This is a genomic window from Ruegeria sp. HKCCSA071 (assembly GCF_017872555.1).
Taxonomy (GTDB): Bacteria; Pseudomonadota; Alphaproteobacteria; order Rhodobacterales; family Rhodobacteraceae; genus Ruegeria.
This window is the reverse complement of sequence record NZ_JAEDOX010000015.1, coordinates 1-55,415: the sequence shown is the minus strand read 5'-3', so window position 1 is coordinate 55,415 and position 55,415 is coordinate 1. Positions and strand designations below refer to the sequence as shown.

Sequence of the window (55,415 nt, the reverse complement as noted above, 5' to 3'; positions counted from 1 at the left end):
TTGATCGGCAGCTTCATCGCAGCCAGGCGCAGGGCCTCGCGGGCGATGTCGTCATTGACGCCGTCGATCTCGAACATCACGCGACCGGGCTTGACCTTGCAAACCCAACGGTCGACCGAACCCTTACCTTTACCCATACGAACTTCGATCGGCTTTGCCGTAACCGGAGTGTCGGGGAAGATGCGGATCCAGACACGGCCCTGACGCTTCATGTGACGCGTCATGGCACGACGTGCAGCTTCGATCTGGCGTGCGGTTACACGCTCAGGCTCAATCGCTTTCAGGCCGTAGGTGCCAAAGTTCAGATCAGAGCCGCCCTTGGCTTCGCCCTTGATCCGGCCTTTGTGCATCTTGCGGAATTTTGTACGCTTTGGTTGAAGCATATCTTTCCCTCCTTAGCGACGACCGCCACCAGCACCACGAGGTGCAGGGCCGTCCTGGAGTTCCTGTGCTTTACGGTCACGTGCCTGCGGATCGTGCTCCATGATCTCCCCTTTGAAGATCCAGACCTTGATCCCGATGATCCCGTAGGGGGTCATCGCCTCGGCATGTGCGTAATCGATGTCGGCGCGCAGAGTGTGCAGCGGCACACGGCCTTCGCGGTACCATTCGGTCCGTGCGATTTCGGCACCACCTAGACGGCCAGCGACGTTCACCCGGATACCCAGGGCGCCCATGCGCATGGCGTTCTGTACGGCACGCTTCATCGCGCGGCGGAACGAAACACGGCGTTCCAGCTGCTGAGCGATCGACTCGGCAACCAGCTGACCGTCAAGCTCGGGCTTGCGCACTTCGACGATGTTCAGGTGCAGTTCGCTGTCGGTCATCGCAGCCAGCTTCTTGCGCAGAACTTCGATGTCTGCACCTTTCTTGCCGATGATGACACCCGGACGTGCGGTGTGGATCGTAACGCGGCACTTTTTGTGCGGACGTTCGATGATCACACGGGCAACACCGGCCTGCTTGCACTCTTTCTGGATGAACTCACGAATCTTGAGGTCTTCCAGCAGAAGATCACCGTAGTCCTTGGTATCTGCGTACCAGCGGCTGTCCCAGGTGCGGTTGACCTGAAGGCGCATGCCGATCGGATTGACTTTATGTCCCATTAGGCTTGCTCCTCAACTTGACGCACCTTGATGGTGATCTCCGAGAACGGCTTCATGATCTTGCCGAAACGGCCACGGGCACGCGGGCGACCGCGCTTCATGACCAGGTTCTTGCCAACCCAGGCTTCGGCGACGATCAGCTCGTCAACGTCCAGGTTGTGGTTGTTTTCGGCATTCGCGATTGCGGACTGCAGGCACTTCTTGACGTCCTGAGCGACACGCTTGTTCGAGAAAGTCAGGTCGGTCAGGGCCTTCTCGACTTTCTTGCCGCGGATCATAGCTGCTACCAGGTTCAGTTTCTGCGGGCTGGTGCGAAGCATGCGCGTTTTCGCCATTGCTTCGTTTTCAGCCACGCGGCGGGGGTTCTTTTCCTTGCCCATGACTTACTTCCGCTTCGCTTTTTTGTCTGCGGCGTGGCCATAATAGGTCCGGGTCGGTGAATATTCACCGAACTTCTGACCGATCATGTCTTCCGAGACGTTTACCGGGATATGCTTCTGGCCGTTGTACACACCAAAGGTCAGACCCACGAACTGGGGCAGGATGGTGGAACGACGCGACCAGATCTTGATGACTTCGTTGCGGCCCGACTCGCGCGCTGCTTCGGCTTTTTTCAGCACGTAAGCATCGACGAAAGGACCCTTCCAAACAGAGCGAGACATGGATTAACGTCCCTTCTTCTTGGCGTGCCGCGAGCGGATGATCAGCTTCTGGGACGCTTTGTTCTTGTTGCGGGTACGCTTACCCTTGGTGTCCTTACCCCACGGAGTAACCGGCGTACGGCCACCCGAGGTACGACCCTCACCACCACCATGCGGGTGATCGATCGGGTTCATTGCAACACCACGAACCGACGGACGAACGCCCTTGTGGCGCATACGACCGGCTTTACCGAGGTTCTGGTTGCTGTTGTCGGGGTTGGACACGGCACCGATGGTGGCCATGCATTCCTGACGGACCATGCGCAGCTCGCCCGAGCTCAGACGGATCTGAGCGTAACCGCCATCGCGGCCCACGAATTGCGCGTAAGTACCAGCCGCACGTGCGATCTGACCGCCTTTGCCAGGCTTCATCTCGATGTTGTGGACGATGGTACCGATGGGCATGCCAGAGAACGGCATTGCGTTGCCCGGCTTGATATCGGCCTTTGCCGACGCGATGACCTTGTCACCAACAGCCAGACGCTGCGGAGCCAGGATATACGCCTGCTCGCCGTCTTCGTATTTTACCAGTGCGATGAACGCGGTCCGGTTCGGGTCATATTCGATCCGCTCGACGGTTGCCGCGACATCAAATTTGTTCCGTTTGAAGTCAACGATCCGGTAGAGACGCTTTGCGCCACCGCCGCGGCGGCGTGAAGTGATCCGTCCGGTGTTGTTCCGGCCGCCCGATTTGGTCAAACCCTCTGTAAGAGACTTGACCGGACGTCCTTTCCAAAGCTCCGAACGGTCGATCAGCACCAGCCCGCGCTGGCCCGGCGTCGTCGGCTTGTACGACTTGAGTGCCATGCTTTCTGTCTTCCGTTTAGCAAGTGCAGGGGAGGTCCCCCGCTATGTGATAGGCCCCCGTAGGTGCCAAAGGTATAGGGCCCCGAAGGTCCCCGGTTGCAAAATATCTAAGGCCCCGGAACGAATCCGAGGCCGCAAGATTGGGAGCGTTTAACAGGGTTGGGGGTGGGTGTCTATAGGGGTGGATGCTTCAAATCCAATAATTCTTAGCGAGTTTTCAAACATCAATTTGCTACTCTTTTAGTCGCCAAAAGCTTACTCCCCCCCAGTTTATCGATTCGATTGTGAAACGATCATCTGGCGGCGTCCCCTTTTTCAGAAGATCAAAAATATCTCCAAGAACAGCGCGACTCGTCCCGACATATCCATGCTGGGCATCACCAAGGTCTAAGTTGTTCACGAGAACTGTGTCCAAACCGCTCATCACAAAGGTTGGAGGAGTAATACCCACCCTCGGAAAACTGTGTAACCAACCTGAGAGCTTCAAAGCTTTGTCTCGATTTGAAATGTAGGAAGTCGCCCTTGTCGCTCCAAGGACGGCTGGCTTCCCCAAATTCGGCATGAGTGCTGTGTCAACATCAGCGGCAGCCAAAATCACCTGATCGACAGCACCGAGAACGCTCTTTCGATCAATTGAAAGCACTTCCAGAGCGCCCAAGAGGCATCGACAGCCCATGCTATGCGCAACAAGATTCACACCCGGCCCAACCCCTGATGTAACGAACTTTTCTATGAAGTTCGCTAGGAAATACTTACTCGCCTCCACAGCAGCTTCATCTGTTTTGTACCTTAAGTATTTGCCCTTGGATGGCCAACTGAACAGCCCAACACCTTGACCGATTCCCAGATCGTAACCGATTTGAGCCGCGCGAAGCACTGCATTTTCAAACGTGTTATTGTATCCGTGGACAAAAATTGTTGGCTTTTGTTTGATCTTCATTTTGTTTGCGCCAGTTCGCACAAACTCAAAAAACAGTTCTTCGTTTAGTGAAATAAGGTGCGACATACGCAACCTGTCATCTTGCAAATTTAGCAATCTACGAAATATCGACGAACCCAGCGACCCTACTCTGTGCCCTTCGGGCACTATAACCTCACAGACACCAAAACGAAGTTCATCGTCATGCTCTCCAGAGAAGTCCGAGAGAACTCCACGCTCATAGATAGGCTGCCGGTTAGTTCCGAAGAACACATCGTATTTGTTTTTGGCGGTTCGCTTGTCCTCTTTGAATTGGCCAGATTGTTTTTCTGATGAGTAAGAAGCTGATCGCTCGCTCAACGCAGCGCGATAGGCTGCGCTTGACGTAAAAACGCTATTTGCATTGACGGCTAACCGCTAAGTTTGGATGGCAGTCAGTTCAACCGCGATAAACACGGCACCCTGTGCAGACGAAGATGAAAAGTCTACGCCCGTTATATCAGCATTCTCAAACCTTGCTTTGTCAAACAAGGACCTGTTTGCGTGCGCGCCCAATAGCTTTGAGCCCCTAAAACTCGCGCCGGAGAAATTCGAAAGGCTTAGGTTAGCCTCTATCATGTTCGCGCCGTCGAACTTTGCCCCCGCAAAGTTGAGGTCAGACAAATCGGCAGCAGAAAGATTAGAACCTGAAAGATCTATCCTTTCAAAAAACCTTGAAGTCTTAGGCGCATCGCGAAAGTCAGGTGGAAGAAGATCGAAGAACCGTATTCCGGAAAGATCAGGTGCAAATTTCACACGCTTTCGGCGATAGTTCCAGTTCGCAACGCCTTCTTTCAACCAATTTACATGCCATTCGTTTGCCATTTTATCCTTTAAACGTAATGAACTCTCAAACTTTCGCCATAATTGAACCCGCCAATCAACCTGTCAACATAGGCCTGCGCAAACAACGACTTGGGCACAAAAATGACCGCCATAGCGGGCCCATTTACCTCTCTCCAAAGGCGGGTCCGATCAAAGACCGTCAAACCCGTCGATGACACCCCCGCTTCCAAAGAAACATATACCCTCTCAACCCCCATCTACTCCCAACCCAAGCGCACATCAAAACCAAAGCCCGCCGCGCCAGCGACTGCCCGTCCCGGCGGGCTGGCGCTTTGGGGGCCTTTGCGCCTCGCTCAAACTTCCCACGTATCTGGCACCATAAAGCGCGCTGATCAGCCGTTACTGCGCCACCCCTCGGGCCGTCACCGGCGCGGCGTGCGCGCTGACCTGTTGGAAACGCCCTCTGTGCCGGGTCCATCCCATCCCAAATCGCAGGCTTGCCAAGCCCTGCCATCGGGCCTATACGCCTGCGGTGGCTTTTGGGCCGCGAGAATCAAAACCAAGAAATGCCGTGTTTGGCCCATCACGCTTCGGGGGTCATATCCGGCTTAGGAGAAGCGAAATGAAACTGAACGAATTGCGCGACAATCCTGGCGCCGCCCCGAAACGCACCCGCGTTGGCCGTGGTCCGGGTTCCGGCAAAGGTAAAATGGGTGGCCGTGGTATCAAAGGCCAGAAATCCCGCTCGGGTGTGGCCATCAACGGCTATGAAGGCGGTCAGATGCCCTTGTACCAGCGTCTGCCCAAGCGTGGCTTCAACAAGCCCAACCGCAAGGCATTCGCCGTTATCAATCTGGGTCTGATCCAGAAATTCGTCGACGCCGGCAAGCTGGACGCCAAAGCTGCGATCACCGAGGATGCACTGGTTGCGTCCGGTCTGGTCCGTCGCAAACTGGACGGCATCCGCGTTCTGGCCAAAGGCGAGATCAGCGCCAAGGTGAACCTGGAAGTGACCGGTGCGTCGAAAGCTGCTGTCGAGGCAGTTGAAAAAGCGGGCGGTTCACTGAAAGTCACAAAAGCCGCTGCGGCAGAGTAAGCGCTTGTGAGCGGGCAAAGACCCGCTTACATAGACTTCAGAGTTTTCCAAGACGCCGTCCGAGCCGGAAAACGGTTCCGGGCGGCGTTTGCATAAGAGAGACCGACTTTATGGTATCAGCAGCAGAACAAATGGCAGCCAACACAAGCTGGGCTGCCCTTGGCAAGGCCACCGATCTGCGCAACCGCATCCTGTTCACGCTGGGTTTGCTGATCGTCTATCGTCTGGGCACCTTCATTCCGGTGCCGGGGATCGACGGAGCAGCATTGCGCGAGTTCATGGAACAGGCGGGGCAGGGCATCGGCGGCATGGTTTCGATGTTTACGGGCGGGGCGCTTGGCCGAATGGGCATCTTTGCCCTTGGCATCATGCCCTATATCTCGGCCTCGATCATCGTGCAGCTGCTGACATCGATGGTCCCCGCGCTCGAACAGCTCAAGAAAGAGGGCGAGCAGGGCCGCAAGAAGATTAACCAATACACCCGTTTCGGCACCGTGGCACTGGCCACCGTGCAGGCCTACGGTCTGGCCGTGTCGCTGGAATCGGGCGATCTGGCGACCGATCCGGGCCTGTTCTTCCGCATGTCGACCATGATCACGCTGGTTGGTGGCACCATGTTCCTGATGTGGCTGGGTGAGCAGATCACCGCGCGCGGCATCGGCAACGGTATCTCTCTGATCATTTTCGTCGGCATCATCGCCGAGGTTCCCGCCGCCCTGGCGCAGTTCTTCGCGTCGGGCCGTTCGGGCGCAATCAGCCCCGCTGTGATTGTTGGCGTGATCGTGATGGTGATTGCCGTCATCATGTTCGTGGTCTTCATGGAACGGGCGCTGCGAAAGATCCATATCCAGTACCCGCGCCGTCAGGCCGGGATGAAAATCTACGAAGGTGGCTCCAGCCACCTGCCGGTCAAGGTCAACCCCGCGGGCGTGATCCCGGCGATCTTTGCCAGCTCGCTACTGCTGCTGCCGGTGACGATCTCGACCTTCTCGTCGGGCGCTGCAAACGGGCCGGTCATGTCGTGGCTGCTGGCCAATTTCGGCCCCGGGCAGCCGCTGTATCTGCTGTTCTTCGCGTCGATGATCGTGTTCTTTGCGTATTTCTACACGTTCAACGTGTCGTTCAAGCCGGATGATGTGGCGGACAACCTGAAAAAGCAGAACGGGTTCGTGCCCGGTATCCGCCCCGGCAAGAAAACCGCCGAGTATCTGGAATACGTGGTCAACCGCGTGCTGGTGCTGGGTTCGGCCTATCTGGCCGCCGTCTGTCTGCTGCCTGAAATCCTGCGGGGCCAATTTGCCATCCCGTTCTATTTCGGCGGCACCTCGGTTCTGATTATCGTCTCCGTGACCATGGATACGATCCAGCAGGTTCAGAGCCATCTTCTGGCGCACCAATACGAAGGGCTTATCGAAAAGTCTCAACTGCGCGGCAAAAGCAAGAAACGCGGCAGGAAGGGACCCTCTCGTCGATGAATATCATTCTGTTGGGCCCCCCAGGGGCAGGGAAAGGAACGCAGGCGCGTCATCTGGTTGAAACACGCGGCATGGTGCAGCTCAGCACGGGCGACATGCTGCGCGAAGCCAAGACCTCGGGCACCGAGATGGGCCGCAAGGTTGCGGCGATCATGGACGCGGGCAAGTTGGTCACCGATGAAATCGTGATCGGCCTGATCGAAGAGAAACTGACCACCGAAACAGGCGCCGGTTTCATCTTTGACGGCTTTCCCCGAACGCTGGCGCAGGCCGATGCGCTGGCCGCTCTGCTGACCAAGCTGGGCCAGTCGCTGCACACCGTGATCGAGATGCGCGTTGATGACGACGCGCTGGTGGGCCGGATCACCGCACGCTCAACCTGCGGCGGATGTGGTGAAGTCTATAACGACAACACCAAGCCGATCCCGGCGGATGGCAAATGCACCAATTGCGGAAAGGAAAATGACTTCCAGCGCCGCGCCGATGACAACGAAGACAGCCTGCGCACGCGCCTGATGGAATACTACAAGAAGACGTCTCCGCTGATTGGCTATTACTACGCCAAGGGCGATCTGCGCCCCGTGAACGGGCTGGCGGATATCAAGGAAGTGACGGCCTCGATCGAGGCGATACTGGGTTGACCGAAAGTTGGGGCTTGACGGCCCCACCAAAAGCCCATATCGACCCCCATCCCTAAAGGGAATCAAGACCGCATGCGGGATTCGTCCCAATTGCCCCGACCACCTCGAATAATACTGGACCCTCTGGCGTCACTGCCACGGTAAAGTGTTGTGAAAAAAGGTTCCGGAGTTACGGAACCGCAACAAAAAGGAAAGTGACACGTGGCACGTATTGCCGGCGTAAACATCCCGACTGCAAAGCGGGTTCCAATCGCCCTCACATATATCACCGGTATCGGCAACACCTCGGCCAACGCAATCTGCGAAGCCGTGGGCATTGAAGCGCACCGCCGCGTCAATGAACTGTCGGATGCCGAAGTTCTGGCCATCCGCGAACATATCGACGCCAACTACACCGTCGAAGGTGACCTGCGTCGCGAAGTTCAGATGAACGTCAAGCGTCTGATGGACCTGGGCTGCTATCGCGGTCTGCGTCACCGCCGCAACCTGCCGGTTCGCGGTCAGCGTACCCACACCAACGCTCGTACTCGCAAAGGCCCCGCAAAGGCCATTGCCGGTAAGAAGAAATAAGGGAGGGTCTGACCGATGGCACGCGATAAGACTCGCATCAAGCGCAAAGAGCGCAAGAACATCGCATCGGGCGTTGCCCATGTGAACTCGACCTTCAACAACACCAAGATCCTGATCTCGGACGTACAGGGCAACGCCATCTCGTGGTCGTCTGCCGGTACCATGGGCTTCAAGGGATCGCGGAAATCTACTCCGTATGCCGCGCAGATGGCTGCGGAAGACGCAGGCAAGAAAGCGCAGGAACATGGCGTCAAGACGCTGGAAGTCGAAGTTCAGGGCCCCGGTTCGGGTCGTGAATCGGCTCTGCGTGCGCTGGCTGCCGTGGGCTTCAACATCACGTCGATCCGCGACGTGACCCCGATTGCTCACAACGGCTGCCGTCCGCCGAAGCGTCGTCGCGTCTAAGCGATCTGGAATTAAGCTGGGGCTGTGTTTTTGCACGGCCCCAGCACGTCATTTTGAACCTCGGGCGTCTGCACCTTGTTGGTCATGGGGCGCGGGCAGGAATGGAGGGATTACATGATCCACAAGAATTGGGCAGAATTGATCAAGCCGACCCAGCTGGAAGCCAAGCCGGGCAACGACCCTGCGCGTCAGGCGACACTGGTTGCCGAACCGCTGGAACGTGGTTTTGGTCTGACCCTGGGCAACGCCCTGCGTCGCGTTTTGATGAGCTCGCTGCAAGGCGCGGCCATCACCAGCGTCCAGATCGACAACGTCCTGCACGAGTTCTCGAGCGTGGCGGGTGTGCGTGAAGACGTCACCGACATCATCCTGAACCTCAAGCAGGTTTCCTTGCGCATGGAAGTCGAAGGCCCCAAGCGCCTGTCGATCAATGCCAAAGGCCCGGCAATAGTTACGGCTGGTGACATCAGCGAAAGCGCAGGTATCGAGGTTCTGAACCGCGATCACGTCATCTGTCACCTGGATGACGGCGCCGACCTGTTCATGGAGCTGACCGTCAACACCGGCAAGGGTTACGTTTCGGCTGAAAAGAACAAGCCGGAAGATGCGCCCATCGGTCTGATCCCGATCGACGCGATCTATTCGCCGGTCAAGAAAGTCGCCTATGACGTGCAGCCGACCCGCGAAGGCCAGGTTCTGGACTATGACAAACTGACCCTGAAGATCGACACCGACGGTTCGATCACCCCCGAGGATGCACTGGCCTACGCCGCGCGCATCCTGCAGGATCAGCTTTCGATCTTCGTCAACTTCGATGAGCCGGAATCGGCTGGTCGTCAGGACGAAGACGATGGTCTGGAGTTCAACCCGCTGCTGCTCAAGAAAGTGGACGAGCTGGAACTGTCGGTCCGTTCGGCAAACTGCCTGAAGAACGACAACATCGTCTATATCGGCGACCTGATCCAGAAGACCGAAGCCGAGATGCTGCGCACCCCGAACTTCGGCCGCAAGTCGCTGAACGAGATCAAGGAAGTGCTGTCCGGCATGGGTCTGCACCTCGGCATGGATGTCGAGGACTGGCCGCCCGACAACATCGAAGATCTGGCAAAGAAATTCGAAGACGCGTTCTAAGCATCTTCGACTGCGGCGGCGGGGCCAACCTGCCGTCGCAGGTTTTGTACATTTTGGACCAATGGGGTCTGAAAGCCTGTACAAAACGTACAATCCGGGCAATCCCGCCCCAAGGTGAGCTTCTGACACGCATCGGAAGCCGGACAAAGCAAAACGCGAAAGAAGGAATTGAAAAATGCGTCACGCACGTGGTTACCGCCGCCTGAACCGTACTCATGAGCACCGCAAGGCTCTGTTTGCAAACATGGCTGGCTCGCTCATCGAACATGAGCAGATCAAGACAACTCTGCCCAAGGCAAAAGAACTGCGCCCGATCATCGAAAAACTGGTCACTCTGGGCAAGCGCGGCGACCTGCACGCCCGCCGTCAGGCCGCAGCACAGCTGAAAGAAGACAAAGATGTCACCAAGCTGTTCGAAGTTCTGGGCCCCCGCTATGCCGAGCGTCAGGGCGGTTATGTCCGCATCCTGAAAGCAGGCTTCCGCTATGGTGACATGGCTCCGATGGCGATCATCGAATTCGTCGATCGCGACATTGATGCCAAAGGCGCCGCGGACAAAGCCCGTATTGCTGCTGAAGAAGCCGAAGCCGAAGAATAAGCACTAAGGTCATCGACCTGATGCGCCTGCCCGAGCAATCGGGCAGGCTTTTTTGTGCCTCAGCCAGCCGATTGTCAACATACGGTTTGTCCATTAAGTTCAAACCGTTATGGCAAAGAAACCTGCAACTGGATACTCGGGCAAACCGCTCTGGGCGAAACTGGGGTTCAAACCCGGATACACGGTCCGTACGCTCAACGCCCCTGTCCATTATCCCAACCTGACAGCAGGTGCCGACGGTGTTCTGTTCGATCCTGCAGCCGATCCCGCGGATGCAGTTCACATGTTCCTGAACCACCCGGGCCAGATCGCTGAATTGGCCGCTGAGCAAATCGCCCACATACGGAGCGGAGGAATGCTGTGGGTCTTCTGGGCCAAGAAATCTTCGCCCCTGCATGCTGGCGTGACCGAGGATATGCTGCGCAGTGAAATCCTGCCGCTGGGCTGGGTCGACGTGAAGGTTTGCGCGGTTGATGCCGATTGGTCCGGGCTCAAGTTCCTGCGCCGCCGAAGCTGAGCGCGCGGCTTGCATTTGTCGCCTTTGCCCCGCATATCCCAAGGATAATCTAATCCGGAGCCCCCATGATCCGCGCATCCTTTATCTCTCTTATGCTTGTCATGGCCCTGCCAGCATTTGCCGAAACCCGCGTCCCGCAATCGCAGTCCGAAATCTCTCTGGGCTTTGCTCCGGTGGTCAAAAAGGCCTCGCCTGCGGTGGTGAATATCTACGCCAAGATCGTGCGGCAGGGGCGGGCCAGCCCGTTTTACTCGGACCCGTTCTTTCGGGATTTCTTTGGCGGAAGCCTGGGAACGCCGCAGCCGCGGGTTCAGAACTCGCTGGGTTCCGGGGTCATCCTGTCTGAAGATGGCTACGTTGTGTCCAACTACCATGTTGTAGGCTCGGCGACCGAGATCAGAGTCGTGACAACCGACCGACGCGAGTTTTCTGCCACGGTCGTACTGGGGCACGAAGAAAGCGACATTGCGATCCTGCGTCTGGAAGAGGCGCAAGACCTGCCCTACCTGACCCTGCGCGATTCCGATCAGGTCGAGGTTGGCGAACTGGCCCTTGCCATCGGCAACCCGTTCGGGGTGGGGCAGACGGTGTCCTCTGGTATCATCTCGGGCTTGGCGCGCACAGGTACGGCGACAGGCAATGCACGCGGGTATTTCATTCAGACAGATGCAGCGATCAACCCGGGCAACTCCGGTGGAGCGCTGATTGATGTGAACGGGGACCTGATCGGGATCAACACCTCTATTCTGACACGCTCGGGCGGGTCGAATGGCATCGGTTTTGCCATCCCCGCAAATCTTGTGGCCGAGTTTCTGAAACAGGCGCAGCAGGGCAATGACAGTTTTGTCAGCCCCTGGGCAGGCATGACCGGTCAACATATGAGCGCGGATATTGCTGAATCCCTTGGTCTTGCCATCCCGCTGGGTGTTGTCATCTCGGACCTGCATGACCTTAGCCCGCTGCGTGAGGCGGGGCTCAAGGTGGGGGACGTCGTGACCCATGTGGACGGGGACGAAGTGAACTCGCCAGCCGAGATGAAGTTTCGCATGTCCGTAGCGGGGGTGGGGGGAACATCGGTTCTGACACGGCTGCGCGGCACCCAGAGCGAAGAGGTTGAGGTGGCACTGATCAAAGCGCCGGAAACCCCCGCCGCTGAAAAGACGACATTGGATGAAGACACTGTCCTGCCGGGGCTGGTGGTGTCCCGCGTCAACCCTGCGGTGATCTCCGATATGGGCTTGCCACTGTCCCAGACAGGTGTCGTTGTTGTTGATCCCGGCCCCTATGGTGGACGCGCGGGTTTGCGATCGGGGGATATTCTTGAAAGCATCAATTCCAATGACATCGAACGTCCTGGGGATGTGGAGAATGCGCTGACAGATCCGGGTCGTCGCGTGCAGATGGGTCTTCTGCGCGGTGGTCGGTCAGTCTCATTGCGGTTCCGGCTGTAACCCGTGAGCGATCTGTTCGATACCGGGCCAACGGAACCCACCGCTGCGCCACACCGTCCCCTGGCGGACCGGTTGCGCCCGCAGTCACTGGCCGAGGTCATCGGTCAGGAACAGGTTCTTGGCCCGGATGCACCGCTGGGGGTCATGCTGGCGTCAGGCAGCCTGTCCAGCCTGATCTTCTGGGGGCCGCCCGGTGTCGGCAAGACAACGATCGCACGGTTGCTGGCGCAGGAAACCGATCTGCAATTCGTTCAGATCAGTGCGATTTTCACCGGTGTTCCGGATTTGAAGAAGGTTTTCGAAGCGGCCAAGATCAGGCGCCAGAACGGGCAGGGGACCTTGCTGTTCGTGGACGAGATACACCGCTTCAACAAGGCGCAGCAGGACGGGTTTCTGCCGCATATGGAGGACGGCACGATCCTTCTGGTCGGGGCAACGACCGAGAACCCGTCCTTTGAGCTGAACGCCGCCGTTCTCAGCCGGTCGCAGGTTCTGGTGCTGGAACGGCTTGGCCTTTCCGATCTTGAACGCCTGACCCAGCGCGCCGAAAAAGAGCTGGACCGCGCGCTGCCGTTGACACCCACAGCCCGCGATGCGTTGCAGGAAATGGCCGATGGGGACGGACGGGCTTTGCTGAACCTGATCGAACAGGTTTCGGCTTGGAAGGTTGAAGCGCCGTTGGACACGGACGCGCTGTCGACGCGTCTGATGCGGCGGGCGGCGAAATATGACAAGTCGGGCGATGAACATTACAACTTGATTTCAGCCCTGCACAAATCGGTACGCGGGTCCGACCCGGACGCGGCGCTGTACTGGTTCGCGCGAATGCTGACAGGGGGCGAAGACCCGCGCTATCTGGCGCGTCGGATCACACGGATGGCGGTCGAGGATATCGGCCTGGCCGATCCGCAGGCACAGGCCATTTGCCTACAATCCTGGGAAACGTATGAGCGGCTCGGCTCTCCCGAAGGTGAGCTGGCGCTGGCGCAGGCGCTGGTCTATCTGGCCCTGGCCCCGAAATCCAACGGTGCTTATGTCGGCTATAAGGCAGCGATGCGGCTGGCCAAGCAATCGGGCAGCGAGCCACCGCCCAAACATATCCTGAATGCCCCTACATCAATGATGAAGGATCAGGGATATGGTGCCGGCTATGCGTATGACCATGACGCCGAAGACGGGTTTTCCGGTCAGAACTATTTTCCCGAAACAATGAAACGCCCGGTTCTGTATCAACCGGTCGAGCGCGGATTCGAGCGTGAGCTGAAAAAGCGCCTCGATTACTTCGCCAAGCTTCGGACCCAGCGCAACAGCTAGGCTGGCTGGGAATGTATTGATCGTGCCGAGAAGTGGCGGGCGGTGCTGAGCCCCCTCGAACGCCAAAGGTTCCTGTCTGATACCTTGACTCTTGCCGCGTTGCGCGCGAGAGACCCCCATGATTTCCGGGACACGGACAAAGACACAATCCGGGCGGATCACCCGCGCGGCGCAAGGGGCAATGGCATGAGTGGCGTACAGATGATTACAGTCGCTGAAGGGGACGGCGATCAGCGTGTGGACCGCTGGTTGCGCCGCCTGTTCCCGCATGTCAGCCAGGGCCGCATCGAAAAGATGTGCCGCAAGGGAGAACTGCGTGTGGATGGCAGCCGGGCCAAGGCCTCGACCCGATTGGAGGTCGGGCAGGTGGTTCGTGTACCGCCATTGCCGGGGCCTGATCACAAACCGGTTGAGGTTAAGCATCGTATCTCGGATGCGGATGCCAAGATGATCCAGTCCTGCGTGATCTACCGTGATGATCACATTCTGGCCCTGAACAAACCGCAGGGCCTGCCGGTACAGGGCGGCAGCGGGCAGACCCGGCATGTCGACAGCCTGTCCGAGGCGTTGCGGTTTGGGTATGACGAAAACCCGCGTCTGGTTCACCGCCTGGACAAGGACACGTCAGGAGTTCTGCTGCTGGCCCGCACGCGCGAAGCCGCAAAGGGGCTGACAGCCGCTTTCCGCCACCGCGATACACGCAAGATTTACTGGGCGCTGGTTGCAGGTGTCCCCACGCCATATCTGGGTGAAATCAAGACGGGTCTTGTGAAAGCAGCTGGTCATGGCGCGCATGGCGAGGGTGAAAAGATGATCCCCGTCCATATGAACGAGATCGACAGCACCCCCGGTGCGAAACGGGCACATACACATTATGCGACCCTCTACCGCGTGGCCGGACGCGCCGCTTGGGTCGCGATGGAGCCAATCACGGGCCGCACCCACCAACTGCGCGCGCATATGGCAGCGATCGGTCATCCGATCATCGGCGACGGCAAATACGGTGGCTCGGGGCAGGAAAACCTGGGTGATGGCTGGGGCGCGCAACTGGGTGGAATCATCAGCAAAAAGCTGCATCTGCACGCGCGGCGACTGTCATTCCTGCATCCGATAACGCGCAAACCGGTAACGGTGACTGCGCCCTTGCCGGAACATATGAAACACAGCTGGGACACCTTCGGCTGGACCGAGGATCTGGCCGCCGACGACCCGTTTGAGGCGCTGCAATGAGCGCACCCCTACGGCTGGTTTTGTTTGATGTCGATGGCACTCTGGTCGACAGTCAGGGCAGTATCGTTCACGCCATGACCACCAGCTTTCAGGCCGCTTCGGTCCCTGTACCGACGCGAGAGGTGATCCTGTCCATCGTCGGGCTGTCCCTGCCACATGCCATCGCACGATTGGTGCCGGACCAACCTTCCTCGGTACAGAACGATCTCGTTGAAGGGTACAAGGAAGCTTATCACGCGCATCGCTTGGATTTGGGCGCTGCCAGCTCTCCGCTCTATCCCGGTGCGAGAGAGGCGATTGAAGCTTTGCACGCCGTGCCCGAAGTGCTTCTTGGGGTGGCAACCGGCAAATCCCAGCGCGGGCTTGATGCGTTGATCGAAGTGCATGGGCTTGAGCGCTACTTCGTCACCCGGCAGGTCGCCGACCACCATCCGTCGAAGCCGCATCCGTCCATGGTGCAGGCCGCGTTGGCCGAGACCGGTGTCGAACCCGACTGCGCGGTGATGGTCGGCGATACAAGCTATGACATGGACATGGCCGCCGCTGCCGGGGTGCGCGGCATCGGCGTGGCATGGGGATACCATGATCGGTCTGCTTTGACCTCGGCCACCTGCATGATTGAGACCTTTGACCAGTTGCCCACTGCGCTGGCCGGGATATGGAACTGAAACATGAGTGACTGGAAACCGAAACGCTTCTGGAAAGAAAGCCGGACCATCGATGTTGAAGGTGGGTTTACGGTTGAACTGGATGGCCGCCGCGTCAAGACCCCTGCCAAAGCAGCGTTGATCCTGCCGACCCGCGCCATGGCCGAAGCGGTTACAGCGGAATGGGATGCCCAGCAGAGTGAGGTAGATCCGTCGACGATGCCATGCACCCGATCGGCGAATGCGGCAATCGACAAGGTTCGGTCCCAGCATAGGGAAGTTGCCGACATGCTTGCGGATTACGGCGATTCCGACCTGCTATGTTATCGGGCGACACACCCGTCAGAGTTGCAGGAACGTCAAAGCGCCGAATGGGACCCGGCACTGGATTGGGCCGAGGTCGCACTGTCTGCTCGCTTGCGGCCGGTTGTCGGTGTGCTGCACAAGCCGCAATCTGACGCAGCCCTGTCGGCGCTGCGTGCTCGCGTCCATGCGCTGGACGCGTTCCAACTGGCGGCGTTCCACGATCTGGTCAGCTTGTCGGGGTCATTGATTCTCGGGTTTGCAGCGGCCATGGATTGGCGCGAACCAGCCGAAATTTGGCGCATTTCGCGCCTGGACGAAACCTGGCAGGTCGAACAATGGGGTCACGATGACGAGGCCCATGCGGTTGCCGAAACGAAGAAAGCCGCATTTCTGCATGCTAAACGCTTCTTTGATATGTCGGTTTGATCCTTATTTTCCGATTTTTGGCCAAATGTTCAAATTGGTTGGGGTCTGATCCATCGTTTTCGATGATCCGACCCTTGACGTTTGTTTATGAATACGCCCAAACTCAGTGCCACTAAAGGGGAGACACCTTTGGAGTAACCTATCCGGCATCCACTTGCCGGGCAGAGCCGCCTCTGATGGGGCGGGAAATCAGGAAGAGGTAAAAATGAAAAAATCCGTAATCTTGGGCGCGGCAACGATTGCCGGTCTTGCTGCTGGCGCAGCCGTGGCAGGGACCGTTGACGACGTTAAAGCGCGCGGCAAGCTGAACTGTGGTGTGACCACCGGTCTGGTTGGCTTTGCTGCTCCTGACGCCAACGGCGAATGGCAGGGCTTTGACGTATCGCTGTGCCGCGCTGTTGCCGCAGCCGTTCTGGGCGACGCAAGCGCGGTAGAATTCGTTCCGACCACCGGTAAGACGCGTTTTACCGCTCTGGCCTCGGGCGAGATCGACATGCTGGCGCGTAACACCACCTGGACCTTCAGCCGCGACGTCGACCTGAAGTTCGAATTCACCGGTGTGAACTACTATGACGGTCAGGGTTTTATGGTTCCCAAGGCACTGGGCGTAAGCTCGGCCAAGGAACTGGACGGCGCAACCGTTTGTATCCAGACCGGCACAACAACCGAGCTGAACCTGGCGGACTTCTTCCGTTCGAACAACATCAGCTACGAACCGGTTCCGATCGAAACCAACGCCGAAGCACAGCAGCAGTATCTGGCTGGCGCATGTGACGTTTACACCACCGACGCTTCGGGTCTGGCGGCAACCCGCGCCACATTCGAAAACCCCGGTGATCACATCCTGCTGCCCGAAATCATCTCGAAAGAGCCGCTGGGCCCGCTGGTCCGTCACGGCGACCACGAGTGGGGCGACGTTGTGCGCTGGACTCTGAACGCGCTGGTCTCGGCTGAAGAGCTGGGCGTAACCTCGGCCAATATCGACGAATTGGCCGCTGGAACTGATAACCCGGAAATCAACCGCCTGCTGGGTACCGAAGGCACCCTGGGTGAAATGCTGGGTCTGGACGCTGACTGGGCAGCCAAGGCGATCAAAGCCGGTGGCAACTATGGCGAAGTGTTTGCCAAGAACATCGGTGAAGAAACCCCGATTGGTCTGGCGCGCGGCCTGAACGCACAGTGGACCGAAGGCGGCCTGCTGTACTCGCCGCCGTTCCGCTAATATCGACGGAGAAGGGCGCAGGGCAACCTGCGCCCTTTTTCCATCCATAAGAATCACGCCCGTACGGTTTTGAGCAGGGATCAACTCTGCCGACATATTTACGGGATGCACGGGGATATACATAGGTCATGACGACTCTCACTGACCCGCCGAAGGAGCAGTTCCGGCTGTCCATGCTCCTTTATGATACGCGGTACCGATCTGCGACCATTCAGGTTATCGCAATGATTGGTTTTATGCTTCTGGCAGCCTGGATCATTTCCAATACCATCCAAAACCTCGAAGCCCTTGGGAAACCGGTTGAGTTCGGCTTTTTCGCAGAACCGGCCAGTTACGATATCAACCAACGCTTGCTTGAATACGATTCGCGCGACAGTCACTTGCGCGCCGCCTTTATCGGCTTGCTGAACACGCTGGTTGTGGCGGTTCTTGGTTGTATCACAGCAACTATAGTCGGTGTTTTGGTTGGTGTTCTGCGCCTGTCCAACAACTGGCTGGTTGCGCGGATCATGACCGTCTATGTCGAGATGTTCCGCAACGTACCTGTGTTGCTGTGGATCGTTCTGGCCATGGCCATTCTGATCGAAAGCCTGCCAGCACCAAGGGCGTTCCGCGGAGAAAACCCAGAAGCCACGATGAATCTGTTCGATTCGGTCGCGGTGACCAATCGCGGGATTTATGTCCCGGAATTCCTGTTTTCGCGCAGCCTGGGTGATATCCATATATTCGGGACGTCGAGCTTACGGTTCGATATCTCGCTGGACCTGATCGCCATTCTGATCGTGCTCGGCGGCAGCATCTTTGCGATGCGCAAGGTTTCCGCCTGGGCACAAGCCAAGCAAGAGGCATCCGGTGATCGTCCGACCATCTGGCACATCCAGCTGGGTATTCTGTTTGTGCCGATGATCGTCCTTCTCACCATCCTGGGGTTCCACCTTGGTTTCCCTGAGCTGAAAGGCTTCAACTTTACCGGCGGCACACATTTGCGTAACTCGCTGATCGCGCTGTGGCTGGCCTTGTCGCTTTACACGGCGGCCTTCATCGCCGAGATCGTTCGTGCGGGTATCCTGGCCATCTCGAAAGGCCAAACCGAAGCCGCATCGGCGCTGGGTCTGCGCCCGGGCCGGACCATGCGCCTTGTGATCCTGCCGCAGGCATTGCGGGTGATCATTCCGCCCATGATCTCGAATTATCTGAACCTGACCAAGAACTCGTCACTGGCGATTGCGGTCGGATATATGGACATCACGGGGACCCTTGGCGGCATCACCATGAACCAAACCGGGCGCGAGCTGGAATGTGTTCTGCTGCTGATGCTGGTCTATCTGTCCATCTCGCTGAGTATCTCGGCGGTGATGAACTGGTACAACAACCGTGTAAAACTGGTGGAGCGGTAATATGAGTGATGTTTCATTTGTCCGCACGGAAATGCTGCCCGAGCAGGCACCGCCTGCTTCCGAGGTCGGTGCGCTGGGATGGGTCAAGCACAACCTGTTCTCAAGTTGGTTCAACACGATCCTGACGGTGGTTTCGCTCTACGCGATCTACTACGTGTTGTCAGGTGTTCTGCCATGGATTTTCCAGTCCGTGTGGAATGCAGACTCTCTCAACGAGTGCCGCGAGATCATGATGGCCACCTGGGGATCGACCCATGGGCACGCCTGCTGGGCGGTTATCAATGACCGCTGGTTACAGTTGCTGTTTGGCTTCTATCCAAGCCATCTGTACTGGAGACCGATCCTTGCGCTGGTTCTGTTGCTGGTCGCATTGGCGCCGGTTCTGTATTCGGATCGCGTCCCAACCAAGATGCTGATCTTTTCAGCAATCTATCCGTTCCTGATGCCTTTCCTGATGTGGGGCGGAACCATCTGGGGGCCAATCTCGGCCGCGCTTGGGTTTGTCGCCGGTTGGTTCGTATACTCGGTTCTCAGCAAACAGGTGAGCGAACTGGTGGGTATGATCGGTGCGGTTGTTGCCGCAGTGATCTGGTGGCTGGTGCTGTCCAGCTACTTCACGGGCGCGATGAGCTCGGTTCTGCCGATTGGCATCGAAGCGGTTGAAAGCCGTCAGTTCGGTGGTTTCATGCTGGCGATCCTGCTGGGCGTTGTGGCCATTGGTGTCTCACTTCCGATCGGAATCGTTCTGGCGCTGGGGCGTCAGTCCGACCTGCTGATCGTCAAATACCTGTGCGTGGGCTTTATCGAGTTCATTCGCGGTGTGCCGCTGATCACTTTGCTGTTCGTGGCGTCGCTGCTTCTGAACCTGTTCCTGCCACCGGGCACCAACTTTGACATCATCCTGCGGGTGATGATCATGATGACCCTGTTCTCGGCGGCCTACATGGCCGAGGTGATCCGGGGTGGTCTGGCTGCCCTGCCACGAGGTCAGTACGAAGGCGCCGACAGTTTGGGCCTGAACTACTGGCAGGCGCAGAGGCTGATCATCATGCCGCAAGCCCTGAAGATCTCAATTCCGGGCATCGTGAGCACATTCATCGGGATCTTCAAGGATACGACGCTGGTGTCGATTATCGGGTTGTTCGACGTGATCGGATTGGCTTCTGCTATCCGCGCCGACACGGCCTGGAACGGCATCTATTGGGAACTGTTCGCGTTCATCGCGTTGCTGTTCTTCATCGTCTGCTTCTCTATGTCCCGTTATTCCATGTATCTGGAGCGCAAGCTTCAGACTGGCCACCGTTAAGGAGTTCAACACATGTCTGAACTTGCAATTGACCGCGAAATCGACCGTTCCAAAATGCAGGTGAGCGACGAGGTCGCCATCGAAATCACCAACATGAACAAGTGGTACGGGTCCTTTCACGTGCTGCGCGACATCAATCTGACCGTCAATCAGGGCGAGCGGATTGTTATCGCGGGTCCGTCCGGGTCGGGGAAATCTACCCTGATCCGCTGCCTGAACGCGTTGGAGGAACACCAGCAGGGCACGATCATCGTGGATGGGACCGAGCTGTCGAATGACCTCAAGAACATCGACAAGATCCGGTCCGAGGTTGGGATGGTGTTCCAGCACTTCAACCTGTTCCCGCACCTGACCATTCTGGAGAACTGCACGCTGGCCCCGATCTGGGTGCGCAAGACGCCCAAGAAAGAGGCCGAAGAGCGCGCGATGCATTTCCTGGAAAAGGTGAAAATCCCGGATCAGGCGCTGAAATACCCCGGACAGCTGTCCGGTGGTCAGCAGCAGCGTGTGGCGATCGCCCGCTCGCTGTGCATGATGCCGCGGATCATGTTGTTCGATGAACCGACATCGGCGTTGGACCCCGAGATGATCAAAGAGGTGCTCGACACCATGATCGAGCTTGCCGAGGAAGGCATGACCATGCTGTGCGTGACGCACGAGATGGGCTTTGCCCGTCAGGTCGCCAACCGCGTGATCTTTATGGATGCGGGCCAGATCGTGGAACAGAACGAACCGGAAGAGTTCTTCAATAATCCGAAAAGTGAGCGGACCAAACTGTTCCTCAGCCAGATTCTGGGACACTGAACGTTTCAAGATGGTGGAAAGGCGGGGTTTTGCCCCGCCTTTTTCTGTTCCAGCAACTCACGCGCAGTGGTGAAGCCCAGCACGGTGCCCTTATGCCAGCGCACGTCTGACCAGCTGTCGGCGTCGAATTTCAGCACAGTGGTTGCACAAGTTGGATAGTCGAAAAAGCGCATGTGATCCGGCGGCCGTTGCACAAGGCGGTTGGCGAATTCGGCGATTCCGGGATTATGGCCCAGCATCAACACAGTCGGTTCCGTGGCGCTTGCTAACTCGCGCAACATGCCGTCCGCGTCGGCGTGGTAGAGCGATTTGTGAAAGCGGACCTTATCGGCCTTTAACCCCATCCGGGCCCATGTCTCGCGGGTGCGGGTTGACGTCGAGCTTAGCACTTCTTCCGGCAGCCAGCCGTTATCGCGCAGCCATGCACCAATGGCGGGGGCAGACCTGCGCCCACGCTTGTTCAGGGGGCGTTCATGGTCGCCAAGTCCCGGATTGTCCCAGCTGGATTTGGCGTGACGCGTCAGGATCAGGGTGCGGGTCATGACGGGTGAAAAGCCATCATATGATGGGCTGATTGTTCGGGATCGCGCCCTGCGCCAGCGCTGAGCGGGCAAGCGAGGCGGGCCAGACAGCCGCCTGTCATGCAGGATTGCCCCTTAGCGGTATCAAGATGGTTGTGGCAGGCTGCGATGTCATAGAAGTTTTGCGCGTTCAGCGCGCCGACAGGGCAGGCCGTCGTGCACGGTGCGGCGCAGGTGTCACAGGGGGAAACGCCGGACGCCTCGGGGATGGCAAGCTCATGGGCGAAATGCAGTGCGCCGCGATATGAGATCATCATGCCGACCGTGTCATGTACCAAGGCCCCCACCGGGCTGCTGAAAGTGCGTCCCGATTTCAGGGCCCAGTCGATGAATGGCGCATAGGGCGGACCACCAAAGGGGAAATAGGCCTGTGCACCGAACGCATGCGCCATCTGGCCGACGGTTCTGGTTGACCAGCGGTCTACTGGATCAGGCCCCCGCCATTCCGGCGAGGCTTTCAGAGCAGGCCAGAAATCAGGACCCGCGCCCAGCAAGATCAGAGTGCCAGTGTCAAGTTGCCGGGCTGCCACGCGATGAGGATGCAGCGCGCCCATGACAATCAACCCCGCCTGACGCGCCGCATGTTCTACGCGGCCATAGGTTTCCGCATCCGGAACAGAGGAAGGTTGCGCAAGCTCTGTCATCTTTCCTCGGCTGTTGCTGTGATCAGTCTGGCCGTATCAGCGACCCGGCGCCATGTTCCGTGAACAGTTCAAGCAGAACCGCATTGGGCGCGCGCCCGTCAAGTATCACGACGGCCCGAACGCCGCTGTGCAGGGCATCGAGGGCAGTTTCGGTCTTGGGGATCATGCCACCTGCGATGGTGCCTTCGCGGGTCATCTCGCGGATCTGGCCGGCTTTCAGCTCGGTCACCACATCGCCTGCCGCGTTCTTGACGCCCGAGACATCTGTCAGCAGCAGAAGGCGGTCTGCTTTTAGTGCCGAGGCTATCGCCCCGGCCGCCGTATCGCCGTTCACGTTGAACGTTTCGCCCTCACGGCCCGCGCCCAGAGGGGCGATAACCGGGATCACATCATGTGAGAACAGATCATGCAGGATTTTCGGGTTCATCTCGGAAGGGGTGCCGACATAACCCAGCGACGCATCCGTCTGGTCACAGATCATCAGGTTTGCATCTTTGCCCGACAAACCCACGGCCGAACCACCCTGACCATTGATTGCCTGAACGATGCGCTTGTTCACCAAGCCAGACAGAACCATCTCGACCACCTCGACGGTTGCCGTGTCGGTCACGCGCTTGCCGTTCACAAAGTCGGACTTGATATCCAGCTTGTCCAGCATTGCGTTGATCATTGGACCACCACCATGCACAACAACCGGGTTCACGCCCACCTGACGCATCAAGACGACATCGCGCGCAAAGCTCTCCATAGCCTCGTCGCTGCCCATGGCATGCCCGCCCAGCTTGATGACGACGATGGCCCCATCATAGCGTTGTAGATAGGGCAATGCGCTGTTCAGGGTTGCTGCGGTGGCGATCCAGTCCCGGTTCATGTCACGTGTCTTCATTGCTAAGGTCCCTCTGACCGTCCGTGTTAGGGCCTTTGCACCGCGCTGCCAAGGGCGAAGCTATTCCAGATGTGCAATGATCGAGCGCAGGGTCGGAATCCCGTCGCCTTTTTCGGACGAAGTCAGGACGATTTCCGGGAATGCGGCAGGATGTTTGGACAAAGCCGCACGGGTTTGTTCCAGAACCTTCTCGCGCTCGTTGGCCTTGACCTTGTCGGCCTTGGTGAGAACGCATTGAAAGGTCACGGCACTGGTATCCAGCAACTTCATGATTTCAGCGTCGACCGGTTTTACCCCGTGGCGCGCATCGATCAGGACAAAGGCACGGCGCAGTGTCTGACGGCCGCTCAGGTATTGCTTGAGAAGCTTCTGCCATTTTTCAACCACGTTAACCGGTGCATTGGCATACCCATAGCCCGGCAGGTCCACCAGATAGAGGTCCGGGCCTTGCGTAAAAAAGTTGATTTCTTGCGTGCGGCCTGGTGTGTTCGAGGCACGCGCCAGACCCTTTGTTCCGGTTAGCGCATTGATCAGGCTGGATTTGCCGACATTCGAGCGACCGGCAAAGCAAACCTCCAGCCGGTCAGGGGTGGGCAGGCCCGTCATGGCGACTACGCCTTTGACAAATTCAGACGGGCCGGCAAACAGTTTGCGACCGCGTTCTTTTGCGAAGTCATCCGGCTCTTCGGCCAGCGGAAACGGAAGCGTGGTCATAACACCTCCAGGGTATCATTCAGGCGGATTTCACCACCCTGAACAACCTCGGCATAGACGCCGAAATCCTGATGATCCCAGCTGTTCAGCGCGCCCAGAGTATCCGCGTCGCGTTCGCCGGTTTCCGGATTTGCGGTGGTGGCCAGACAGCGAACGATACGCTCGCGAACCCGGAGCACGGTTTCGCCAATGCGAAGGTCACAGCCCAGCCAGTCGAATTCATCCCACTCAGGCAGACCTTCGAACCAGATGTTCCCGCGCCACCGTGCTGTAGACAGAGACTGGCCCAGCTTTTGTTCCACAGCGCGATGAGACGCCATGTTGCACAGGCTGATTGACGGAAAATCGGTATCGGTCATGCCGCGCCCGGGCACCCGGACAATTCGGGCAGACGCAGCGCGGTTTGTGGGCATAAGCGGCTTTACCCAATCCAGGAAAACCGATTGCTCCGTGTCGGGGTGAAAGCTCAGATCCGGGCGGTCCGGGTGGCGCAAAGTGACCTGCTCGCCGTCCAGTTTCGCCCAGATCGCCATCAGCTTGGGGGCTTTTGAACCGCGGCTAAAATTAACACACGGGGCCCATTCCGTCCCGTCGGTCTTGGCCGCTTCATGGGCAACCGCCCAAACGCGATCCCCGGGCATGGTCTGCCCGGGGTTGAGGGTAATCAGGCTCAGGGCTTCACGCCCATGGCTTTTGATCGGGTGACGCCAAAGGCCTGAAACTGTTCCGCTCATTTCTTGTCCGTGTTTGGCAATCGCTTAAAGCCGGATTTGATGTTTCCGAACACATCCGGCGTATAGCCCTGACTGCGCATGATCAGATATTGCTGCGTAAAGGTGATCGTGTTGTTCGCAATCCAGTACACGACCAGACCGCTGGCAAAACCGCCCAGCATGAACATGAAGACCCAGGGCATCCACGCGAAGATCATCGCTTGTGTGGCATCGGTTGGTGCCGGGTTCAGTTTCTGTTGCAGCCACATCGAGATCCCCAGCAGCAGCGGCAGAATACCGATAAAGATCAGCGCCATCAGGGTGTCCGGCTGCGGGCCAGCCCAGGGCAGCAAGCCAAAGAGGTTCATGATCGAGGTCGGGTCAGGTGCGCTCAGGTCCCTGAACGGGCCAAACCACGGCGCCTGACGCAGTTCGATTGTGACGAAGATCACCTTGTACAGTGAAAAGAAGATCGGGATCTGCAACAGGATCGGCAAACAACCGGCAGCGGGGTTCACCTTTTCCTTCTTGTACAGCTCCATCATGCCCTGCTGCATCTTTTGGCGGTCGTCGCCTGCAGCTTCCTTCAGAGCTTCCATCTGCGGTTGCAGTTCCTTCATCTTCGCCATCGAGACGTAGGACTTGAAGGCCAGCGGGAACAGGATTGCCTTGATGATCAGTGTCAGGCCGATAATGGACCAACCCATATTGCCGATCAGCGCATGAATGTTGTGTAGCAGCCAGAAAATCGGCTTGGTCAGGAAAAAGAACCAGCCCCAGTCGATGCTGTCGATGAATTTCTGCACACCGTCAGCCTGGTATTCCCGGATGGTTTCCCACTCTTTTGCTCCGGCAAACAGCTGGGTTGTCACCTGCTCGGTCGCACCCGGTGCTACAGTCAGCGTCGGCAACACCGTTTCTGTCTGGTAAATCTTACGACGCGAGTCGTATTTGGCAGCCGCCTTGAACGCAGAACCGGGTTCCGGAATCAGCGTGGTCATCCAGAAGTGATCGGTGAAACCGATCCAGCCGTTGTCCTTGACCTGGTATACCTCGGCCTGCGCGCGCTCGTCCGGATCGATATCAAAATCACGAACGTCGCCATAATCCACTTCGGTCAGAGTGCCATCGGCCATACCGATCACACCCTCGTGCAGAATGAAGAAGTTTTTCAGGCCGGGCAGGTCACCGTCTTCGCCGATGCCGTGGCGCGCAAGAATGCCGTAAGGGGCCAATCCAACTTCGGTTCCGGTGGCGTTTTCGACAGATTGCGTTACCGTGAACATGTAGTTGTCGTCCACCGCGATGGTGCGGCGGAACGTCAGTCCGTTGCCGTTTTCCCAGACCAGTGTCACAGGTGTGTCAACACCCAGGGTTTCACCCTGCTCAAGCGCCCAGATCGTATTTGGCCCTGGAACATCGGTACCGGTCAGGCCCGCGCCAGGGGCCCAGCCATAGAGGGCGTAATAGGCGGATTGCGATCCGACTGGCGACAGCAACTCGACAATCGGAGAATTCTCGGCCAGCGAGACCTTGTAGTCTTTCAAAGACAGTTCGTCAATCCGACCGCCAGCAAGGGACAGGCTGCCGGTCAGGCGGGGCGTGTCGATATTGATGCGGGGCGCTTCGGCATCGGGTTCAGCTTCGGTGGCGGCCGCAGTTGCCTCTCCGACAGTGCTGGTGTCCGCTGCGCTGGGCGTCTGAACCTCACTGCCTTCGACGCTGGTTATTTCAGCCTGATCCGGCGTTGTCGTCTGTTCCGGAGGGGGGAACAGCACGAACCAGACCAGGATCACGAGAAAGCTGAGCGCGGTTGCGAGGATGAGGTTCTTGTTCTGATCGTCCATCGGGGACAGCCACCTTGAGCAGTGAAAGACACCCGCAGGGTTCAACAGAGTGCAGACCCAAAGGTCAAGCGGAATCGCCCGTCATTTCGTCACGGAGGGGTCTTCTTTGTCACGATTCCCGGTTCCCTACCGCGTTTGCCGCCCGATTTTGGGAACACCGTCGATCTTGTTGCGGTAAGACGTGATCCAATCCTTGGTCTTCTCGAATGGCATGGGCTTGCCGATGCCAAACCCCTGAACATGATCGCAACCCAGTTGGGCCATCAGAGCGTGTTCACCCGGCGTTTCGACACCTTCGGCCAAAGTTTCCAGATGCAAACGTTCCGCCATCATCAGAATGGCGCTGGCAAGCTGTTGCTGGCTTGGGTCCAGATCCGCTTTGGCAACAAATGACCTGTCGATCTTGATGCGGGATACGTTGAACCGTTTGATAGAACCGATCGAGGCATGTCCTGTCCCGAAATCGTCCAGATCAATACAGCACCCCATTGCGGCAAGCCCGGTGACATTGCGGGTGATGACATCGTCGGGCCGTCTGGAGAACACGGTTTCCAACACCTCGACCGCCAGCCTGTCGGGGGTCAGATCGAATTGATCCAGTTCCCATTTCAGACGGTCGATCAGACCCGGATTGCGCAGTTCGTCAGATGAAAAGTTTATCCCAATGCGCGGCACAGACAGCATGGACCGATCCCAATCGCGCATTGCAGAGAAGGAATGATGCCGCATGGCCTGCCCCAGCCGATCCATCAGTTCAGCCTGTTCGGCAAAGGGCAGGAACACATTGGGGGCAAGAACCCCTTTCTTCGGATGTTCCCAGCGGGCCAGAGCCTCAAACCCGCTGATACGCCCGTTATCGGTTGAGATCTGGGGTTGAAACCATGGGCGGATCTCACCGCTGTCCAGCGCCGCTTCGAATTCTTTGCGCAAGTTGATCCTGACCTGCGCCCGTCTGCGCGTCTGTGAGGAAAAAGCGCGAATCGTGGAAGGCCCGTTTTGTTGCGCCTCCAAAAGGGCGTTGTTTGCGGCTTCCTGCCAATCGACCGCAGAGCCGTCAGTGATACTGCGGCTCAAGCAAAAGCCGATCGAACAGGACATATGCACGCCGGTGCCATTCAACATGATGGGGTCTTCAACGGCGTTTTGCATACGGCCCGACATTTGAATACAAGCTTCAAGATCCAGTTGCCGTGCCGGGTGCAGAACAACCATCATCCTGTTTCCGCCCATCCGGGTTGCGCAATCATTTGAGCGGATCATGGACAAAACGCGTGAGCAGAACTGCTGTGCAACGTGGTTCGCCGCCGCCTGTCCGTGCAGATCAAGCAATTGCGTAAAGTCATCCAGAACCACCGCGAAGCAGGCCGAGTTTTCCCCCTTCAGGCGGGCATCCGCAAATACCTCTTCCAAAACTGTTTCGAACTGGTCCTTTGACAGCAGACCGCCGGGACGCCAAGCGACGGATTGGCTGTGAACGCATTGATGCCTGCGACGATCAGAGGCAGAAACAGGGCCAGTGCGACCAGGGCCTGCTCGCCCCCTATCCAGAATGCACTCAGGCAAAGCGCTGGAACAAAGGCCAGCGCGGCTGGGCTGCCAAGAACGGTTTTCAACGAATGGACAAAACGGTCGGTAAGGGGATGGTTCCGCATCAGCTTTCTTGCCTTGGGCATGATCTGCACAAGGCAAAGCCTATGAAACCAGTCTGAGTCAGTCGTTAACGCAGAAGCGGAATCTCATCCAAATCTCCGGATTTTCCGTCGGAGTTTAGTGAAAGTTTAATGAAATCAAACAGCTTTCCATCCAGAAGGTGCGATGGCCGCGCATTTGTTAACGCTCGGAACATAACCTGTCTCCGACCCGGGCTGTTCTTTTCCCATTGATCCAGAATCTGTTTGACCTGCTGGCGCTGCAACCCATCCTGACTGCCGCACAGGTCACAGGGAATGATCGGGTATTGCATTGCCTTGGCAAACTTCTCGCAATCGGCTTCGGCGACATGGGCGAGCGGGCGGAATACAAAAAGATCGCCTTCTTCGTTCACCAGTTTAGGCGGCATCGTGGCCAGGCGGCCGCCGTGGAACAGGTTCATGAAAAACGTCTCAAGGATATCGTCGCGGTGATGCCCCAGGACGACAGCCGAGCATCCCTCCTCGCGCGCGATGCGATAGAGGTTGCCACGGCGCAAACGGGAACACAGGGCGCAATAGGTCCGGCCCTGTGGGATCTTGTCCATCACAACGGAATATGTGTCCTGATATTCGATCCGATGCGGTACGTCCATTCGACCCAGAAACTCGGGCAGGACCGTTGCCGGAAAGCCCGGCTGGCCCTGATCCAGATTGCAGGCCAGCAGATCGACAGGCAACAGGCCCCGCCACTTGAGCTCGTGGAGAACGGCCAGCAATGTATAGCTGTCCTTGCCGCCAGAAAGACAGACCAGCCAGCGGGGTGGCTTGCCATCCTTGTCGTGGGCGGACGGATCCACCATCCCGTATTGCTCGATCGCTTCACGGGTCTGGCGCACAATTCGTTTGCGCAGCTTCTTGAACTCGGTTGTCGAGGGCGCGCCGGCAAACAGCGGGTGGATATCGTCTGCATCATCAAACATGCGCCGTGGTTACAGCGGACCGAAGGCCCGGGCAAGGCGTAGACGCAGGATCAACCGCATTTGGAGAGTAGTTACACCCGTGTTACCCTGCGCGCATTTTTCAGGAGGTATATTATGGACTACTTCTTTTCGGTCCGCGCCCGCAGCGGCGATCACTATTCAAACAAGATGGGTGCCGCGCGATATCTGGCTATTCCAGGAAATGTCGGGCAACCGGCGCGGCAGCATGAATTACCTCAATCTCAATGGATAAGCCGGATTCAGGCTGAAGCCGGGGCGACGGCTACCGAGAATGGACACATTGTCGTCTTCGTGCACGGGTTCAATACCGAACAATACCAGATGCTGGAACGTCACCGCAAAATTCGCACCGGTCTTGAGACGCATGGTTTTGACGGTGTGGTCATCAGTTATGACTGGCCAAGCGATGGATCAGTTCTGGGCTATAACGTTGACCGGGCTGACGCGCGGCGTGCGGCAGAGAAATTGTTCAGTCACGGGATCACTCGGCTGTCCCGGATGCAGACCGCGGATTGCCGGTACAACGTCCATGTTCTGGCACATTCCATGGGCACGTTCTTGGTGCGCGAAGCCATGGATTATGCAGATGACGACCACGAAACCGCGCAACACAGCTGGATGACCAGCCAGATCGCGTTTGTCGCGGCGGATGTGTCCGCGAAATCGTTCCGTGACGGCAGTTCCAAGACGTCCTCTCTGATGCGACGTTGTACAAGGCTGACATGCTATTACAGCCCCTTTGACGAGGTATTGTCGATTTCAGAGGTCAAGCGTGTCGGAGTATCGCGCCGACTGGGCCGTGTCGGAATGCCAAACGACCGGTCTGAGAAAGCGGTTAATCTGTATTGCGGGTCTTATTTCAAGAATACCCGCGATGAATACGGGGACGGGCCTTCGGCGACACACAACTGGTATTTCGATTCGCCCCGGTTTTTCGAAGACTTGCACCATACGTTATTGGGAAAACTGGACAGAGAGGTCATTCCGACCCGCAGCTTCACCGACCGCGGCAATCTGGCGTTGATTTAAGGGTCGGTATTGTCGGGCACCGGATCGTAACCGTCACCGCCCCAGGGATGGCACCGGCAAATCCGGTGCGCAGCCAGCCATGATCCCCGGATTGCGCCATGTTTTTCCAATGCTTCCAGCGCATAGGCCGAGCATGTGGGCTGATAGCGGCAGTTGAAACCGACCCAGGGGCTGAAAATCAGCCGGTACGCGCGAACGGGCAGGGCGACGATATGGGACAGGAAGGTCATTTGCGATCCGCATGCACTTTGCCAAGCGCATACCGCAAGTCGCTCAGCAGGGTGTCATAAGGAAGATCGGCGGTTACATCAGCCCGCCCGATCAGCACATAGTCCCAACCTTCAAGACCGGACACAGGCAAGACCGCCCGCGCGACTTCTCGCAGGCGGCGCTTGGCACGATTGCGGGCCACGGCATTGCCGACTTTCTTTGAGCAGGTAAAGCCAACGCGCAGTCCGACCGCTTCATCTGGCGCGCGTCTGCGGGCCTGCACCATCATCGAAGACGTTCCCTGCCTGCGCGCGCGGGCGGCTTTCAGGAAATCGGCTCGTTTTTTCAGGATCGTCAGAGATGCGGGTAGACAAACAGAAGCCGCCGGGGGCGTATTCCCGGGGTGGCTCTTACCATCCTCAGGGGCCTCCGGCGGCGTCATGTTCATACCCTGATCGGTGGGCGGTTTTACGCGCTCAGCGATTTGCGGCCGCGGGCGCGGCGTGCGTTCAGGATCTTGCGGCCGGCTTTGGTGGCCATGCGCGCGCGGAAACCGTGGCGGCGTTTGCGAACCAGGTTCGAAGGCTGATAGGTGCGTTTCATCGCTCCGTCTCCAATCTATAGCGGTCGGGTGCGGCGCGGATTCGCCTGGCCCTAGTGTTCGAAGCCCGTCCTCTACTGCCAAGCGAAGTGTAAGTCAAACCCCAACGGCCCGGTTTTCGCGGCTTTTGCAACAATTCTGTAAACCGATTGCTGAAAAGATTTCAAATCGGTCGATTATCGTCTGAAACTGTCACGTTCGCGGCCACAAAGATCAAGGCCCCGTGAACCCCCTGTTGCCGAAAGCGCAAGCAGCGCATGTTGGGCGTAAGATGAAGCAAGAAGAGTCGGAAAACCAGATGTCCGAAACAAGCCACGCTCCACGATACGGGTTGGCGCGCCATATTCCCCTGCTGGTGATTCTCAGTGTCGCGGCGGTGGGGTTTTTCACGCTGGGTGATTACCTGACCTTCGAAACCCTGCGCGACAACCGCGAAGCGCTGCTGGCGTGGCGGGACGCCAACTATTGGGCCATGGTGGCCGGGTTTGTCGCTGTGTATATCGTGATCGTCGCATTTTCACTGCCCGGAGCAGCCGTCGCCTCGATGACCGGTGGGTTCCTGTTTGGACTGTTTGCCGGAACGGTGTTCAATGTATTTTCGGCCACTATTGGCGCATCGGTCATCTTTTTGGCCGCCCGCTGGGGTTTGGGCAATGCTTTGACGGCCCGGCTGGATGCCTCAAAGGGGACGATTGGAAAGCTGAAAGACAGCTTGCGCCAGAACGAAATCTCGGTGCTGTTCCTGCTGCGGCTTGTGCCGGTTGTGCCGTTCTTTGTGGCCAATCTGGTGCCCGCACTGGTGGGCGTCAAATTTCGCAATTTTCTGATCACGACGGCGCTGGGCATTATTCCGGGGGGTATCGTTTACACCTGGATCGGTGTTGGGTTGGGCGGTGTGTTCGACCGTGGCGAAACACCGGACGTTTCTTTGTTGTGGGAGCCCTTCGTCATTGGCCCCATTGTCGGCTTGTGTGCGCTGGCTGCTTTGCCGATTGTCATCAAGTCCCTGCGTGGCGGAAAGGACGCCTGATCCATGCAACACCACAAGACAGACATCCTGGTCATTGGGGCCGGGTCCGGTGGGTTATCGGTTGCGGCCGGTGCCAGCCAGATGGGTGCGAAGGTGATCCTTCTGGAAGGGCACAAGATGGGCGGCGACTGTCTGAACTTCGGTTGTGTCCCGTCGAAAGCGCTGATTGCAAGCGGCAAAGCGGCCTTTGGTCAGGCGCATTCCGCCGCGTTTGGTGTGGCCGATGTAAACCCTCAGATCGACTATGCCGCGGCGAAGGATCATGTGCGGGATGTGATTGCCCAGATCGAACCGATGGACAGCCAGGAACGCTTCGAAGCTTTGGGTGTCATGGTGATCCGCGAATATGGCAGCTTTATCACCCCGACCGAGGTGCAGGCCGGAGATCATGTCATCACCGCGCGCCGGATCGTGATTGCCACCGGGTCGTCGCCATTGGTTCCGCCAATCCCTGGTCTGGACACAGTGCACTATCAAACAAACGAAACCATCTTCGACCTGCGCGAGCGTCCGGAGCATCTGCTGATCATTGGCGGTGGTCCGGTTGGCATGGAAATGGCGCAGGCTCATGTCCGGTTGGGCAGCAAGGTGACAGTCGTTGAAGGGCAGAAGGCTTTGGGCAAAGACGATCCCGAGGCGGCGTCCGTGGTGCTGGAGGCTTTGCGCAGTGAAGGTGTCGATATCCACGAAAATGCCGTGGTGGCCCAGGTTCGCGGAAGAGAAGGTGCTGTGGAAATCGTGACCGAGAATGGCGATATTCACCGGGGCTCTCACCTTTTGATCGCCGCAGGTCGCAAAGCCAATATTGAGCGTCTGAACCTGGCCGCAGCGGGAATTGACCGCACCCGAACCGGAATCAAGACGGATGACAGCCTACGAACGTCAAACCGCCGGGTCTATGCGATTGGCGATGTCGTGGGGGGGCTGCAATTCACCCATGTAGCCGGGTATCATGCGGGTATCATCGTTCGATCCGCCTTGTTCCGCCTGCCCGCTAGAGCGAAAACGGCGCATATCCCATGGGCAACGTTCACCGATCCTGAACTGGCGCAGGTTGGTCTGACCGAAGCTCAGGCCCGCGACCTGCATGGCGACAGGGTGGAGGTTGCGCGCTTTGTTTATCACCACAATGACCGCGCATTGGCTGAGCGCAAAACCAAAGGGTTCATAAAGGTTATGGTGGTGAAGGGCAGGCCCGTCGGTGCCACGATTGTGGGCCATCAGGCGGGCGAGTTGATCAACACGTGGTCATTGGCCTTGGCCAATAACCTGAAGATGGGGCAGATCGCTGCTATGGTTTCACCTTATCCAACGATCGGAGAGCTTAACAAACGCGTTGCCGGCGCTTATTTCTCTCCAAGGCTGTTTGAGAATCAGACAGTTAAACGTGTGGTCAGGTTCGTTCAGCGCTGGATTCCCTGACCTGTAGAGGAGCGTAAATTGAACTCGCTGTCGGGCCGATTTCTGATCCTGACGACGGTCTTCGTCATGTTGGCCGAAGTACTGATCTTTGTCCCGTCGATCGCCCGGTTCCGCGAGGATTTCCTGCTGAACCGTTTGGAACGCGCCCAGATCGCATCGCTGGCGTTGCTGGCTGACGATATGCTGGCCGAAGATCTTGAGGCTGAATTGCTGGCGAATGCCGGTGTCTACAACGTTGTGTTGCGTCGGGATGAAGTCCGCCAACTCATGCTGTCGTCACCGATTCCCGAGGCAGTCACCAAAACATTTGATCTACGGGATGCCGGTCCATGGACTTTGATCCGGGATGCGGTGAGCCGGATTTTCATTCCTGAAAATGAAATCATCCGTATCATTGGCGAGCCGGTCAAGGGCGCAGGGTTGCTGATCGAGGTCACGATCGATAGCGCGCCCCTCCGTATGGCGATGGTTGATTACGGCCTGCGCATTCTGGGACTTTCCTTTGTCATCTCGATCATCACGGCGTCTTTACTGTTCCTGGCGGTGCGCGTGGTTCTTGTCCGGCCCATCAAAAGCGTTGTTGGATATATGCAGCGCTATGCCAGCGCACCCGAGGATGCGCGCGGCATCATCTCACCGAATTCCAGAGTGACGGAATTGCGCGAGGCTGAAGAAGCGCTGAAGATGCTGCAAACGGAACTGACGCAGGCGCTCAAACAGCGCGAGCGGCTGGCGCAACTGGGTGGGGCGGTTGCAAAGGTCAGCCATGACCTGCGCAACATTCTGACATCGGCGCAGCTGTTCACGGACAGGATCGAATCCAGTGATGACCCGCTGGTCCGGCGAATGGCTCCGAAGTTGGTGAATTCGATCACCCGTGCTGTATCGTTGTGTGAAAGCACATTGGCATTCGGCCGTGCAGAAGAACCTGCGCCCACCTTGACGATGGTGCCCCTACGGACAATTGCGGCTGACGTCGCCACCAGCGAGCAGTTGGCAGTAACGGGGGGCAGCGTCGAGATCGTGAACGAAGTGCCCGAAGGCTTGATCGCCCGCGCCGACCCCGAGCAGTTGTTTCGCGTCATCATGAATCTTGTGCGTAACGCAAGACAGGCGTTGGAAGCCTCAGGTAAGCCGGGTCAAATCACCATCGTCGGGTGTGAATATCAGGATGCCTGGTGTCTTGAAATTCGCGACACCGGGCCGGGTCTTCCGCCAAAAGCACGTGAAAACCTGTTCACACCGTTTCAGGGTGGGGTCCGCAAAGGAGGCTCTGGCTTGGGTCTTGCAATCTCTCAGGAACTGGTGCGCGGGCATGGCGGTAACCTGACACTGAAAGAGACCGGACCCGAAGGAACGATCTTTGAAATCAGGCTTCCGCGCGGTGACATGACTTTTTAATTTTTTTTTGAAGAATCGGCTTGCACGTCTTTGACCACAGGTCTAAACAGCGCCTCACCAACGCGGACCGATAGCTCAGCTGGATAGAGTACTTGACTACGAATCAAGGGGTCGGGGGTTCGAATCCTCCTCGGTCCGCCATTTGGTGATTTTCTCAAACCTCAATGAGATACACTAGGTTGCTTAAACCTCTGTGTTTTATGGCTGTGGCCGCGTTGGCTGGTTTCGTTGGATTTTATCCGACCATACCCGTATACTTTCACTGAGTGGTATATTTTGTGGTATTTTCATGGCTGCGCTCAGCGGGAAGCTGACAAAGAAGCTGGTAGAGAATCTTGGCCCGGGTCGGCATGGCGACGGTTCTGGTCTATATCTTGTTGTTGATCCATCGGGCGCACGGCGCTGGATCGTGCGCGTAACGGTCAAAGGACAGAAAAACCGCAAGGGCGCTCCTCTGCGCACGGATTTTGGGTTGGGTGGCGCTGATGTTGTCACTCTGAATCAAGCCCGCGAAAGAGCTCTCGAGTATCGACGAATGGCAAAGTCAGGGCTGAACCCTAGGTTCAATGCCCAGCGCGAAATCCCAACCTTCGAGGAGCTCAGCCGACAGGTCCACATCGACCGCCTGCCGACATGGAAGAATACCAAGCATGGACAGCAATGGCTCAACACCTTGCGCGACTATGCGTTCCCAAAGATCGGGCGCATGCCTGTCGACAGCATTGATCAGCCCGAAGTGCTGATGTGCCTGTCCCCCATCTGGACCGAGAAACACGAAACTGCAAAGCGACTGTCCCAGCGGATCAAGACGGTACTTGATGTGGCGAAGTCCAAGGGCTTCCGCTCGGGCGAGAACCCGGTGACCGCTATCCGCGAAGGTAAAGTGCTGCCAACCGTCAAAGCCAAGGTCCAGCACCATGACGCGATGCCGTGGCAGGAAGTGTCCGCATTCTATGCCCAGCTACAGACCCGTTCAGCCATGGCCGCCAAGGCGTTGCAGTTCACCATTCTGACCGCCTGCCGGACCTCAGAGGTCCTGGAGATGAAATGGCCCGAGGTCGATGTCGATGCGCGCCTATGGACCATACCTGCGGAGCGCATGAAAGGCGGGCAGGTCCATCGCGTGCCTCTCACCGACGAAATGCTGGCCATTCTGGAACCGCTGCGCGCGCTGGCCTCTGACTATGTGTTCGAGGGTCAGAAGCGGCATCAGCCTCTATCAAACATGTCCATGCTAATGCTGCTGCGCCGGATGCGGCAGGATGGCGTCACTGTGCATGGCTTCCGCAGTTCGTTCCGAGATTGGGCGGCGGAGGCTGCAAACGCACCGCGTGAACTGGCGGAGGCGGCACTGGCCCATCAGGTTGGATCCGATGTGGAGCGGGCGTACGCGCGGTCGGATATGTTGGAACGGCGGCGAGACCTGGCGAACCATTGGTGTTCTTATGTTGTGACACGATTTTCAAAGGAAAGTGATTTGGGAAATGGTATATAAGAACACGTTTTCCGGCCTTGACTACTGGAAACTGGCCGACGAACTATCTGTTATTGACGCATCCTTCTTAACTCTGATGAGTGATCCCGGCCATTTTAAATTAGAGAATCCGGAAATCCCGGGAGATAGTCGAATTTTTCAAGTCGCCAATTGGTCCGATGATCAGTTTGACCGAATGGAAGCAGACGATGGAAATCTCGTTATAGACCCGTCGCAGTTCAGAGCAGTCTTCAAGGCCATTAGGAACGCAATACTCTCGAACAAGATGCGTGCCAAGATAAACAGCCGGGCTCGGGTGCCAGACTATCAATATTATGCTGGCGACCAATTTCAAGTTCCAGAAGACAAGGATGAGGAAACTAGAAACTACGGGTTTGCGCTATCTCGAGGTGTGCCAACCCTCTTTAGTAACGCCGACAGTATCCATGACGTGTCAATGAAATCTGCGGACAGGGTGCTTTACATATTGAAGGAGCCTGATTGGTCCAACACAACCATTGAGGTTGATGAGCTTAAGAGATGGTTCAAGGCGCGGGGCGTTGCTCCATCTTTTTTCTTTCCAGAGGGAATGCCAGACGGGTTCCGTGATCGCCAACACTCTCGCTACTCCGCAAAACTTGCAACGGCGATAGCTGCATGGGAAGCCATCACCAGACCAGTTAAAAACAAAAGCGTTAAGGGTTCACTGGCGGAGTGGATTGTGAGCAACGGTGTCCGCTTCGGGTTGGGTAATGAAGATGGCGTCGTCTCTCAAACTGTTGCGGAAGAAGTTGCCAAAATCGCAAATTGGCAAATTACCGGCGGGGCAAATCCAACAAATTTGGAAGTTTCTAGCGACGAAGAAGAAGATTCATCAGAAATCCAGAACTTCAAGAAAGTGTCTGCCAACGTCAGATCGACAGATCCATATGGGGGTTCAGATGACGATATCCCATTTTAGGATGCAGGTTGAGCTTACTTGGGGTATGTTTTTAAGGTATTGAATTTAGAGCATTAAGGCGATGCTTTTGTAGTTTCAGGTCCCAGATGGACGACGAAGCCGCATCAACTGATTTACAAGTCGACCCCCTGTTTTCCTAACTTGGGTCAGTATTCAAACGGGTAGAATTGCACAACCTTGAGCCATCGCAACTGATCCAAGAGGATTTCACCGATGGCAAACGTCTTCAATGACGACCGGGTCTATTTCCCAGAAGACCCTGAGATGAAATTGCTGGGAAACCGCGAGAAGCTGGCTCAATGGCGCCACCGCATGTGTGGTCCGGCCTTTATCCGCATCGGTCGGCGGATCGCCTATCACGGCGCCGATCTGAACGCCTGGCTGGCGGCGCGGCGCACCGATCCCAACAACGAGGCTGCATAATGAAAAACCCCAACTCCAAGCGCGGAGATGGGGCTTTTCCAGTGACATCAACTGCCACCCTAGCAAGTCCAGTTAATGCCACAGGATGCCCCGCGCCGACAAGTCAAAACGAGCGCCGGTACTACTGGTCGCCCCTGAGCCACTCGGTCGAACGGGTGATCGTACGGAAAGGACGGATCGAACATGGCTGATATGTCCTTTTCCAAGCCGAACAGCACGAGCCTCGACAGGGGGCCAGACACTGGCCTTCTTTCACGAACCGATCATCGGGAAACCGCTGAGAACTACAACGGCGAGGTCTTTCGCTATGGTGTGTATCGCATCGCCGTATGCCGGGATGGCATCCAATGGCTGTTTCAGCGCCAGAGACCCAAATTTCCGGCCGGGGGAGCGGCGTGGGACACGCTCGGGTACTGTGTGACCAAATCCGGCCTAACCCGGCTCGTCCGGGCGCATATCGGCTGCGACGTTCCGGAGTTGGATGCCCTTCCCGAGCGTTTCCAGCGGAGGTGTCGCGATGAGTAGACGGCGGTCTCCCAAGGGCAAACGGTCGGATGAGGGGCAATACATCCCTCTGCCCTACGCAATGATCAAATCTCCGGCGTGGCGGGCTTTGTCGGGACCTGCAGTGAAGCTCTGGCTGGAGCTTCACACCCGCTTCAACGGCAGCAACAACGGCAAGCTGTTCCTGTCGATGAACGAAGCGGCAGAGATTCTAGGCCTAGGTAAGGCCACCGTTCAACGCGCTTTCGAGGATCTGCAGGACAAAGGCTTCCTTGTGCTGGAGCAGGAAGGCAACTGGTATCACCGTCGCGCCCACGAATGGCGGTTAACGACTAAGACCACACAAACCCGGTCCGGCAAAAAAGCCGCCACTAACAACTGGCGTTTCTGGCAGCCCGAAAAAACAAAACGCGGTTCTGGTACGGACCCGTCAGCATCCTCTGTGGTTCCGTTTGAGAACCCAAAGACCCCGCATGGTTCCAAATTAGAACCCGTCAGGCCGGTTTTTCGTCGGTCCTTCGGTTCTGAATCGGAACACTAATACTAACCACTCCCTGTTACGCGAGGCGGACATGAGCAAGGCACAGAAAGACAATGGCAATGATCTGCAGACAAAGGACCCCGAGCTTACCGAAGCGGAGATCAATGCGGTTGCCGATCTGAGGGAACGGAAGCGATCACGCGTCCGGGCCCCGGATATCACGTTGGATTTTGATGAAGACACACGAAGGCTCACGGTGGGGCACACAGGAAAAGACCCAACGGCGGCCTGCGCATTGGCGATGCATGAGCTAGGCACAGTCGATTATCGGTTCTTCGAAGGCGTGATGGATCAAGTCGCGACTCTCGGGCAACAGGACAGCTCTGTTTCTGAGGCAGCATCAAACTTCGTGATGTCTGTTGTTGCCGGGGTTGGGCCGCGAGACGAGATCGAAGCGATGCTTGCGATCCAAATTGGCGCGATCCATCAGGCGACGATGATGATGGCACGCCGCCTGAACCACGTAAAAACTCTCACGCAGCAAGACTCGGCGGAACGGGCGCTCAACAAACTTGCGCGGACCTTCACTAACCAGGTTGAAACCCTGAAACGGTATCGCTCCAAGGCAGATCAAACCGTCCGGGTCGAACGCGTTGAAGTCAAAGAAGGTGGTCAGGCAATTGTTGGAAACGTGCACAACGGGGGGCAGTCGGATGACAAAAAGTAACGACAACCTCATGGACCCCACCAAACGGCTCAATGATGCGCCCAGGTGCACAGCAACGGCGAAGTCCACTGGCAAGCGGTGCCGCGCACCCGCCGTTCAAGGCTGGAGTGTTTGTCGCATGCATGGGGCTGGAGGTGGGTAAGCCGCTGGGCCAAGCCATCCGTCATGGAAGCACGGAGAACGATCGAGAGAAACCGAGGAAATGCGCAAGACGATCAATGAACTTATCCGCGCTGACAGGGAACTGCAGAAATTGATCGGCTGACCAGGCACTGCCTCGCAAGCAAGGTTAAAGCAGTCATTCGACGGAGCTGTTTCGATGGCCGCTTCGAGCCCAAGGCGGTCGATCGTGAAATCATGTACACACGAGCTCATTGATTTAAGTCAAAGTCACATTCAGTAAATGTAATATCTTAGTTTCTCCAGATTTTACCTTTTGGGGAGGAGAAGCGATCGGAATGTTGAAATTGATTTCGAGGTATCTGGCTACACTTACAGCGCTGATCGGTTTGGCGTCATGCGCGGGCGTTCAAGATACTACTGCAAATGCTTCGCTGCAAAGCGCATCCAGCGGAGGCGGAGTCCTTTCTTCAGTCTCACCGCGCGCCTTAAATGTTCAACCATTCACAATGGCACGAGGCGTCGGAGTACTACCCGGCAGAATTGGTGAACGGACAACCGTCGGAGGCGTCACAATGGGCTATGTGACGTTAAACCCTCCGCCGGAGGCATTGTTCACAGAGGCAATCAAGTCTGAGTTATCGGCAGCTGGGCATAGCGTGACCGGCGGGCAGACAAAAGTGTCTGGTGTTGTGGAACGGTTTGCACTCAGCACGCCCGCAACTGCAACCCATTGGGACGTGACAATAGACGCCGCGCTTAAGGTGTCTGTAGGCGGCTCGACACGCGCCTATTCGGACGTTTGTGTTTCTCGCACGTATGCTTGGCCTTCTGACAAAATGATTGCCGACTTGTCCAGCAAATGCGTCAGCGGGATCGCAAGAAAATTTGCCGGAGACAGGAGCATCGCCAATGCGCTGTGACCGGAATCCTTCGAACTTGATCGCCTACCATTCAAAAGCAATTTTGCTGTGTTTGGTTGTGACGTTGTCAGCATGTGCCGAATCTCAGGTTGGAGTTCCAGCCGGTGCGAAATCAAAATATCAATCGATCGCCGTAATCCCGCGGGTAAATGACAACCTACTATCTGTATATCGCCCAAACATGGCAGAGCTTGAAGTTTCAATGTCTCAATTGGGATGGGACGCCGCAGTCGGAACAGGACAGATTTCCAATGAAATTCTTGGGCGCACCGGGGCCTCGGTTGCTGTCACGCGCGACGAAAATAGCGCCGTGGCCAGAGCTGCCGACGCTTTGATCGTTTTACAACAAACGCCTCTTGATCAGTATGGACAGCAGTACACACCCGGACAGGATGTGTTGCTCAGTTCGGTCAGTATTGCGGCTGCCGCTGCTGCAGGAGGTATGGCCTATATCATAATTGATGATCCGCGACGTTACAGTTCTCGGTCAATACTTGAAGTAAACGGTAGCGACGGAAGCGGACCCAATCACTGCGCTATTGGCATAACCCCTGTATTGCTGAATGCAAAAACGGGTGAACTGATCAAGCAAGGAAGGCCGTTAATGGGTGTTGAAAAGCTACCAATCCAGCTTGCAGGAGGTACTTGGGAACGATTAACCCCGGCCGAAAAGTCGAATGTGCGCGCGTACTGTCAGTCAGCTCTGAGGCGGGTCGTCTCGCAATCATTCGTAGAGCTCGACATCGTCCAGTAACTTTGGACCAAGACTTGCTGTGACCGATAACAAAATAAGGAAAGCAACATGACAATTGCACTCAGAATTGCATTCGGCGCAGTTGCACTTGCTGCTGTGATAGCATGTGGTCCGCCGGACAGTGTGCTTTTAAATGATGGCTACGAAGTTGTCCGGACGGAGGGTTCGACGAGCTATTTGTTTAAGGCCTCAACCGGAGACCGCATATCCTGAGCTTATCGGAGCAGTGGGCGAATGACGCTTTTCCCGCAAAGCAGACTTTGAGCGATTTTCCCCAAATGACCGATATGCGGGATTTGCCGCCAATGCCTTTCTGGTAGTTTGCTGACGCAGCATCCGCGCGCAGGCACGGCACGCTCATCGCTGCGTTGCAGCCGATGTCGCCAGAACGGTCATTTAAGGCCACGACGATGCCCAAGTCTCAAACCGTCTTATCGCGGCAACCGGGATCGATCATCAAGAAGCGGGACTGTGCGGTTCTTCGAGCGAATGCCCCAAACAACGGCAAATGCGCAAAGCCGACCTCGGGGCTCCACGAGTATGGACCGCAATGCGTACGCTTCCAGACATTTGCATAGGGTTCCAGCACCTACGTGACCGACCCAGATCTGGCCTTTTGGTTCGTCGCTGCGAACGGCGGCCCCTACGCTTGTTGCGAGATCCTAAAAGTCTCGACTCAGTAGCGTTGGCTCAAACGGCGACTTCCGAGGCCAAGCGACCTAGCGCGGGTCCGACGCGGCGAACTGGCTGGGCGAAAAGCCTGTCTGAGCGTTGAAGGCCCGACTGAAGTTGTTTGGGCTCGAATAACCAAGATCCAATGCGACGGCTGCAACCGACACGTCGCCGTGACGCAGAAGTTCTTTGGCACGCTCAATTCGAGAGTTGTTCACGATGTCCCTGAACCGAACCCCATCCAGCATCAATCCTCGCTGCAAGGTTCGGACCCCGATATCCATGCATTCTGCGGTTCTTTCGATGGACACCGAACCCTCATAGATCTGCAGTCGCACCATTGCAGCGACCTTGTGGGGCAAAGTCTTGGGCGGGCCACCAACTCTCTCTCGAGCAATGTCCTCGATAGTCGCCTTCGGTTTGGCCTCCGTCGCGGTCGTCCGCAAAAGTTTGCTGGAAAAGACAACTCCCAATGCAGGTTGATCCCAATGGACCGGGCACCCGAAGACTTCCTCGGCGCGATCTCCTGCGGACGGTTTTGAAGTATCGACCATCAGCCGCTCTGGAGACCACGCTGGTCCAAGGTAGTGCCGGAAGACGCTGAGAAAGACGCCTACTGCCGAAAAAGCGACGTCGGAATACGCACTATGTGATCGCAATCCGAAGCGATATCCATACCATGCACGGGCGCCGTGTGTTTGAAACTCGATCAGGTCCGCACTCGAGTGATACGAGATCGCCTTTGCAGTTCGCACGAGAGCCGCTCCGAGGTTTGGCGAGGACAGAACGTAGTCTCCCCATGCCCCGTAATCCGCGACGGTGAGATGCGGTGCCCAGAGCAGGCCGATATTCTCTTCCCCAGTGGAACGCCCGACCTCTTGAATGAATGTCGCGAGGGCGTGTTTCGGGATGTAGCCATCGCGACTTTCGATGAAGCGATGGGGCAAACCGGATCGCTTCAACGCTCGTTCAAGCGGTTTTTGCCCGCAGGTTTCAAGCGTGAATTGCGGCATCGCACCAAGCGCCTTGGCGGAGATCATGGGAGGGTCTGCTGGCATACAGGTTTGCTTAATCGTGATTCTGTCGTGAAATGATACGCCGATCTCGCAGCGATATGCCAACCTATGATCTCGATTTGGCTATTGGCGGGAGGCGAGACGCAGATGACCATAAGTACAAATATGGCAACCAGGCAGGCTGCTCGTGGGCTGTATGCAGGCGTTGCACTTTCATTTCTGGCTGGGCCTGTTGTGGCGGAGATGTCTGAAATCGCCCGCGATACCGTTGTCCGGCGCTCCTGCGAGGCTGCGATCTGGGCGATGCCTGCCGTTGGCGTTTACGATATCGAGTTGGCGATCCAGCGCGATGCGGGGGCTGACAAAGGCGTGATCGCTTATATGAGCGAACCGATGGACAGCCGACACGGCTTTCTGACGGCCAACGACGTGACACCGTATGTATTTGGCGGTGGATACGCGGTGGATGAGCCCGTTGTCATCGATGTTCCGTCAGCCGGAGAAAAGGCGGCATTCTTTGGAACGATCACGAACGCCTGGCAGGTTCCGTTGGCAGATGTTGGCACCTCGGGCGATGATGCGGGCGAAGGCGGGAGGTACCTCATCGTGCCACCGGGATATGACGGCGACCTCCCGCAAGAGGGCTACTACGTCTATCCGTCCAACACCTATGGCGTTCATTTCGCCTTCCGCCCTGTAGCAAAGGATGGTGGCACCAGCAAAGATCAGGCTGCCTACGCCCAGACCCTTCAAGTCTACCCCTTGTCCGAGGTCGACAATCCGTCGCCAACTGAATTCATCGACGTAAAGGAGAACCCGATCAACACGCTTCCCGTGTATGATATGACGTTTTTTCACGACATGAACACGGTCATCCAGCGCGAGCCGGTTCTGGAGCAGGACAAGGTCATGATGGCGATGCTGGCCTCGCTTGGTATGGTGCGCGGCGAGCCGTTTGAACCGGACGAGGAAATGCAGGCCGCGATGCTGGAAGGGCTGCAATGCGCCTATGACACCATGCAGGAGCATTTCATCACGCGCTCGGTCGTTCCGCTCTGGGAAGACCGCAAATGGGGAGTCTGGGCCTTCGCCGAGGGTCAGCCGGAAGCGGGTTTTCCTTATGTGACCGATGAAATGGTGCTGATCGATGACCGCGCGGGCGGTTCGTATTCGTGGATCACCTATCTGCCGAAGAAGCTGGGTGGCGGGACTTTCTACCTTACAGGCCTGACCGACAGCGATGGAGATATGCTGAACGGGCAAGACAGCTACAAACTCAATGTTCCCGCCGACACGCCCGCTGAGGATTTCTGGTCGGTCATCGTCTACAGCATGAAGTCCAAGGGCTTCGTCGCAGGCAATGAGCGTGTCGGCCTGGCTACGCCAAATCTGACGGACATGCAGGTCAATAACGACGGCTCGGTTGACGTCTATTTCGCGCCAACGGCTCCGGATGGTCTAGAAAGCAACTGGATACCGACCGGCGAGGACTTCTTCTTGCTATTCCGCCTTTATGGGCCAGCGGAAGGATGGATCGAAAGCGGATGGCAACTGCCGGACGTCGAGAAAGCAAACTGATTTTCTGACAGGAGAAAAGATGAAACGCACATTTCTTGCCGGATGCGCGGCCCTTGTCGTAACAGCGAACATGGCGCTTGCGGAAGGCAGCGATGGCCGCTTCCTAGAGAACGAAGAGTTCAACACGATCATCGGCGACTTCACCTTCGAGAAGGGATTTCCGACCGCTGAGACCACCGAACGTTTGTTCCAGATCCGGACGACCTATCGGGTGATGGAAGTGATCCAGCAAAACGTCTTTGGAGCCTCGCTCTATGCGATGCGCAAGGGTTACGCAGATTTCGGTGCAGGAAAACCTAATCAGGTCATTGTGTTCAAGGACCTGATGGACGCCAAGTCCGAGTTCCTGACAGCCAACAATACAACCGTCTATGCGATGACTTTTCTCGACCTTAACACAGACGGTCCGACAGTGGTCGAAGCGCCTCCCGGCATGCTTGGTTTCTTCAACGACATGTGGATGCGCTATGTTGGCGATGTTGGAAATGCGGGTCCGGACAAGGGCGAAGGCGGCAAATTCCTCGTGCTTCCGCCGGGATACGAGGGAGACGTACCGGATGGGTACTTCGTTTTTGAATCCAAAACCTACGGGGTTTGGCTGGCGCTCAGAGCCTTCCTGGTCGATGGCACGACCGATGCAGCCAATTCGCTGTACGAGCAATTGAAGATCTACCCGCTGGCCCAGGCGGACAATCCGGAACCCACCGAACTAATCGATGGTTCAGGACAGGAAATCTGGACAGTTCATTCCGAAAATTATCACCTCCTGGAAGAGCTTGGGCACCTCGTCGAAGAAGAGCACCCGGACGCGCTGGACGGGGCGCAGAAATTTCTGCTCGCCTCCATCGGCATGGAGTTCGGCAAGCCATTCGATCCCACGCCGGAAGAGAAGGCCATCCTTGAGCCAGCCGCCATGGCGGGCGCGGCGCTGCTTCGGGCCAATATGTGGAACTACGTTGGCGACGACAAATACATCTACGAGGATCGCAAATGGTGGAACCCGTTTGTTGGCGGCGTCTACACCTTTGACCCGAACGGATACCTCGACTACGACGCTCAGGCCTTTTTTGCCGCATATGCGACAGGCGTGACACCGGCCATGGCGAGCAAAAACGTGGGTATCGGGTCGCAATATTTGTGTACCCATACCGATGGCGAAGGTGTTCCGCTCGACGGTGCGAAGACATACAAGCTGACAGTTCCAGCTGATGTTCCTGCGAAGGATTTCTGGTCTGTCGTCGTCTACGACAGCGCAAACCGCTCGATGATGGCAACATCACAGCAATTCCCTGCGCTCAGCAGCTACGACGATTTGGCGCAGAATGAAGACGGAACGGTCGACCTCTACTTCGGCCCAAAAGCGCCCGAAGGTATGGAGTCGAACTGGGTCGAAACAGATCCGAGCAAGGGCTGGACAGCCATCGTGCGCCTGTACGGCCCGCTGAAGCCGTTCTTCGACCAGACCTGGAAGATGAACGATTTCGATCTGGTGGATTGACATTCCCTGAGACAACCAACGGGGTTTGCGGGGCCAGCTATGGAAGTAAGGACGACGTGGGCACTTCCATGTCGTCCTCTTTGGCATGCCCTGCATCTCGCCGTTAGACGGAACCGCAGCGAATGCCGGCTCGCCGCCCTTCCTACGGATTGCTGCAGTCGGCGCGAAGCTTTCATAGGAGGGTTTCCGTTGGATGTCTGAAAAGTCGGCAATCTACCAGTTTGATCAGACCGCAGCATTCGTGACTTTGGGCTCGATACGACCCACCGCTGCGCCGCGAACGCAGGTCCGCTCAGGATTGGCGAACGGCAAGAGCCGCCCGCCAACGTGGGTCAAATGTCGATTTGCTCGGCAATGCTCAGCGCATCTTCGAGTTCGACACCAAGGTACCGTACTGTGCTGTCTACCTTGGTGTGACCGAGCAGAAGTTGAACCGCTCTGAGATTTCCGGTTTTGCGGTAAATCTCAGCTGCTTTGGTCCGGCGCAGCGTATGGGTGCCGTATCCACTGGGTTCTAGCCCAATCGCGGCCACCCAACCCCTCACAAGCCGGCCATATTGGCGCGTTGAGATATGCGGGCGGTCATGAAACCTGCTGGGAAACATGAAACGGCAGCCGAGCATCTCCGGTGACTTGATCCATGCGGCAATGGTATCCCGCGTGTTTTCAGAGAGTTCGAACTGAACGGGCCGCTTGGTTTTACTCTGGATCACGGACATGCGTTCGCGAACGCGATCGTCCCTCACTAGGTCGGTGACGGCCAGTTTCACCAAATCGCATCCGCGAAGCTTGCTATCAATGACCACGTTGAACAGCGCAAGATCGCGCAGGTTGCCCGCCAGTTCGAGCCGCGCGCGGATCGCCCAGACCTGTTTCGGCAACAGTGGTCGTTTCTGGCCGATGATCCGGCCCTTGTTCCAGGCTCTTCGTTTCGGGGTAACAGCGGGAAGTTGGACTCTTGACATAGTTTGCTCTCCAATCCTCCCGCCAATCCCAGACATCAGCACAGCGCTGACGCCTCAGTTTACTGGTGGTTTGAATGGCCGTTGTCAGCTTGCGTGTTCTTTGGGAAACGCCGCGGATGCATTGGGCTGGTTTGAGCCCATTTCACAACATTCTGCGCGATGTGCGAATTGGTTCCAAGTGTGCAAAGCAGACGTTGACATTCGCGAGGACTGCTCAATGCGAACCCTCATCGACTGTGTTGCGGTTTTCGCGTTGCGGATCTAACGGTGCGGTTTAGTCCATTTTGAAATCCCTTACATGGTCGGGTAACGCAACACGTTCGAGGTTGCGTGGGTCAGGAATCGGAGGGCCAACCTCCGTCCGCACCGGTATGACTCCGGCCCAGATCGGCAGCGCATAATCCTCCTCGTCGTCGACTGGACCGCCGGTCCGGACTTTGGCGCTGCCTTCAGTAATCTCCAGACCCAGCACCGTCGTCGCCTTCAAGTCTTGTGCGTGATCCGGCCGCAGCGTTTCGTAGCGGCCGGGAAACAGCCCATCCACGAAACGCTCTAGTTTTGCCAGCTTTGCCTCTGGATCCTCGACTTTGAAGGCTTTCCCGAACAACATCACCGACCGCGAGTTCACCGAATGATGCATGCCCGATCGTGCCAATACGAACCCGTCAAGGATCGCAACGGTCAAACAGACTTCAGCGTCTTTCGAGTTCCGCAACGCCCGACTGGCAGAGGAGCCATGCCAGTACACGTGATTGCCCTCGCGCCATTGGAGCGTTGGCGTCACATAGGGCTTTTCGTCGATGATGTATCCCACGCTGCACATTGGCTGCGCATCCAATATAGCATTGATGGTCTCTCTGTCGAAATGGGCGCGCTCATGGAGACGGCGAAGACGGGAACGTTCGGTGACGGGAAGGCTGTCGGTCATGGCCTGAGTCCTCTGAATTCTCTTGCGACAAACCGGATAACGAAATATTGGCTATACATACATGGCCAATATCCAAAAAAAATATCAGTCCAATTTAGACGAGGTGTTGTTCGCCCTATCGCTGGACCGGCACTTGACGAAGCCCCTACACGTGCAATTGGCCGATGCTTTGCGCCAGGAAATCTTGTCCGGCAGGGCGGCGTCTGGCGCACGCCTTCCGGCCAGCCGAAATCTGGCCGAGGAACTCTCGGTCTCTAGGATGACCATCACCTCTGCATACGATCAACTGCTTGGCGAAGGTTACCTGCTAACCCGTAAGGGAGCCGGAACATTTGTTGCAGATCACCTCCCTCATCTCTCGCCTCCAACTCCGCGAAGGCCGCGCCTGCCTGATCGCCCCCGGCAGTGGCTTCCTTTTCAACCGGGCCTTCCCGATCCGGCTCTCTTTCCTCATCATCAATGGGCACGGTGCCTTGAGCGGGCTTGGCGCACACCCGATGCCGGATTGTTGGCACGGCCCGACCCGTTCGGTTGGCACCCTCTACGCGCGGCGATTAGCGACCATCTTTCCGTCTGGCGAGGGTTGGACTGCGTGCCGGAGCAAGTGATCATAACCGGCGGTGCCTGGGATGCGTTTGATATAATCTGCCATGTGGCGCTCGAATCCGATCAGAGAGTCGCAATCGAAGACCCCGGATGGTTACCGCTGCGACACGCCCTCGAACGATCTGGCATTGGATCAATCCCAGTGCGGATCGACAAGGATGGACTTGAGACCGACCGGATTCCGGAGGACGTATCGGCAGCGATTGTCACGCCATCGCGCCACTACCCCACGGGAACCTCAATGCCATTTGCTCGCCGATTGGCGCTGCTGGATTGGGCAAGGCAGAATCGAACTCTGATCATCGAAGACGATTATGACAGCGAATTCCGCTATCAGGGTCAACCTCTGCCTTCTCTATCTGGGCTCGATGGCTTACAAAACACTGTCTATCTTGGCAGCTTTTCGAAACTGCTGAAACCGGCTTTACGCCTTGGCTACATGGTCGTACCTGAGATCCTAATCCCGCCCGCACAGGACTACCTGTCTCTCTCTGGATCGCGTGCTTCGCTGACACCACAACCGGCTTTGGCCGATTTTATGGATAGTGGCGACTTCGCCACCCACTTGCGCCGCATGCGTAGAACCTATGCCAAACGGCAGGCTCGACTGATTGCCGATCTCGCTGATGTCGCGGAGTTCATCGAAGTGACGCCTGATCCTTCTGGTATGCATCTGTGCTGTCCATTGCGCCCCGTACTGAGTAGTAGGACAACGGATTGCAGGATCTCTGCCTTGGCTCGTGAACAAGGGCTTTACTTACGTGCTTTGTCATCGCATTCTACTTTGCCCAACCCGCAGCAGGGCCTGCTACTTGGTTATACCGCCTTCGCCGAACCAACACTGACAGAGGCCGCCAAACAACTTACAAGAATGCTGACCTTGCTTCTAAAAAAATGAGGACAGCTCGGTCCTGTGGCATGCCCAAATGATCGCGAAGCGAAGTTACCTGCGTTTGGAGCGTGTGCACCGAATTGGTGCTTTGTCCGCGACCTGTGAGTTGCCGCCTCAATCTTTGCTGCACCTTGCACCAATGGCCGGTTTTCCCGCCGCCTTGCAGCGCCATGAACAAAGCTGATGCAGCGATTTTCGTGCTGCGAGCGCGCGCAGCGAGAAATAGCAATGACCGCCTCGGGCTCAGCGCTGCCATTTTCTGCGATGAGCATGATTGACCGCTCGCAGCCCTTAGCGGGCCTTCAACATACGAAGATTGATAGACCTCCTAACAAGAGAGAGTATCACTTCGCTTGTTGGGAGAGGCTGATAACGCGAAAAACCTGCACAGAGTGGCCGATGCCCTTCAGTTCCCGTTCTCCCAGTTCTTGGGTCTCCACATGTTCTTCTATGTCTAGAAGCGCTCGTTGGTTTAAAAGGATCTGCCCATCGCTGGCAAAATCGCAAAGCCTTGATGCGGTATTCACAGCACCACCGATTGCAGTGTAGTCGGCGCGACCATGAAACCCGATAAGCCCAAGCGTCGCGTAACCACTACCGATCCCAATACCCAAACCCATCGCGTGTCCGAGTTTCTCCCAGGGTGCTCGTATTCCCTCGAAAGCTTCGCTTATTGCTGTAGCCAGCTGCACGGCTTGCAGTACGGGCTGATCGCAGGGAACCGGATCATTGAAGAAGACCATCAATCCGTCTCCTGCTCGGTATCCGATTGTTCCCTTGTGTTGGGCAACTAAGTGACCAACCTCATCGTGGAAATGCTGGAGAAGGGTAATGACATCTTCCGGCTCAATCGCCTCGGAAATTGCTGTGAAATTCCGGATGTCGCAAAATAGGCAAGCGATGTATTGACGATGGGTTTTAAGAAGCTCGTCAGAGTTTTCTTCTACGACAAGCTCCGCAACTTGAGGCGCAAGGAATTGTTTGAGACGCCCCAGCCTGTCAATCTCGCTTTCCTGGCGCTTTACTTTCTCGGTCAGTCTTTCGTTTAAAGCCTCTATTTCATGTGTCTGGTTGCGAACTGTGTGGTTCAAAGCGTCGAGTATAAAATTCTGGTTTAGCAAAGCCGCGATCACCAAAAGCACATAGGCAAGCGCTTCGACGCGTTCATCATAGCCGAGGTACAGTGTGACAATCAGGATGAGCGCAGCAATCCCACCAAGGACGAGCGGAAGCTCCCTGGCATGCCGTTTCCGGTCTCTCCATAAAAAACCTACCGCCAACAATGCGAACACCCACATGAGCACCGCTTGCGCATGCGGGTTTATGGAAGGCGCTTCGTAGCCAATCAAATAGGTCAGCAAAATCCCGGAATAGCACGTGGCCAAGGACGCCAGAGCAGCAAGGACAGCTCCGATCCCGATTGGCATCGAAATTTTAAACTCCTCAGTCGCCATGCCCATACCGTCGGCTACAGCACGCGGCGAGGGTTCCGCGACGGAGTCATTTATGTGTTCGGGATCAGGCATGGTCCTCGTTTGCGCTTGCTTACTGGTAGAGTACTTTTGAATTGAGATTGCGTCAAAATCGCATACCTGCATGGGGAAGTTGGGGTTTCACCAAATCAACTACGATCAACGAAACAATCTCATGCTTCACAGAACAGACTTGCAATCACCCGTCTGGGCGTAGTCACCTAGGACATGGGGATGGAGGAAGCCGATGACACGATGGAAGTTGGTGGTCTGTATCTTGTACACGCTGACCCTTGTTGCTTGCGCCTCCAAAACTCGCACATATGAAAAGACGGTATCGGCTTCGCTGCCGGTAGACTCGCGTACAGCTCTTAGTCGGGCGGCCAATCGGCTTGGGGACCCCAAAGACGGTCGGTCGGGCGTTAAGCTGATCAGTGACGGCGAAGAAGCTCTTGTCTCGCGGCTGTTGCTGGCTGCGGCGGCCGAGAGAACGATAGACGCGCAATACTACCTTCTGCACAACGATCCAACGGGTCACCTATTCGCTGCAAGTCTTTTGCAAGCGGCAGATCGGGGTGTTCGTGTCCGATTGTTGCTGGATGACATGGATACGTCCAGCTATGACGCGATGACTGCCGCGTTGGACAATCACAAGAATATTGAGATCAGGCTATTCAATCCGTTCTGGCGGGAACAAAGCCTTGTGATCGCAGGTCTGACAGATTTCAAACGCATCAATCGCAGAATGCACAACAAGTCCATGACGGCAGACAACGTGTTCACGATTGTGGGTGGGAGAAATATCGGTGCCGAATACTTTCTCGCACGGGAAGAAATGAACTACGCTGATCTGGATGTACTGGCCGCTGGCCCTGTTGTACGCGAGGTGTCGCGAAGCTTTGACTCATACTGGAACAGTGAGTTTGCCGTTCCGGCTCGCGTGGTTGTTGGAGAACCCCAGGAATTTGACCTAAGCGATGCGCGAAGCAGGTTGAATGAACTGGTCGAAGAAGCGAAGCAAACCCCGTACGGTGCTGCCCTCAGAAAGTCAGCACAAGAGAACTTTGCAGATGGGGCCTTATCTTTGGATTGGCTGCCTGCGAAACTTTATGCTGATCCGCCTTCAAAAGCCACCGGTCTCGAGAACTCAGGTCCCGTTCTTGCATCTCAATTGCTTCCGTATTTTGAGAATGCCAGCAGTGAAGTGAACATCGTGTCCGCCTATTTCGTTCCGCGCAACAAAGGTGTGCAATGGCTGACCGAACTGGAGAAACGTGGGGTCGACGTGAAGGTCGTAACCAATTCACTTGCATCTAATGACGTCGCTCCCGTTTACGCGCACTACGCCAAGAAACGCCGTGTACTTTTACGCGGAGGAGTAGAACTCTACGAGTTGCGACCGGACGCCTATCAGTTACAGCGCCGCGGTATTAACTGGGCTCAATCGAGGTCAGGTCTACACTCCAAGGCATTTGCAGTTGATGACCGATACTTGTTCGTAGGGTCGTTCAACTGGGACCCGCGATCTGTCAACATCAACACCGAGATGGGAGTTCTGATTGACTCACCAGCATTGACTGCACAGACCATGGGTGCCTTGGACCACGCGCTACCCGCATACACATATAATGTGACGCTCGAGAAGGCTGGTCAGCTTAAATGGACGACACGAGATAGTGATGGCAACGTTATCGTTTATCTATCAGAGCCGACAGGATCGACATGGGATCACATAGTTGCTGGATTTCTAAGTATTTTACCAATTGGTTCACAGCTTTAGGCTTTTTGGCAGATAGCCGACGCTACCAGAAGACACCGGCTTGTAATACGGCAGCTTTGAGTCGAAAACGTCTGCTGATTGTTTCCAGCCTGTCATTTTGTTTATCCGATATCGAGAATTTGCAAAGTCCGCATTCTGCGCATTGATGTCATTCGGGCATTGCAAAGCATCGGTCAAAGTGGGCTCGAAGAAGACGTTCGCTGCACTTTTTATGAGTGTCTGCTATTCTTAGTTACCGGTCGTTCCGTCATGCTCGAACCTGAGGCTTTGAAGCGCCAGTTCCAATGATTAGTGTGGTATATTTAGTGGTATGCATTTTAATTTCTAAGACTTTATAAATTTTTAACAATAAGTTATATAAAATGTTAGGTTGCTCCTCGGTCCGCCATTTGGTGCTGAAAACATTGACGAAATTCCGATCAACGTTTTCCTGCCCCTGATCTGCCACTAAATTCGAAACGCTTGCCGGTTTACCCCTGCGATGCCGAGTGAGTCCGAATGTCGCACCCCACCCCCCGGCCTCACCCGGACGCCGCACGGTTTTGTTTATACCCCACGCATACCAAGCGCGGGGTATCTGGACTTTTTGACTGATAGGTCAGGTGAGATATGGCCACTCCCGCGCGGCTACAAACTCGTTACGCCGAGAGTACATCAGCTGCTTGGCCATTTGGCGCACTTAGCACGAAAGACCGCTTTGAAGTCCACGCAGACACCCGATCCATTCCGATGATTATCCGCAATGCGGAGATGCTGTTGAAAAAGTCGATGTGTAAGCGCGGCGGAAATAGCGGCTGAAGTCTTCCTGCTCGGCTCTTCACGCCGAGATTGGTCTGAGCTTTGCAAGTTTGCGGAGGTTCTGGACTGTTGCTGCGAGGTGGAACTCATCCTTGGCGCCGTTTGGTCCTCTAAGGCGGAGGCGGTCGAGGCCGATGATGCGTTTGAGGTGGGCGAAGAGCATCTCTACCTTCTTTCTGGCGTAGCTGGAGACGACATAGGCATCGGTCTTCGCGATATCCCGTGCTTTTTGGCGGGCGTCTTCATGCCTGGATCGGGCGATTTTCCGGGTCGCCTGGTTGGGCGTGCATCGGGGCTTCAGCGGACACGCCGCGCATTCCTGTTTCCGGGCGTAGTATTTCTTGAAGCCATCCTTGCCGAACGCCGGGCGCCCCTTTGAGATGTTCCGCCAGTACGGCTTCAGCTCCTTCCCGCCGGGACATTTGTAAGCATCGGTGTCCGGATCGTAGGTGAAGTCGGTGGCAGGAAACGCGCCGTCCTTGCGCTCGGACTTGTCGAAGACCGGGATGTGGGGTTCGATACCTTGCTCTTTCACAAGCCAGCCAAGCATCTCCGCCGCACCATAGGCCGTGTCTGCGGCCAGCAGCCATGGGTGCAGGTCGAAACGGTCTTGGGTTCTCACCAGCATGTCTCGCACGGCACCCACTTCCGCCTGACGTATCGGCGCAGTCGCTTCGACATCGACGATGATCGCATGGTCCAGATCGACCAGGTAGTTGGTGCTGTAGGCAAAGAAGGGCCTGTCGCCATTGGCTCCGGTCAACCGCGCGGCCGGGTCGGCGGGCGAGATCGCCTTCGGCTTTACCGGTGTCGCAGCGCCGAAGGCCGCATCATCGAGCGTATCAAGGTATTCCTGCGTCGCCCGGTTTGCAGCATCTGCTGCAGACCATTCCGAGAAGTCCACCTTCGTATAGCGGCTGGCATCAGCCTTGATGAGCGAAGCATCTGCTCCAAAGCTCTCGCCGCCGACCAGTCCCTCGGCAATGCAGCGCGCCAGCACCTGCTCGAACAGATGCCGGAAGAGGTTGCTGTCCCGGAAACGTCCATGTCGGTTCTTGGAAAAGGTGGAATGATCGGGCACCGGATCGGCCAGATCGAGGCGACAGAACCAGCGATACGCCAGATTCAGATGCACCTCTTCACACAGCCGCCGCTCTGACCGGATACCGAAGGCATAGCCCACAATCAGCATTCGGATCATCAGCTCGGGATCAACCGAGGGCCTGCCTGTTGAACTGTAGAACGGCGCGAGATGTCGGCGCATGTCAACAAGGTCTACAAACCGGTCGATCGCGCGCAAAAGGTGATCCGTCGGAACGTGATCCTCAATACTGAACTCGTAGAACAGCGCACCCTGCGCAACTTGCCTCGGTCCCATCATCAGCAACTCTCCTGCAACTCAAGAGAATTGAATCAGCAGCCAAAGCATCGCTCAAGCAGAGTTTTTCAACAGTATCCGGACATTGCGGACATTTACACAAAGGATTGTCTATCTCTCTGACGCAGGCTTAGCCCGGGCAGGTCACTCGGATTTTATGCTTGGAAGGACAGTAACACGCATACCCGGACGTAGTATGAAGTTTGGGTTGGACAGTTCCGCCCAGACTGTCAGGTTGCCGGTTGAATAGTCCACCCGTGACGAAACATTGTCCGGTTTGGTTGTTTTCGAATAAATCCAAGTTTCTGATATCTTCACCCGAAGCGTCACATTCTCGAGTAATTCCTTCGGCGAGCTCAGGTCGTCGATAGCCAATTGTTCTATGCGTTCCACATATGGAATATCGTAAGACAACCGTACCGGGTCCATTTGATCGATCCTGGCAAGGGGCGCACGGCCTTTTTCCACATATGCCCCGGGATTAACTTCAGATCGGCTGATAATTCCGCGGATTGGCGAGCGAATAAGTGTGTTTTCAAGGTCGGATTCTGCTGCCGTCAATTCGGCTTTGGCTTGCTCCAATAATGCATCGCCCAGAGCTAGCGCTACCTCGGCCTTGAGCAATTGAACTTCTGTGGCCGAACCGCGTTCCTTCAGTTTGCGAATTCGATCTAGGTCTTGGCGGGCCGAGTTCAGAGTGGCCTCGGCTCGGACGGTGTTGAGTCTCTTAGGGTCAGGACCCATTGATTTCCGCATTGCGGCGTGATTCACGGTTCGAAAAACGAGCGGTGACCATGTCTGATCTTTTCTGGCTGACGGATGCGCAGATGGCGCGTCTTGAGCCCTTCTTCCCCAAGTCTC

Annotated in this window: 58 protein-coding genes and 1 tRNA gene (1 of these 59 running past the window's edge); 34 read left to right on the top strand and 25 right to left on the bottom strand. The window is 56.7% G+C overall.

All coding sequences use genetic code 11. The features are described 5' to 3' along the window. The 7 genes from rplP to I9188_RS18290 all read right to left on the bottom strand — a co-directional run. On the bottom strand, window positions 1–383 hold the 5' portion of the coding sequence (gene rplP / locus I9188_RS18320) for a 50S ribosomal protein L16 (RefSeq protein ID WP_170615802.1). The gene continues 31 nt to the left of window position 1, outside the view; the window shows 383 of its 414 coding nt (coding positions 1–383); the start codon lies at window positions 381–383; the stop codon falls past the left edge of the window. A 12-nt stretch (window positions 384–395) separates the two neighbouring features. Next, window positions 396–1,106 (bottom strand): 30S ribosomal protein S3, encoded by a 711-nt coding sequence (rpsC, locus tag I9188_RS18315; RefSeq protein ID WP_209505853.1) that lies wholly within the window; start codon window positions 1,104–1,106, stop codon window positions 396–398. After that, window positions 1,106–1,486 (bottom strand): 50S ribosomal protein L22, encoded by a 381-nt coding sequence (gene rplV, locus I9188_RS18310; RefSeq protein ID WP_209505855.1) that lies wholly within the window; start codon window positions 1,484–1,486, stop codon window positions 1,106–1,108. The genes rpsC and rplV overlap by 1 nt, the downstream gene beginning before the upstream one ends. Before the next feature lie 3 nt (window positions 1,487–1,489). Beyond that, window positions 1,490–1,768, bottom strand: a complete 279-nt coding sequence (gene rpsS / locus I9188_RS18305; protein ID WP_005980699.1) for a 30S ribosomal protein S19 — start codon at window positions 1,766–1,768, stop codon at window positions 1,490–1,492. 3 nt (window positions 1,769–1,771) lie between these two features. Then, the gene (gene rplB, locus I9188_RS18300) at window positions 1,772–2,614 is read right to left on the bottom strand and encodes a 50S ribosomal protein L2 (protein ID WP_170531634.1); all 843 of its coding nucleotides are present in this window, start codon (window positions 2,612–2,614) and stop codon (window positions 1,772–1,774) included. A 232-nt stretch (window positions 2,615–2,846) separates the two neighbouring features. Continuing rightward, entirely contained in the window at window positions 2,847–3,893 is a 1,047-nt protein-coding gene (locus I9188_RS18295; RefSeq protein ID WP_209505857.1) for an alpha/beta hydrolase, read from the bottom strand. A 57-nt stretch (window positions 3,894–3,950) separates the two neighbouring features. After that, window positions 3,951–4,397 carry a pentapeptide repeat-containing protein gene (locus I9188_RS18290; protein WP_209505858.1) on the bottom strand — a complete coding sequence of 149 codons (447 nt, stop codon included), beginning with the start codon at window positions 4,395–4,397 and terminating at the stop codon, window positions 3,951–3,953. 583 nt (window positions 4,398–4,980) lie between these two features. On the opposite strand from I9188_RS18290, the gene rplO reads away from it, so the two are divergent. From rplO to I9188_RS18205, 17 genes are all read left to right on the top strand, one after another. Continuing rightward, complete coding sequence (gene rplO, locus I9188_RS18285; protein WP_209505859.1) at window positions 4,981–5,454, top strand: 50S ribosomal protein L15; 474 nt, start codon at window positions 4,981–4,983, stop codon at window positions 5,452–5,454. Between the two features lie 110 nt (window positions 5,455–5,564). Then, window positions 5,565–6,929 carry a preprotein translocase subunit SecY gene (gene secY, locus I9188_RS18280; RefSeq protein ID WP_209505860.1) on the top strand — a complete coding sequence of 455 codons (1,365 nt, stop codon included), beginning with the start codon at window positions 5,565–5,567 and terminating at the stop codon, window positions 6,927–6,929. Next, window positions 6,926–7,570, top strand: a complete 645-nt coding sequence (locus I9188_RS18275; protein WP_209505861.1) for an adenylate kinase — start codon at window positions 6,926–6,928, stop codon at window positions 7,568–7,570. The genes secY and I9188_RS18275 overlap by 4 nt, the downstream gene beginning before the upstream one ends. Before the next feature lie 201 nt (window positions 7,571–7,771). Next, window positions 7,772–8,140: a 30S ribosomal protein S13 gene (gene rpsM, locus I9188_RS18270; protein ID WP_209505862.1), complete on the top strand. Its 369-nt coding sequence runs from the start codon at window positions 7,772–7,774 to the stop codon at window positions 8,138–8,140. 15 nt (window positions 8,141–8,155) lie between these two features. Continuing rightward, on the top strand, window positions 8,156–8,545 hold the full coding sequence (gene rpsK / locus I9188_RS18265) for a 30S ribosomal protein S11 (protein WP_170462414.1): 390 nt from the start codon (window positions 8,156–8,158) through the stop codon (window positions 8,543–8,545). A gap of 114 nt (window positions 8,546–8,659) precedes the next feature. After that, window positions 8,660–9,676, top strand: coding sequence for a DNA-directed RNA polymerase subunit alpha (locus I9188_RS18260; RefSeq protein ID WP_209505863.1), 1,017 nt, complete (start codon window positions 8,660–8,662; stop codon window positions 9,674–9,676). Between the two features lie 175 nt (window positions 9,677–9,851). Continuing rightward, a complete protein-coding gene (gene rplQ, locus I9188_RS18255) occupies window positions 9,852–10,274 on the top strand; it encodes a 50S ribosomal protein L17 (protein WP_209505865.1) in 423 nt (140 codons plus the stop codon). Window positions 10,275–10,383: 109 nt separating this feature from the next. Beyond that, entirely contained in the window at window positions 10,384–10,791 is a 408-nt protein-coding gene (locus I9188_RS18250; RefSeq protein WP_209505867.1) for a hypothetical protein, read from the top strand. Between the two features lie 65 nt (window positions 10,792–10,856). After that, window positions 10,857–12,242 (top strand): trypsin-like peptidase domain-containing protein, encoded by a 1,386-nt coding sequence (locus I9188_RS18245; RefSeq protein WP_209505869.1) that lies wholly within the window; start codon window positions 10,857–10,859, stop codon window positions 12,240–12,242. Window positions 12,243–12,245: 3 nt separating this feature from the next. Continuing rightward, window positions 12,246–13,556 (top strand): replication-associated recombination protein A, encoded by a 1,311-nt coding sequence (locus I9188_RS18240; RefSeq protein WP_209505871.1) that lies wholly within the window; start codon window positions 12,246–12,248, stop codon window positions 13,554–13,556. Between the two features lie 186 nt (window positions 13,557–13,742). Next, window positions 13,743–14,786: an RluA family pseudouridine synthase gene (locus I9188_RS18235; RefSeq protein ID WP_209505873.1), complete on the top strand. Its 1,044-nt coding sequence runs from the start codon at window positions 13,743–13,745 to the stop codon at window positions 14,784–14,786. Then, on the top strand, window positions 14,783–15,454 hold the full coding sequence (locus tag I9188_RS18230) for an HAD-IA family hydrolase (RefSeq protein ID WP_209505876.1): 672 nt from the start codon (window positions 14,783–14,785) through the stop codon (window positions 15,452–15,454). The genes I9188_RS18235 and I9188_RS18230 overlap by 4 nt, the downstream gene beginning before the upstream one ends. Before the next feature lie 3 nt (window positions 15,455–15,457). Next, window positions 15,458–16,165: an ATP12 family protein gene (locus I9188_RS18225; protein WP_209505878.1), complete on the top strand. Its 708-nt coding sequence runs from the start codon at window positions 15,458–15,460 to the stop codon at window positions 16,163–16,165. Between the two features lie 205 nt (window positions 16,166–16,370). Continuing rightward, a complete protein-coding gene (locus tag I9188_RS18220; protein ID WP_209505880.1) occupies window positions 16,371–17,387 on the top strand; it encodes an amino acid ABC transporter substrate-binding protein in 1,017 nt (338 codons plus the stop codon). Window positions 17,388–17,515: 128 nt separating this feature from the next. Beyond that, a complete protein-coding gene (locus I9188_RS18215) occupies window positions 17,516–18,784 on the top strand; it encodes an ABC transporter permease subunit (RefSeq protein WP_209505881.1) in 1,269 nt (422 codons plus the stop codon). 1 nt (window position 18,785) lies between these two features. Further along, on the top strand, window positions 18,786–20,090 hold the full coding sequence (locus tag I9188_RS18210; protein ID WP_209505882.1) for an amino acid ABC transporter permease: 1,305 nt from the start codon (window positions 18,786–18,788) through the stop codon (window positions 20,088–20,090). A gap of 12 nt (window positions 20,091–20,102) precedes the next feature. Continuing rightward, the gene (locus I9188_RS18205; protein WP_280922443.1) at window positions 20,103–20,894 is read left to right on the top strand and encodes an amino acid ABC transporter ATP-binding protein; all 792 of its coding nucleotides are present in this window, start codon (window positions 20,103–20,105) and stop codon (window positions 20,892–20,894) included. Between the two features lie 5 nt (window positions 20,895–20,899). On the opposite strand, the gene I9188_RS18200 is transcribed toward I9188_RS18205, so the two are convergent. The 9 genes from I9188_RS18200 to ttcA all read right to left on the bottom strand — a co-directional run bounded on the left by I9188_RS18200 (window position 20,900) and on the right by ttcA (window position 28,890). Beyond that, window positions 20,900–21,436 carry a histidine phosphatase family protein gene (locus I9188_RS18200; protein WP_209505883.1) on the bottom strand — a complete coding sequence of 179 codons (537 nt, stop codon included), beginning with the start codon at window positions 21,434–21,436 and terminating at the stop codon, window positions 20,900–20,902. After that, window positions 21,433–22,119, bottom strand: a complete 687-nt coding sequence (locus I9188_RS18195; protein ID WP_209505884.1) for a ferredoxin — start codon at window positions 22,117–22,119, stop codon at window positions 21,433–21,435. Before I9188_RS18195 ends, I9188_RS18200 begins: the two co-directional genes overlap by 4 nt. A gap of 22 nt (window positions 22,120–22,141) precedes the next feature. Beyond that, a complete protein-coding gene (argB, locus tag I9188_RS18190) occupies window positions 22,142–23,005 on the bottom strand; it encodes an acetylglutamate kinase (protein ID WP_209505885.1) in 864 nt (287 codons plus the stop codon). A gap of 60 nt (window positions 23,006–23,065) precedes the next feature. Next, window positions 23,066–23,719, bottom strand: a complete 654-nt coding sequence (yihA, locus tag I9188_RS18185; protein ID WP_209505886.1) for a ribosome biogenesis GTP-binding protein YihA/YsxC — start codon at window positions 23,717–23,719, stop codon at window positions 23,066–23,068. Further along, window positions 23,716–24,453 carry an MOSC N-terminal beta barrel domain-containing protein gene (locus I9188_RS18180; RefSeq protein WP_209505887.1) on the bottom strand — a complete coding sequence of 246 codons (738 nt, stop codon included), beginning with the start codon at window positions 24,451–24,453 and terminating at the stop codon, window positions 23,716–23,718. Before I9188_RS18180 ends, yihA begins: the two co-directional genes overlap by 4 nt. Beyond that, window positions 24,450–26,279, bottom strand: coding sequence for a membrane protein insertase YidC (gene yidC, locus I9188_RS18175; RefSeq protein ID WP_209505889.1), 1,830 nt, complete (start codon window positions 26,277–26,279; stop codon window positions 24,450–24,452). The genes I9188_RS18180 and yidC overlap by 4 nt, the downstream gene beginning before the upstream one ends. 126 nt (window positions 26,280–26,405) lie before the next feature. Further along, a complete protein-coding gene (locus tag I9188_RS18170; RefSeq protein WP_245220548.1) occupies window positions 26,406–27,689 on the bottom strand; it encodes a bifunctional diguanylate cyclase/phosphodiesterase in 1,284 nt (427 codons plus the stop codon). Then, a complete protein-coding gene (locus I9188_RS20340) occupies window positions 27,659–27,952 on the bottom strand; it encodes a hypothetical protein (protein WP_245223755.1) in 294 nt (97 codons plus the stop codon). Before I9188_RS20340 ends, I9188_RS18170 begins: the two co-directional genes overlap by 31 nt. Window positions 27,953–27,996: 44 nt before the next feature. Then, complete coding sequence (gene ttcA, locus I9188_RS18165; RefSeq protein WP_209505891.1) at window positions 27,997–28,890, bottom strand: tRNA 2-thiocytidine(32) synthetase TtcA; 894 nt, start codon at window positions 28,888–28,890, stop codon at window positions 27,997–27,999. Between the two features lie 114 nt (window positions 28,891–29,004). Between ttcA and I9188_RS18160 the strand changes: the two genes are divergently transcribed. After that, a complete protein-coding gene (locus I9188_RS18160) occupies window positions 29,005–29,940 on the top strand; it encodes an alpha/beta fold hydrolase (protein WP_209505893.1) in 936 nt (311 codons plus the stop codon). Here I9188_RS18160 and yidD read toward each other — a convergent pair. From yidD to rpmH, 3 genes are read right to left on the bottom strand one after another with little or no spacing between them, the layout of a single operon-like run. Then, window positions 29,937–30,170, bottom strand: a complete 234-nt coding sequence (gene yidD / locus I9188_RS18155) for a membrane protein insertion efficiency factor YidD (RefSeq protein ID WP_209505895.1) — start codon at window positions 30,168–30,170, stop codon at window positions 29,937–29,939. The two genes, I9188_RS18160 and yidD, sit on opposite strands and share 4 nt — an antisense overlap. Further along, the gene (rnpA, locus tag I9188_RS18150; protein ID WP_209505897.1) at window positions 30,167–30,592 is read right to left on the bottom strand and encodes a ribonuclease P protein component; all 426 of its coding nucleotides are present in this window, start codon (window positions 30,590–30,592) and stop codon (window positions 30,167–30,169) included. The genes yidD and rnpA overlap by 4 nt, the downstream gene beginning before the upstream one ends. A 26-nt stretch (window positions 30,593–30,618) precedes the next feature. Further along, window positions 30,619–30,753, bottom strand: coding sequence for a 50S ribosomal protein L34 (gene rpmH / locus I9188_RS18145; protein WP_005980833.1), 135 nt, complete (start codon window positions 30,751–30,753; stop codon window positions 30,619–30,621). 296 nt (window positions 30,754–31,049) lie between these two features. On the opposite strand from rpmH, the gene I9188_RS18140 reads away from it, so the two are divergent. The 12 genes from I9188_RS18140 to I9188_RS18085 all read left to right on the top strand — a co-directional run bounded on the left by I9188_RS18140 (window position 31,050) and on the right by I9188_RS18085 (window position 40,971). Further along, complete coding sequence (locus I9188_RS18140) at window positions 31,050–31,781, top strand: TVP38/TMEM64 family protein (protein ID WP_209505899.1); 732 nt, start codon at window positions 31,050–31,052, stop codon at window positions 31,779–31,781. Between the two features lie 3 nt (window positions 31,782–31,784). Beyond that, on the top strand, window positions 31,785–33,203 hold the full coding sequence (locus I9188_RS18135) for an FAD-dependent oxidoreductase (protein ID WP_209505901.1): 1,419 nt from the start codon (window positions 31,785–31,787) through the stop codon (window positions 33,201–33,203). A gap of 18 nt (window positions 33,204–33,221) precedes the next feature. Next, window positions 33,222–34,604, top strand: coding sequence for an ATP-binding protein (locus I9188_RS18130; RefSeq protein ID WP_245220550.1), 1,383 nt, complete (start codon window positions 33,222–33,224; stop codon window positions 34,602–34,604). A gap of 64 nt (window positions 34,605–34,668) precedes the next feature. Next, window positions 34,669–34,745 (top strand) — tRNA-Arg (locus I9188_RS18125). 148 nt (window positions 34,746–34,893) lie between these two features. Beyond that, complete coding sequence (locus I9188_RS18120; RefSeq protein WP_209505903.1) at window positions 34,894–36,099, top strand: site-specific integrase; 1,206 nt, start codon at window positions 34,894–34,896, stop codon at window positions 36,097–36,099. Further along, a complete protein-coding gene (locus tag I9188_RS18115; RefSeq protein ID WP_209505905.1) occupies window positions 36,089–37,039 on the top strand; it encodes a hypothetical protein in 951 nt (316 codons plus the stop codon). Before I9188_RS18120 ends, I9188_RS18115 begins: the two co-directional genes overlap by 11 nt. Window positions 37,040–37,252: 213 nt before the next feature. Then, window positions 37,253–37,462, top strand: a complete 210-nt coding sequence (locus tag I9188_RS18110; protein WP_058283726.1) for a hypothetical protein — start codon at window positions 37,253–37,255, stop codon at window positions 37,460–37,462. A gap of 183 nt (window positions 37,463–37,645) precedes the next feature. Further along, window positions 37,646–37,987, top strand: a complete 342-nt coding sequence (locus tag I9188_RS18105; protein WP_209505907.1) for a hypothetical protein — start codon at window positions 37,646–37,648, stop codon at window positions 37,985–37,987. A 61-nt stretch (window positions 37,988–38,048) separates the two neighbouring features. Next, on the top strand, window positions 38,049–38,507 hold the full coding sequence (locus tag I9188_RS18100) for a helix-turn-helix domain-containing protein (protein ID WP_245220551.1): 459 nt from the start codon (window positions 38,049–38,051) through the stop codon (window positions 38,505–38,507). Window positions 38,508–38,538: 31 nt separating this feature from the next. After that, a complete protein-coding gene (locus I9188_RS18095; protein ID WP_209505911.1) occupies window positions 38,539–39,174 on the top strand; it encodes a hypothetical protein in 636 nt (211 codons plus the stop codon). A 695-nt stretch (window positions 39,175–39,869) separates the two neighbouring features. Further along, entirely contained in the window at window positions 39,870–40,217 is a 348-nt protein-coding gene (locus I9188_RS18090; RefSeq protein WP_209505913.1) for a hypothetical protein, read from the top strand. After that, entirely contained in the window at window positions 40,207–40,971 is a 765-nt protein-coding gene (locus I9188_RS18085; RefSeq protein ID WP_209505915.1) for a hypothetical protein, read from the top strand. The genes I9188_RS18090 and I9188_RS18085 overlap by 11 nt, the downstream gene beginning before the upstream one ends. 719 nt (window positions 40,972–41,690) lie before the next feature. Here the strand turns inward: I9188_RS18085 and I9188_RS18080 are convergent. After that, a complete protein-coding gene (locus tag I9188_RS18080; protein WP_209505917.1) occupies window positions 41,691–42,683 on the bottom strand; it encodes an AraC family transcriptional regulator in 993 nt (330 codons plus the stop codon). Between the two features lie 123 nt (window positions 42,684–42,806). On the opposite strand from I9188_RS18080, the gene I9188_RS18075 reads away from it, so the two are divergent. After that, window positions 42,807–44,237: a DUF1214 domain-containing protein gene (locus I9188_RS18075; RefSeq protein WP_209505919.1), complete on the top strand. Its 1,431-nt coding sequence runs from the start codon at window positions 42,807–42,809 to the stop codon at window positions 44,235–44,237. A 19-nt stretch (window positions 44,238–44,256) separates the two neighbouring features. Beyond that, complete coding sequence (locus I9188_RS18070) at window positions 44,257–45,735, top strand: DUF1254 domain-containing protein (RefSeq protein WP_209505921.1); 1,479 nt, start codon at window positions 44,257–44,259, stop codon at window positions 45,733–45,735. Between the two features lie 332 nt (window positions 45,736–46,067). Here I9188_RS18070 and I9188_RS18065 read toward each other — a convergent pair whose 3' ends face one another. Both I9188_RS18065 and I9188_RS18060 read right to left on the bottom strand, forming a co-directional pair. After that, window positions 46,068–46,700 carry a tyrosine-type recombinase/integrase gene (locus I9188_RS18065; protein WP_209505923.1) on the bottom strand — a complete coding sequence of 211 codons (633 nt, stop codon included), beginning with the start codon at window positions 46,698–46,700 and terminating at the stop codon, window positions 46,068–46,070. A 274-nt stretch (window positions 46,701–46,974) separates the two neighbouring features. After that, window positions 46,975–47,628, bottom strand: a complete 654-nt coding sequence (locus I9188_RS18060; protein WP_209505925.1) for a pyridoxamine 5'-phosphate oxidase family protein — start codon at window positions 47,626–47,628, stop codon at window positions 46,975–46,977. A 61-nt stretch (window positions 47,629–47,689) separates the two neighbouring features. On the opposite strand from I9188_RS18060, the gene I9188_RS18055 reads away from it, so the two are divergent. Further along, entirely contained in the window at window positions 47,690–49,132 is a 1,443-nt protein-coding gene (locus I9188_RS18055; RefSeq protein ID WP_209505926.1) for a PLP-dependent aminotransferase family protein, read from the top strand. Between the two features lie 338 nt (window positions 49,133–49,470). Here I9188_RS18055 and I9188_RS18050 read toward each other — a convergent pair whose 3' ends face one another. Further along, window positions 49,471–50,652, bottom strand: a complete 1,182-nt coding sequence (locus tag I9188_RS18050; RefSeq protein ID WP_209505928.1) for an adenylate/guanylate cyclase domain-containing protein — start codon at window positions 50,650–50,652, stop codon at window positions 49,471–49,473. 193 nt (window positions 50,653–50,845) lie between these two features. Here I9188_RS18050 and I9188_RS18045 point away from each other — a divergent pair, with 193 nt between their 5' ends. Then, entirely contained in the window at window positions 50,846–52,378 is a 1,533-nt protein-coding gene (locus I9188_RS18045) for a phospholipase D family protein (protein ID WP_209505930.1), read from the top strand. 817 nt (window positions 52,379–53,195) lie between these two features. Here I9188_RS18045 and I9188_RS18040 read toward each other — a convergent pair. Next, window positions 53,196–54,557, bottom strand: a complete 1,362-nt coding sequence (locus tag I9188_RS18040; protein ID WP_209505932.1) for an IS1182 family transposase — start codon at window positions 54,555–54,557, stop codon at window positions 53,196–53,198. A 141-nt stretch (window positions 54,558–54,698) separates the two neighbouring features. Next, window positions 54,699–55,298 (bottom strand): efflux RND transporter periplasmic adaptor subunit, encoded by a 600-nt coding sequence (locus I9188_RS18035; RefSeq protein WP_209599702.1) that lies wholly within the window; start codon window positions 55,296–55,298, stop codon window positions 54,699–54,701. Between the last annotated feature and the right edge of the window lie 117 nt (window positions 55,299–55,415).

Bases quoted from the DNA above. Each gene is read 5' to 3' on its own strand.
- rpsC (WP_209505853.1), bottom strand. From the start codon at position 1,106: ATGGGACATAAAGTCAATCCGATCGGCATGCGCCTTCAGGTCAACCGC.
- rplV (WP_209505855.1), bottom strand. From the start codon at position 1,486: ATGGGCAAGGAAAAGAACCCCCGCCGCGTGGCTGAAAACGAAGCAATG.
- rpsS (WP_005980699.1), bottom strand. From the start codon at position 1,768: ATGTCTCGCTCTGTTTGGAAGGGTCCTTTCGTCGATGCTTACGTGCTG.
- rplB (WP_170531634.1), bottom strand. From the start codon at position 2,614: ATGGCACTCAAGTCGTACAAGCCGACGACGCCGGGCCAGCGCGGGCTG.
- I9188_RS18290 (WP_209505858.1), bottom strand. From the start codon at position 4,397: ATGGCAAACGAATGGCATGTAAATTGGTTGAAAGAAGGCGTTGCGAAC.
- rplO (WP_209505859.1), top strand. From the start codon at position 4,981: ATGAAACTGAACGAATTGCGCGACAATCCTGGCGCCGCCCCGAAACGC.
- secY (WP_209505860.1), top strand. From the start codon at position 5,565: ATGGTATCAGCAGCAGAACAAATGGCAGCCAACACAAGCTGGGCTGCC.
- I9188_RS18275 (WP_209505861.1), top strand. From the start codon at position 6,926: ATGAATATCATTCTGTTGGGCCCCCCAGGGGCAGGGAAAGGAACGCAG.
- rpsK (WP_170462414.1), top strand. From the start codon at position 8,156: ATGGCACGCGATAAGACTCGCATCAAGCGCAAAGAGCGCAAGAACATC.
- I9188_RS18260 (WP_209505863.1), top strand. From the start codon at position 8,660: ATGATCCACAAGAATTGGGCAGAATTGATCAAGCCGACCCAGCTGGAA.
- rplQ (WP_209505865.1), top strand. From the start codon at position 9,852: ATGCGTCACGCACGTGGTTACCGCCGCCTGAACCGTACTCATGAGCAC.
- I9188_RS18250 (WP_209505867.1), top strand. From the start codon at position 10,384: ATGGCAAAGAAACCTGCAACTGGATACTCGGGCAAACCGCTCTGGGCG.
- I9188_RS18245 (WP_209505869.1), top strand. From the start codon at position 10,857: ATGATCCGCGCATCCTTTATCTCTCTTATGCTTGTCATGGCCCTGCCA.
- I9188_RS18235 (WP_209505873.1), top strand. From the start codon at position 13,743: ATGAGTGGCGTACAGATGATTACAGTCGCTGAAGGGGACGGCGATCAG.
- I9188_RS18230 (WP_209505876.1), top strand. From the start codon at position 14,783: ATGAGCGCACCCCTACGGCTGGTTTTGTTTGATGTCGATGGCACTCTG.
- I9188_RS18225 (WP_209505878.1), top strand. From the start codon at position 15,458: ATGAGTGACTGGAAACCGAAACGCTTCTGGAAAGAAAGCCGGACCATC.
- I9188_RS18220 (WP_209505880.1), top strand. From the start codon at position 16,371: ATGAAAAAATCCGTAATCTTGGGCGCGGCAACGATTGCCGGTCTTGCT.
- I9188_RS18215 (WP_209505881.1), top strand. From the start codon at position 17,516: ATGACGACTCTCACTGACCCGCCGAAGGAGCAGTTCCGGCTGTCCATG.
- I9188_RS18210 (WP_209505882.1), top strand. From the start codon at position 18,786: ATGAGTGATGTTTCATTTGTCCGCACGGAAATGCTGCCCGAGCAGGCA.
- I9188_RS18205 (WP_280922443.1), top strand. From the start codon at position 20,103: ATGTCTGAACTTGCAATTGACCGCGAAATCGACCGTTCCAAAATGCAG.
- I9188_RS18200 (WP_209505883.1), bottom strand. From the start codon at position 21,436: ATGACCCGCACCCTGATCCTGACGCGTCACGCCAAATCCAGCTGGGAC.
- I9188_RS18195 (WP_209505884.1), bottom strand. From the start codon at position 22,119: ATGACAGAGCTTGCGCAACCTTCCTCTGTTCCGGATGCGGAAACCTAT.
- argB (WP_209505885.1), bottom strand. From the start codon at position 23,005: ATGAAGACACGTGACATGAACCGGGACTGGATCGCCACCGCAGCAACC.
- yihA (WP_209505886.1), bottom strand. From the start codon at position 23,719: ATGACCACGCTTCCGTTTCCGCTGGCCGAAGAGCCGGATGACTTCGCA.
- I9188_RS18180 (WP_209505887.1), bottom strand. From the start codon at position 24,453: ATGAGCGGAACAGTTTCAGGCCTTTGGCGTCACCCGATCAAAAGCCAT.
- yidC (WP_209505889.1), bottom strand. From the start codon at position 26,279: ATGGACGATCAGAACAAGAACCTCATCCTCGCAACCGCGCTCAGCTTT.
- I9188_RS20340 (WP_245223755.1), bottom strand. From the start codon at position 27,952: ATGCCCAAGGCAAGAAAGCTGATGCGGAACCATCCCCTTACCGACCGT.
- ttcA (WP_209505891.1), bottom strand. From the start codon at position 28,890: ATGTTTGATGATGCAGACGATATCCACCCGCTGTTTGCCGGCGCGCCC.
- I9188_RS18160 (WP_209505893.1), top strand. From the start codon at position 29,005: ATGGACTACTTCTTTTCGGTCCGCGCCCGCAGCGGCGATCACTATTCA.
- yidD (WP_209505895.1), bottom strand. From the start codon at position 30,170: ATGACCTTCCTGTCCCATATCGTCGCCCTGCCCGTTCGCGCGTACCGG.
- rnpA (WP_209505897.1), bottom strand. From the start codon at position 30,592: ATGACGCCGCCGGAGGCCCCTGAGGATGGTAAGAGCCACCCCGGGAAT.
- rpmH (WP_005980833.1), bottom strand. From the start codon at position 30,753: ATGAAACGCACCTATCAGCCTTCGAACCTGGTTCGCAAACGCCGCCAC.
- I9188_RS18140 (WP_209505899.1), top strand. From the start codon at position 31,050: ATGTCCGAAACAAGCCACGCTCCACGATACGGGTTGGCGCGCCATATT.
- I9188_RS18135 (WP_209505901.1), top strand. From the start codon at position 31,785: ATGCAACACCACAAGACAGACATCCTGGTCATTGGGGCCGGGTCCGGT.
- I9188_RS18120 (WP_209505903.1), top strand. From the start codon at position 34,894: ATGGCTGCGCTCAGCGGGAAGCTGACAAAGAAGCTGGTAGAGAATCTT.
- I9188_RS18115 (WP_209505905.1), top strand. From the start codon at position 36,089: ATGGTATATAAGAACACGTTTTCCGGCCTTGACTACTGGAAACTGGCC.
- I9188_RS18110 (WP_058283726.1), top strand. From the start codon at position 37,253: ATGGCAAACGTCTTCAATGACGACCGGGTCTATTTCCCAGAAGACCCT.
- I9188_RS18105 (WP_209505907.1), top strand. From the start codon at position 37,646: ATGGCTGATATGTCCTTTTCCAAGCCGAACAGCACGAGCCTCGACAGG.
- I9188_RS18100 (WP_245220551.1), top strand. From the start codon at position 38,049: ATGATCAAATCTCCGGCGTGGCGGGCTTTGTCGGGACCTGCAGTGAAG.
- I9188_RS18095 (WP_209505911.1), top strand. From the start codon at position 38,539: ATGAGCAAGGCACAGAAAGACAATGGCAATGATCTGCAGACAAAGGAC.
- I9188_RS18090 (WP_209505913.1), top strand. From the start codon at position 39,870: ATGGGCTATGTGACGTTAAACCCTCCGCCGGAGGCATTGTTCACAGAG.
- I9188_RS18085 (WP_209505915.1), top strand. From the start codon at position 40,207: ATGCGCTGTGACCGGAATCCTTCGAACTTGATCGCCTACCATTCAAAA.
- I9188_RS18080 (WP_209505917.1), bottom strand. From the start codon at position 42,683: ATGATCTCCGCCAAGGCGCTTGGTGCGATGCCGCAATTCACGCTTGAA.
- I9188_RS18075 (WP_209505919.1), top strand. From the start codon at position 42,807: ATGACCATAAGTACAAATATGGCAACCAGGCAGGCTGCTCGTGGGCTG.
- I9188_RS18070 (WP_209505921.1), top strand. From the start codon at position 44,257: ATGAAACGCACATTTCTTGCCGGATGCGCGGCCCTTGTCGTAACAGCG.
- I9188_RS18065 (WP_209505923.1), bottom strand. From the start codon at position 46,700: ATGTCAAGAGTCCAACTTCCCGCTGTTACCCCGAAACGAAGAGCCTGG.
- I9188_RS18060 (WP_209505925.1), bottom strand. From the start codon at position 47,628: ATGACCGACAGCCTTCCCGTCACCGAACGTTCCCGTCTTCGCCGTCTC.
- I9188_RS18055 (WP_209505926.1), top strand. From the start codon at position 47,690: ATGGCCAATATCCAAAAAAAATATCAGTCCAATTTAGACGAGGTGTTG.
- I9188_RS18050 (WP_209505928.1), bottom strand. From the start codon at position 50,652: ATGCCTGATCCCGAACACATAAATGACTCCGTCGCGGAACCCTCGCCG.
- I9188_RS18045 (WP_209505930.1), top strand. From the start codon at position 50,846: ATGACACGATGGAAGTTGGTGGTCTGTATCTTGTACACGCTGACCCTT.
- I9188_RS18040 (WP_209505932.1), bottom strand. From the start codon at position 54,557: ATGATGGGACCGAGGCAAGTTGCGCAGGGTGCGCTGTTCTACGAGTTC.
- I9188_RS18035 (WP_209599702.1), bottom strand. From the start codon at position 55,298: ATGGGTCCTGACCCTAAGAGACTCAACACCGTCCGAGCCGAGGCCACT.